This is a genomic window from Streptomyces sp. NPDC034043 (assembly GCF_055575675.1).
The window spans coordinates 738,022-793,776 of sequence record NZ_JBVISF010000002.1 but is presented as its reverse complement, the minus strand read 5'-3'; the positions used below and the strand labels follow the sequence as shown (position 1 = coordinate 793,776).

The window sequence follows — 55,755 nt, the reverse complement described above, 5'->3', positions numbered from 1 at the left end:
CCGCGGCGCTCGGAGCTGAGCAGGCCGGCTTCCCTGAGCTTCTTCAGGTGGTGGGAGACGGTCGGCTGGGAGACGCCGACGTCGGAGATGTCGCACACGCACGCCTCCCCGTCCGCGTGGGAGGCGACGGCGGAGAACAGGCGCAGCCGCACCGGGTCGCCGAGGGCCTTGAACATCCGGGCGGTACGCTCCGCCTCCTCGGCGCTGAAGGGACGCTCGGCCAGCGGCGGGCAGCAGGCCGGGACCGCAGGATCCGGCTCCAGCAGCGGCAGCTCCTCGATGTTCGACATACGTCTATGTTGACACGTGTCGAATCGGAAGGGGACCCGTCCGCCGCAGCGCCTCCTGAGCAGCCGGTCCCCGCTGCTGCGGCTGGCGCCGCTGCTGAAGCTGTCCGGCCAGGACCCGCCGTGCCTGGTCACGTACGTCGACCGCACCGGCGCGGATCCCGCACTGCGCGGCGCGGCCGGGACTTGCGGGCGTGGCCGAGGGCGAACAGCGGCCGATCCACCGCACGGCCGGCACCGACTGGTTTGGACGGCTCGCCCCGGCCGCCGCGCTGGACGCGGCACGGAAACTGCCCGACGGCGGCACGTACACCAACGTCGAGGACGTCATCAGGCTCTCGGACTGGGCTCCGCGCCCTGACACCGCTGGAGGCGGGCCCGATGCCCGAACCCGGGAGCAAGGAGTTCGACAGACGGCGGGCGGATCTGCGCAGGCAGGCAGAGGACCGGGGCATCCCGGACCAGCACGCCGACGACGAAGCCAAGGCACGGCTCGAGCAGGACCCGAAGTGGCGCTCCAAGGCGCCCCGGACCGAACGGAGCCACGGCCCGAAGGGCGAACGGGAAGGAGACGACAGCGGCCGCTGAGGCCGTACCCCGGCTGCCTTACCGATGATAGGAAGCCTGGACCGCCAGGCGCGTACCCGACTCTCTGGGAGGTGTGGCGGCGCGGACACGACCGGCGTCAACCCCATCGAGCTGCGGAAGGCGTTCAAGGGCGCGGAACACCCGGCGATGCGCGCCGACCTCGTCCAGCTGGCGAAGAAGAACGACGCGGACGAGGGCATCACCCGCGAACTCGCCTCCTCCTCGAAGGAGCGTTTCAACGGCCCCGACGACGTCCAGAAGATCGTGTTCGGCAGGAGCTAGCCCGGAGGAACACTCCGGACGGCGCCCCCCGACGCAGCCGCCCCGCTGCTCAGGCGAGCGCCTCGGCGAGAACGCGGCCGGTTTCGCGGGCAGTCAGGTAGGGGCGGACATCGTGGGCATGGGCACCGTTGTCGACCGTCAGGTCCTGGACGCGGGTTCCGAACGACGGTGCGAGCTCTTTCACCAGTGCCACGGCATCTGCGTGATCGGCGATGTTGACCCAGCGCTTCACGGGGACGGGCCACCGGGCCGACTCCTCGTGCGGGGTGGGAAGAAGGCGGTCGAACACGAGGCCGCGTACGGCGAGCGGAGACCCGAGGGTGATCAGCGTGAGGTCCTGCCACTGCGGGTGAGCGCACAACGCTTCGTAGGCGACGACGCTGCCCAGGGAATGGGCGACGATCACCCCCGTCTCGCCCGTCACCGCGCGAGCCAGACGTTCCCCTGCCGCCCGCCGGACTTCTGGTTCGGTGAAGTAGCGCCGGACCTGGCGTGCACTGCCGATCAGCGTGCCCTCGGCGAGGTCGGCGAAGAAGGCCGAGTGGCTGAGTGCGTTGAGCGCCCGCTGGACGATGCGGCGGGTACGCAGCCGGCCAGTGGTATCCGGTCCTGGCACACGGCCCTCGGCGTCCGCAGCTGCCCCCCCCCACCACGACTGGAGCAGCCCGTGCTCGAGTCCGGGTTCCACGTCGGACGCGTCGAGGGGCGGCTCACCCAAGCCGCGGTGTCCAGGCCGGCGGAACAGGTCACCGTAGAAGGCGGCCGATACGCCGTGGCGCGGCAGCGTGCCGGAGCCTGAGGGGACAAGGCCGTCGTTCAGGGACGGAAGCCAGGCCTCGGCGATCGTCTCGGGCCCTTTCAGCTGCTGCGCGATGCCGTGGACGAGTACGACACGGGTCATCGGGAATCTCCCTGCGCCTTGCGGGCTGCGGGGGTCAGGCGGAGCGCCGCCAGCCCCATGTCGGTCGCCACGCAGATCCGGCCCGCCTCGTCGACGGCGACACCGTTGATTCCGCTGCCGACGTTGATCTCCGCCTGAACGGTGGCTGCTTCGAGGTCCCAGGCGCGTACCAGCCCGTACCTGTCGGCGGCGACGAGCGTAGGAGTGCCGGCCAAGTTCGCCACGCGCACCCGTCGTACCGCAGCCGGGAACCGGTCCAGTTCGGTGCCGGAGGACGAGGGGCCGTCCAGGGGAACCATGCAGACCCGGCCGTCCCCGGCTCCGGTCAGCAGGTGGTCGCGCCCGCCGATCACTGCCAGATCCAGTGCGGTCGCCCCCATCTCGTAGCCGGTTCTCACCTCCCCATGAGGGTGGCCGGTCCGGAGGTCCCACAGAAGTACGGTTCCGTCGTACGAAGCGCTGGCCACGATCGGCACGGCGCCCACCTGCCCGGCCCGCAGTGCGTTGGCCATGGCCGTGTGCCCCGACATGGGCGGACATACCGGAGCTTCCGTGGCGAGATCCCAGGCGTGGAGGGTGTAGTCCCCGGCCACGGAGATCACGACCGGGCGCCCTTCGAGGACGCCGGCGCCTGCGAGCTGCGCATAGCCCGCCCGGCGTGCCAGTCTGTGACGTGCGCCGAGACCCCAGACCTCGACATCGTTCCAGCTGCTGCGAACCGTGATCGCGTCGTCGTCGATGGGCTGCGTGACGGCGTGGTAGGTGGAGGACGCCCCTGAGGTCAGGTGACTGGCGACCTGCCGGCCGGTCTCCAGATCGTGGACACGCACAGCACCGTCGAGGCTGCCGGTCACGACCACGGACCGACCGCCGGCGGTGCGGGTGATGTCGGCCGAAAGCAGATGCTGTTCGAGGCCGTACAGAGGTTCACCCAGCGGTTGCATGGTGGTCAGGTTCCATAGGCGGACCTGGAACGAACCGATGCCGATCATTACCGGAACGTTCCCGATCCGCCCGAAGACCGGCGGAGCCAGCGAGCCCGGGACCCGGTTGTTACAGCTGTCCAGAGCCGGACCCTCTTTGGTGGCCGAGATCAGGTCCCAGACGCGGAACGTGTTGTCCCACGACGTCGTTGCCATGACCGTCCTGCTGCCGATGCAGCCGAGCGCGGCTGCCGCGACGAAACCGGTGTGGCCGGAATACGGTCCTCCTATGACGGCGTACGTCTCCATGTCCCGGGCGTGGACCGCGTTTCCGTCGAGGTTCACGATGACGACCGGCCGCCCCTGGTGGAACCCGACTCCTACGGTCCGGGCGGCGGGGGTGAGGGTGGACGCGTCGAAATGGGAACGGAGGGTGGCGGTCAAGCCGCTCGGACCGGACTCGATGCGCCACAGGTATCCGTGGCCCAAGGGGGTGCACAGGACGACCTCGAGTGTTCGTCCGCTCGATCGGACCGACAGGTGCCGGATGTCCCCGATGTGGCCGGCCAGTGGTGGACAGAGCTCGCTGCCGTCGCGTGCGTCCCAGAGACGCACCGTTCCGTAGTCACTCCCGGTGAGCAGGGCCGGCCGCAGCGCCCGCGGCGCGAAACGGCTCCCACAATCGCACCGTGGTGTCGGATCCGCCTGTGGCCACGACGAGTGAGCCGTCCACCTCGGCGGCGGCAACGGCCGAGACCTGGCCGGTGTGGCCCTTCAGGGAAGAAGCGCATTCCTGGCCGGTGCTCATGTCCCACAGGCGGGCGGATCCGTCTTCGCTCCCGGTGACGGCCAGGTCCCGACTGCGGTACGAGTGGTAGGCCGCGGTCAGTACGGGCCGGGCGTGGCCTCTGGAGCGCGACGGCGGCGGCGTCGCTTCCTGCTCCGGCGGAGCAGGTGTCGAGGATCAGCAGCAGGTGACGTAGTTCGCCGCGGCAGAGGATGCGCACGAGGTCTTCGGTGGCCAGGGCGCTGGAGACGAGGTCGTCCTCCTGCGAGTCCCAGCAGAGCAGGTAGTGCCGGTCCCGCTCCTCCACGGAACCGTGGCCTGCGAAGTACACGACCACGACGTCGTCAGCCGTCAGATCGGCATCGGACGACCAATGGGTCAGCTTCTGCCGGATCTGGCCGGCGCTTTCGTAGTCTCCCGGCCCGGTAACACAGCCGTGTAGCCGAACCCTTGGAACAGCGCGGTGGTCGCCCGTACGTCTCCGGGCACGGAGGCCAGCTGCTCTTCCTTCGGAAGGTGGCAGTACTTGCCGCTCCCCAAGGCGATGAAGAATTGCCTTCCCACCCCACCACCCGACGTCGTGGACCGCAGGCCCCGCACTTTACCCAGCTGGCGTCCGATGCGCCGGTGGTTGCGACGAGTACCGGTGCACCTCGCCCGATGGCAACCCGCGCCCGCCGTCCCCCGTCGTCGTCGCTCTAGCTCACCGTCCCGGTGTCTGGGAACCGGACTGGTCCGGCCGGTGCCTGTGCCACCGTTGAACCTGTCGATGACCGGCGGCGCGAAGGGGGATGGCGTGCGACTTTCACGGGAGGTCACCGGGTGGGCGTTCCTCGCTGATGTGGAGTGTGTCCGGCATGCCGGCCTGGCCGTCGGCCTGGCTGGCATCAGCCCGTTCACCACAGGTGGCGGGGCAGGGGGCAGCCTGTTCACCCGCGCGTACGCGCGGGGCCTGCCCGCGCTCCTCTCACTGGACGCATTGCCGTTCGGTCACCCTCTCGTCCCCCGGTGGTGTGTCACGCAGGACGAAGACGGTGTGCTGTCCGTCCTCGGCCCTGACGGTGCGCCCCTCGTGCACGACCTCGACGTGGAACGGCCGCCGGGGTGGAGGGAGGCGGCGGACGCCTCGGGCTCGGTCATGCTGGTCGTGTCCCACGTGCTGCCTGCCACAGATGATCCGCTGGGCGCGCTGGTCTTCGAAACGCGGCGGGGGAAGGTGTGCGCCGGCTCCGTGTGCTTCGGTGAGCTTGCTCACGAGGCGGATGGCGAGCCGACAGCCACCTTCGTCATCGACCCCGTCGGCGAGCTCATGGAGCTGGCGCATTACGTGTGCGATCGGATCATGTCGCTGGACGAGGCGAAGAGACGGGCGCGCGAAATGGAGGAGGTGCGGCAGGCCCTGGCGGAGCACTGCGCGATGCCCGCTGAGGCGATGGTGGACCTGCTGTTCCGGGACGAGTTCCTCGATCACCGTGGCCTGGTGGAGTTCATGTACGTCTACTGGCGACTGGTCACCGAGGTCACCGACGCCTGCGCGATGGAGGCTGCCTGGCGGGTCGCGGCTTCCCGAACCGTCGAGGCGGGCATCCACCTGGTGGCGGACCGGTGTGACCGCGCCGTGTTCGCGGAGGCCGAAGCCCTGGCGGATCGGCTGATCGACGGACTGAGCGACTCCGCCGACCTGGAAGCCGCGCTGCTGGCAGGCGCTCGGCTGCGGATGGCCACCCGGGGACCGGAGGACTTGGCCGCCGACGACTACGCTCGCGAGCTGCTGCTGACCACATGGTCCGCTCGGCTGGCCGCGGACCTGTACCGCACGTGGTTCACCGAGGAGGAGCCCTTCCAGACGGAGTCCCACCGGCTGGTGGTGGAAGCGGGACACCTGGTGGTGCGTGCGCTGGAGCTGGATGGTGGACCGAGGAGGCCCCGGCTGCTGGCGCTACTGGCGCAGATCCTCGCGGACGAGGAGGGAGTTCACCGCGGCGCTGCCCGTGCTGCCCTGTCGGCATGGCACGAGTCGCCCGCCGACGAGCCGGACCTCGCACTGTTCCTCCTCAGGACGGTGGACGGGATGTCCCCGGAGACGGCCGACGCACTTCTCCTAGGGGTGTTCGGGACGCCACTGGCCGATTTCGCCGCCGCCCACGGCAGTACGGTGACCGCGAAAACGATTAGCCAAGGCGTCAACCTGGCCCGAGAACGGGCCGATCGGCGGTTGCTGCGCACCGTGCTGGACTGGGCTGGGCAGCTCGACATCCGGTGGGCCCCTGCCCACCGCAGGCAGCTGATCGAGGCCAGGCTCCACACGCTGCCCGACGACCCGAGCGAATGCCCAGGTCCCCACCAGGCGCTGTCGGTGTCGTTCCCGGAGTCCTGGACGCCGGCGCAGCGATCCGCGGCCCTGCTGCATGCGGCCGCACACGCCCGCGACCGGCGGCAGCCGGCGTTGGGGCTCGCCCTCCTGCGCCAGGCGGGCGACGGCCGGAACGAGGAGGTCCGGCTGCTCACGGCCGACCTGTACCACCAGTCGGCAGAGGCACGCGAGCCGGTCTCCAGCCCTGTCCCGTTCCCCTGGGGCTACTACACGTATGCGGCGCTCGCCTACGCCTCGCTCGGCTTCGAGGAATTGGCGCAGGCGAGCCTGGTGCCGCTTGTGCGGCAGCTGGCCAACCTCCGCGGTGACGAACTCAGAAACGCGCTGTACGCGATCATTGTGGATGTGCCGAACTTCGACACGAGCGGCGCGCCCGAACTCGGCGCGGTACTGCGCGACCTCGTGCACTCGGCGGTCTGGCAGCTCACCGCGGAAAGCGAGACGCTGCCGATGGGGCTGATACTCGGCCTGCACCAAGCGGGCAAGGGTTCGGAGCTCGGCGCGTGGTGGCGCATCGAAGGCCCGCTCGTGCTGCCCGCGCACATCCAGCACTTCCTCGGCAAGTTGCGCGACTGGGAGGATCCCGCCGCCGCCGGAGCCTCGCCAAACCTGCTGAACGTGGTGGACGCCGACCATCGTCCCGGCGGCCACGACCGCACGCAGATCGCCCGGAACCTGCGGTGGCGCATCTCGTCGTTCATCGACGACGAGCTGCGTCGGCGTTCGGCACCGTTCACCGACGACCAACGCATCTGGGCCAAGGCGCATGATCTGCTGGACGACCGAACGGTGCTGTTGACGTGGTTCCTGCCCGCGGCGGTGAGTGGCGCGGCCGTGCTGCTCGCGGTCACCAGGCAGGGCCGGGAGCTCGTGGTGCATCTCGGCGAGGGTGCGGACGAGAACGGCGACCGGCACCCGGACGCGGACCGGGTCGAGGCGATCAGGACTGAGATCGAACGCGATCCGCTGTTCGGCGACGTGACCCCGGAGGGCGATCGGTTGCTGGAGTCGGCCGGCCTGCCGCTGGGCGGCAGCGAACTGTGGGACAAGTGGCGCGCCCAGGGCAAGGACCGAATCCTGGCCTGGCCCCACGGCGCTCTGCACTACCTGCCCCTACCGCTGTGCCGCAGGGGCGGCCGTCTGATCGCCGATGACTGGACGGTCACCACGATCGCCGGCCTCGAAGCCCTGGCACCCGTCGACGTACCTGCGCGTGAGGGCCACACCGTCGTACTGGCCTCGGCTGCCGGGGGTGTTCCCTTTGGTCTGCATGCCGAACCGGCGCTGGAGGAGCATGCGCGGAAGGTTGCCGAGGCGGTAGGCGCTGAAGCCCTCACCGGTCGTGCGGCCACTCGCGACAGGCTGCGCGCAGAGATGTCCACGGCGGACGTCGTCCACATCGCCGTACACGGGACGCTGGACGAGGACGCCCCGTGGATGCACTGCCTCTACCTCACGCCGGACGGCGACGACGACGGCCGTGTGTTCGCATATGACTTCCTGGATGTCGACCTGCGCGGCGTACGTCTCGTCACGCTCGCCGCTTGCGAGTCGGCGCTCGGTCGATTCGACCGCGGAGACAACGTCCGTGGCATCCCTTCGGCACTGATCACCGCGGGCGCGCAGGCCGTCGTCGGGTGCCTGTGGCCCGTGCGCCCCGAGCCGACCACGTACTTCTACCACCACCTGCATCACGCAGTCGCGCGCGGCGCGGACCCGGAGCAGGCGTTCCGTGGTGCCCAACTCGCCACGCGTGCCACGTATCCCCACTACCGTGACTGGGGAGCGTTCACCTATGTGCACGGTCGGAACAAAGGAGCCTCCGCATGACCGAGATTCGGCTGCACGACGTCGAACTCGTGCCGGAGCGTACGCTCGGCAGCCCGGTGGATGACGCACCGCTGCGCGGCAGGCTCACTTTCGGCTGGGACCTACTGCCTGCCGCCCACGCGAGCGCGCCGGCGGGCTGGCAGCCCTACCTCAGGGCCACACCCGACCGGGAGTTCCGGCAACTGCTCATGGTGTGCTCGTTCCGCCCTGAGACACCGGAGAGCAAAGGTGTGTTCCGCCATGCCTCCCTGGGCGTCGCACTGTCTACACTGGAGTGTGACGTACAGCCGATCGCGCGCCTGATCGACCCCGGTGAGCGCACCCGCCCGGTCCCCGGCCTCGGGACGGGCGTCAGTTTCACGGTCACGACAGGCGTGCTGGACGTAGGGGTGGAGAAGCCGCCAGGAGCCGGACCGGCGAGGGAGGAGTGGATCGTCCGGGGCCACGGCGCTTCCCAGCCGAACCCGCAGTGGGAGTTCCGGCGAGTCAAGGGCTTCCCCCTGGTCGGCGATCACCCGGTGGCCGCGCTGGTGGAGCTGGTGCCCGACTGTACGAACACGGCCGACGTGATGGTCGCGGCGGAGCTGGAGCACCGCAGATGGGGCATCCGCCGCTACCGCGCGCAGCTCGCGCCGACACCGCACACCATCGTGCTGGCGGAGTGACCCGGACCTGAAGGCAAGGCCGCCACCGCTGGCTCACGATCGGTCGGGGGCTCGGTGCCGTGCCGGGCTGAGAAGGCCTGGCTCCGCGGTTCTCGGTAATCCCCGTCCGGCCCGTGGCCCCGCCTGCATTGTCAGCGGCTTCGGCTAGCGTTCATCCCCGCATGGATTCGAGGGGGGAGGTGCTCGTGGGGTGGGTGCCAAGACAGGCCTGCTGGCGTACGCGGAAGGGGACATCCCGACCGTCCTGGGTCAGGTGACCGCAGCCGATGTCGTGGAAACGGCCGAGCTCGTGGGGCTGTTGTATCCGGGGTGGGGCATGGAGGCTGCGGAGGGCGAGGTTTTGGGTGAGGGCACCCATCCCGCCGAAGGACTCACCTATGCCGCGAGCTTCCCGGGCATGGACATCGTCTGCGACCGGCGCCTCATGATCGACTGCCCGTCACAGTTGCCCGAGCACCTGATCGCGGCGGGTGCCGGACGCAGGATGGTCCTGCACGCCATGCACAGCGTGATCGACTGGCTCGCCTTCGCGGTCTGGGAAGACGGCCGGCTCGTCCGCTCGCTGAGCCTGTCGCCTGACAGCGGGGTCATCGAGGACATCGGTGAGCCGTATCCCTTCGAGGCTCCCTACTGGTCAGGTGACCACCGGGTGGAGCTGGCCCCGGGCTGGGTGGACGCGGCGCCGTATCCGCTGCCCTTTCACCCGCTCGAACTGGGCGAAGAAGCGCTCCGCGCATTCTTCGGCTTCATCCTGGAAGGCAGACGGGAACCCACCGACATAGAACCGGACGAAGTCCGGCTCCACGGGTACCGCCTCACGAACCCGGCCGATCCGGACCTCGCGCAACACCAGGCTGACTTGGAGGAGGCGGCACAGCCCATGCGCGGCACGTCATATCACCTTGTCCCGGAGGGCGCCTGGACGTCTGGCGTGGTCCTGCTCGGGGGCGAACCGGAGCTGTGATGCGTGATCGGGCGATGACTCTCGGATCGCCACCCGCGTGGGGTGTCCAGTACTCGGCGTACCTGCCCACCGAGGCAGCCGCCGGGGCGGTCGCGGATGAGCTGGCTGAGCTGCGACACCGCCTGATCGCGGCCCGTGCCCACGACCACTTCCGGTCCGATCCGTCGAACTCCGCGTACGGGAAACCATCGGCGGATCCTGAGTTGGAGGGCTGGTGGCAGGTGTTCTCCCTGGCCGTCTACTCCGGCCACGACCGTCTCGCTTTGGATCCCTTCCTCAGGAGTGAACGGATCCTTGTCGCCGGTATAGCCCGGTCGCACGGCGGCTTCGCACAGGGCGGCGCTGAGGGACACGCGGCCACCCTGGAGCAGCACTTCACCCGCGTCGGCCTGCGTCACGAACGGGCCGCCGCCGAGGTGCCGCTGCCCGCCCCATTGTCGGTGGAGCCCGTACCGCCCGCTGCGGGACCGCAGTGGTCATGCTCCGGAGTCGGCCGGCCCGACGAGGTGGTCCAGGCAGTGGTGGCCGTTGCCGAGCAGATGTACGGGGGTGCCGAAGACATCCCGGACGTCGCCGAATGGCTGCTCGACGAGGAGTTCGCCTTCGGCGAGCCCCACGACTCCACCGGCGAGTTTCTTGGGGAACTGGCGGATGCCGTGGCTCACCAGGGCACCTGCACTCATGCCACGGTCGCAGCAGTTCCGTTTCTGGCCGCCCTGATCCGCGACGCCGCGGTACCTGCAGGAACACGGGTCGTCCTGCTGGGCGATCTGCTGCGTCTCGCCGTCACCGGCCGTGCGACCGCTGCCTCCCTGGCGGACCGCATCGCTGCCCTCGGAAACGTCTGGGAAGAGCCTGCCGCCGACTGCATGACACGCCGGGCCATCGCCCGCGAAATGCCGGCTCTGTTGGCGAAATGGGAGGTGGAGGGCGACGCCGTGCGGTTCGTTCTAGCCGCCTTGACCGCCGCAGTGACTTCCGACCTCGACGCTCTCGTTACCAGTCAGCGGCTGGCAGCTCTCCCTGCCCCGGTCGATACCTCCCGCGCCGATGTCTTGGCGCTCGTGGCAGCACTTCTCCGTGGTGATCAACCTGACTTGCGGGCCGCGCTGGACCGGCTGGCGGCCTGGGTTCCAGACATTGCGGAACGCTCCCAGAGCCCCTGCGCGGCCCCACGAGACCTCGCGCTGTCCCTTCTGCCGGACCTCGTGATGGCGGACGTGGGTCCAGCCGTCTACCGCTGACCGGCCCTTGATGTGGGGGCGACCGTCGCCCCGCACCCTCGGGGCGGGGACGCTTGGTGTGAGTGGGGACGGTCTGCCGCTGGTCGAGATCCGGCGGGCGGGTCCGAGCCCGCCAGGGACCCTTATGACGCGCCCCTGGGCTACGGGCGCTCGCCGCGGCATTCGGACCGGTGCCGAACCGTCGTGGCAGCTCACCATGAACGCCGCCCTCGGCCCATGGCCGTGAAAGAGCCTCAGTCCACCGCCTCGGGCAGCAGGTGGGAGCAGGTCGAGCGTGCTACGAACGCGATGCCGTCGTAGTCCTCGGCCGGGACGAGCGGGGCCGTGTTCAGGCGGTAGAAGAACCGTTGGACGTTGGCGCCGAAGCTGCGCTGCGCGTGCGGGGTGTGCAGCCAGGGTGCGCCGCCGGCGGACGTAACCGCGCCGCGGAGGTCCGCGTAGTAGTCGCCGGGTACGGCGTCCGCGAGCCACGCCTCCAAGGAGCGGAAGCCGGTGCCGATGCGGTGGCGGGCCGGCGGGCGCTGAAGGCCGTGGCCGCGGCGGGCCAGGAAGGAGCCCTTGCCGAAGAAGAGGGCCAGCGCGTAGTAGGCGTCGCCGTACCGTTCCCGGAGTCTGCTGCCGAGGGCCGGCACCTGGTCCCCGTACGTGCCCTTCGCGATGTGCCCGTTGTGTGCCCAGACCGCGACGCGGGCCCGGGGGTCGTCGTCCACGAGCCGTGCGACGGCCTCGGCCATGTAGCGGTCACGCGCGGTGTACACGCCGTCCTCGCCGGCTGAGGCTTTCAAGGGCCGGCTCACCAGGTCGGCGGCGCGGACCAGGATCCGCGCGTGTTCCAGGGCCTCGCCGGCGTCGTCGCCGGCACCCGACCGCTCGACGTGGTCCGCGACGAGGCGTGCGACTTCCTCGGCGCGCCGCACCAGGGCCTTGTCCGGGTCCGGAAGGGAGCCCGGGCGGGCCCGCGCCAGTACGTCCAAGGCGTTCACGCACCCAGCCTGACCGGGCGCCGCGCGGCGCAGAAAGGCAGCGACGGCCTCGACCGAGTCGGCGCAGAGCTGGGGGTCGGTTCCCACGAAGCGGATCCGGCGCTCTGCGGGCAGGTCGCGGTTGTGGGCGCGCAGCCACTCGACGAGGTCGACCATCTCGCGCGTGCGCCAGGTCCAGAAGCCGAGCCGGGCGACGAGCCGTTCGGGGGAGCCGGCACCGTACCGGACGTACGCGTCGAGCGCGCGGGCGGCGGACTGGCTGGCCTCCATGGCAAGGGCGGTGAACCCCTCCTCACGGACCAGGAACTCCAGCATGCGGTGCTTCAGCCGGAAGAACTCGCCCGTACCGTGCGTGGATTCCCCCAAGCCGATGATCCGCGTGCCCCGCAGGGCCTCCCCCAGGGGTTGCAGGTCCTCCACGGGCGCGCCGGGGGTCAGGGTGCTCAAGGGCTTGGCGTGCTCGTCCAGCCATCGGGCGATGTCGTCGCGCACCGTCTTGCCTCTCCTCACCGCGTGCGGCAGGGCGGCACGCGGTCGTGCCCGGGCCTCTCGCACCCCTTCACGGGTCAGTTCGCCGCCTCCTGGCAGGCCGCGAGGATCTCCTGGAGGTCCTGTACGGCATCCGGTCGGCCATGCTCGGAATACACTCCCGCGACCTTGACGACAACTTCGTCCACCCCCGCCCGTTCGTATTCGGCCAGCTGTGCGGCGATGTTCCCGGGCGTGCCGTAGAGGAAGACTCCGGAGTCGACGAGTGCACGGGCGCCGGGGCCCGGGCGGCTGTGGTGGACGCGCAGGCCGGCGCGGCGCAGCATGACGCGGTAGTGCGGCCCGGCGAGGTGGAAGTGGGCCCCTGTGAAGGCGAGCCGATAGGCATGGCGTCCGCGGCGGTCGACGGCGGCGTGCACGACGGTGACCATGCGGGGCACCGGGCGGCCCGACTCGGCCGCGCCCTTCACCATGGCGGGCAGAAGGGTGTCGCGGACGTAGCCGGAGGGCTCATCCAGCTACAGCCAGTCGCGCTTCTTGAAGATGACGTAGAGGCTGACGCAGACCACTGCCATCAGCAGGATCGCGAAGGGGTAGCCGGCTGCCCACTTCAGCTCGGGCATGGTCTCGAAGTTCATGCCGTAGATCGTTCCCACCAACGTGGGTGCGAAGAGGATGGCGGCCCAGGAGGAGATCTTCTTGATCTCCTCGTTCTGCTCGAAGCCGGCCTCCGCCAACGCCCGCATTTCGGCGTTCTGTTGTTGTGAGACCAGGGTGGCGTTCACCGTCAGGATGTCGGTCAGGGCCTGGCGGAAGGCGTCCACGCGTTCGCTCGTGTGCGTCACGTGGTCGGCCACGTCGCGGAGGTAGCGCTGGAGTTCCTCGTCCGTGCCGTACTTGGCGAAGCCCGCCATCAGGCCGTGGAGCATGCCGACCAGGGGGCGGGTCGCGCGCTGGAACTCCACCATCTCGCGCGAGAGTTCGTAGATGCGGCGGGAGACCTCCGGGTCGCCGCGGAAGACCTCCGTCTCGATCTCGTCCATGTCGGTCTGGACACCCGCCACCACCGGGGCGTAGCCGTCCACCACCGCGTCGAGGATCGCGTACAGGACGGCCTCCGGGCCGAGGGAGAGGAGGTCCGGGGTCTCCTCCATGCGGTGGCGGACGGTCGAGAGGTCGGGGGCGGCGCCGTGGCGGACCGTGATCAGGAAGTCCGGGCCGACGAAGACGTGGAGCTCGCCGAAGTCGACCTCCTCCAGGGCGTCCAGGTAGCGGGCCGCGCGCAGGACCACGAAGAGGGTGTCGCCGTAGCGCTCCAGCTTGGGGCGCTGGTGGGCCTCCATGGCGTCCTCGATCGCGAGCGGGTGCAGGTTGAACTCGGTCGCCAGCGAGTGCAGTTCGGACTCCGACGGGCGGTGCAGGCCGATCCAGGCCATCCCGTCGGGCTGCTCGCGCAGCAGCCGGAAGGTGTCGGCGAGGGTGGTGGGGGAGGCGACGCGGCGGCCGTCGCGGTAGACCGCGGAGTCGATCACGCCGGCGTGGTCCGGGGGTGGCGGGCCGGGGGCCGTCGGCGGGGGCGGGGCGGCGGGGCCGGGCGGGCGGAGCCAGCCCGAGCGCTTCGCGGACGAGGGGGGACGGCGGTTCGGGCGCTCCGGCATCGCAGTCAGCCTCCGTGTGAGTTGCGGACAGGGGGTGTCCGCGAGGGGGGTTAGTTTGCTGTCATGGCCTCCAGGACGAACCCCGTACTCGGCACCCGCGCTCTGAACCGTGCCACGCTCGCCCGCCAGCTGCTGCTGAGCCGCGCCGAGATGTCCCCGGAGGGAGCCGTCGGGCACCTCCTCGGGCTCCAGGCGCAGAACGTCACGCCCCCCTACTACCAGCTGCACGCCCGGCTCGCAGGGTTCCGGCCCGAAGGGCTGGCCCGGCTGATGGAGGAGCGGAAGGTGGTCCGGATGGTCACCATGCGGTCCACCATCCACACCCACACTGCCCATGACGCGCTCACCCTCCGCCCGCTCGTCCAGGCCGCCCGCGACCGGGAGGTGACCTACTTCCGCAAGGGGCTGGCAGGCGTCGACCTGGACCGGCTCGCCGCCCGCGCCCGGGCGTTCGTCGAGGCCGAGCCGCGCACCATGGGGGAGATCCGCGAGGAGCTGCTGCGCCAGTGGCCCGCCGCCGACCCGCAGTCGCTGTCCGTCGCCGCCCGCTGCCTGCTCCCGCTCGTGCAGGTCACCCCGCGCGGGGTGTGGGGGCGCAGCGGGCAGGTGCGGCTGACCACCGTCGAGGCGTGGGTGGGCGAGCCCGCCGGCGAGGAGCAGGGGATCGACGGCCTCGTGCTGCGCTACCTGGGCGCCTTCGGCCCGGCCTCCGTCAAGGACATGCAGACCTGGGCGGGGCTGACCCGGCTGCGCGAGGCCTTCGAGCGGCTGCGCCCGCGGCTGACCGCCTTCCGCGACGAGAACGGCGTCGAGCTCTTCGACCTGCCCGACGCGCCCCGCCCGGACGCCGCGACCCCCGCGCCGCCCCGCTTCCTGCCCGAGTTCGACAACCTGCTGCTCTCGCACGCCGACCGTTCCCGCGTGGTCCCCCCGGAGGTCAAGGGCCGCACATGGAGCGGCAACCAGGCCCACCGCACCCTGCTCGTCGACGGGTTCCTCGCCGGCCTGTGGCGGATCGCGGAGGGGAGCGGCGGACCGGCCCTGACCGTCGAACTCTTCGGTACGCATTCCCGTGCCCGCAGGGACGAGATCGCCGCCGAGGGCGAAGCCCTGCTCGCGGGGATGGCCGGCGCGCCCGGATCCGTGCGCTTCGGGTCAATCCGCGGCTGACGCCGCCCTGGTGGAGGCCCCGTCCGGCGCGGCACGATGCCTGTCATGACGGAGAACAGCGCCACCGAAAGCTTCCGGGCCGCGCGGGACTTCCTGCTCGAACACCGCGGGAAGTACGAAGCCGCCCACGCGGGGTTCGCCTGGCCCCGCCCCGAGCGCTTCAACTGGGCCCTCGACTGGTTCGACCACATCGCGCACGGGAACGGGGCCGACGCCCTGCGCATCGTGGAGGAGGACGGCACCAGCCGGAGCGTCTCCTTCGGCGAGATGGCCGTACGGTCGGACTCCGCCGCCAACTGGCTCCGCGCCCAGGGCGTCACCGCCGGCGACCGCATCCTGGTCATGCTCGGCAACCAGCGCGAGCTGTGGGAGGTGATGCTCGGCGCGATGAAGCTCCGCGCCGTCGTCATCCCCGCCACCCCGCTGCTCGGCCCGGCCGACCTGCGCGACCGCGTCGACCGGGGCCACGTACGCCACGTCATCGCGCGAGCCGAGGACACCGCGAAGTTCGACGGGGTTCCCGGTACCTACACCCGGATCGCCGCCGGGACCGACGTCCCCACCGGGTGGCGGCGGCTGGAGGACATGTACGGGGCCGACGCGGCCTTCACCCCGGACGGGGACACCCTCGCCACGGACCCCCTGATGCTGTACTTCACCTCGGGCACCACGGCCAGCCCCAAGCTGGTCGAGCACACCCACGCCTCTTATCCCATCGGGCACCTCTCCACCATGTACTGGCTTGGGCTGCGCCCCGGGGACGTCCACCTCAACATCGCCTCGCCCGGCTGGGCCAAGCACGCCTGGTCCAACCTCTTCGCCCCCTGGAACGCGGGCGCGACCGTCTTCGTCCACAACTACGCGCGCTTCGACGCCGACCGCCTCCTCGCGGAGATGGACCGCGGCGGCGTCACCACCTTCTGCGCCCCGCCCACCGTCTGGCGGATGCTGATCCAGTCCGACCTCACCAAGCTGCGCACGCCCCCGCGCGAGGCCGTGGCAGCGGGCGAGCCGCTGAACCCCGAGGTCATCGAGCGGGTCCGGGAGGCGTGGGGCGTCACCATCCGCGACGGCTTCGGCCAGACCGAGACCACCCTCCAGGTCGGCAACTTCCCCGGCGTCCCGGTCAAGCCCGGCTCCATGGGCCGCCCCGCGCCCGGCTACGGGATCGTGCTGCTGGACCCGGTCACCGGCGGGGAGTCCCCCGACGAGGGCGAGCTGTGCGTGGACCTGCGTCCGGCCCCCGCCGGGGTGATGACCGGCTACCGGGACGACCCCGGGCGCACCGCCGAGGCCATGGCGGGCGGGCTCTACCGCACCGGGGACATCGCCTCCCGGGACGCCGACGGCTACCTCACCTACGTGGGCCGGGCCGACGACGTCTTCAAGGCCTCCGACTACAAGATCAGCCCCTTCGAGCTGGAGAGCGCCCTGCTGGAGCACGAGGCCGTGGCCGAGGCGGCCGTCGTCCCGGCCCCGGACGCGCTGCGCCTCGCGGTGCCCAAGGCGTACGTCACCCTCGCGGCCGGCTGGGAGCCCGGAAAGGAGACCGCCCGGGCGCTCTTCGCGCACTCCCGGGCGGTCCTCTCCCCGTACAAGCGGATCCGGCGCATCGAGTTCGCGGAGCTCCCCAAGACCGTCTCCGGCAAGATCCGCCGGGTCGAGCTTCGGGAGATCACCGCGGCCGGCTCGGGGCAGGAGTACGACGAGGCCGACCTGGGCTGAGCGGGCCGTACGGGGCTCAGCCGGGCAGCTGGGCCTCGATCGCGGCGATGACCTCGGGCGCCTCGGGCTCGGTGCGCGGGCGGAAGCGCGCCACGACCTCGCCGGCGGGGGAGATCAGGAACTTCTCGAAGTTCCACTGGATGTCCCCCGCCTCGCCCTCGGCGTCCGGGGTCTTCACCAGCTCCTGGTACAGCGGGTGCCGGTTCTCGCCGTTCACCTCGGACTTCTCCAGCATCGGGAAGGTCACGCCGAAGCCGGCCGCGCAGAAGGTCTGGATGTCCTCCGCGGTGCCGGGCTCCTGGCCGCCGAACTGGTTGCAGGGCACGCCGATGACGGTGAAGCCCTTCTTCTCGTACGCGAACTGGAGGCGGGCCAGTCCCGAGTACTGCGGAGTGAGCCCGCACTGGGAGGCGGTGTTCACCAGCAGGATGGCCTTGCCGCGGTGCGCCGCCAGGCTGGTGGGCTCGTCGTCCAGGGTGGTCAGCGGGATGTCGTACAGGCTCATCGGGCTCTCCTCGGCGGGAAGGGGCGTCAGGAAGGGGCTTGGGCTGAAAGTCATACCAAAACCAAGAGCCCCTGAGCCTAGGCCCCCCTCCCCACCAGACGGTCCGCCGGGTCGTTGACGGGCTGCGGCATGCCGGTGAGGTCCATGACGAACAGCGGTATCCCCAGCTCGTCCGCCCGGCTCCGGGCGTCCTCGGTGTATCCGGCGAGGGAGAAGTAGACGCTGGTCGCCGAGGCCGTGAGGCCGTTCAGCCACACGCACTCCACGGCCCGCAGCCCGGACGGCGCGGTCGTCGGGTCCACCTGGGCCACCACGCCGGGGGCCCGCAGGTCCACCGCGGCCGAGGGGATCGGTACCCCGTCCGGCTGGCGGACGTCCTGGAAGCCGAGCCAGCGCAGGTACAGCGCGGCCGTGACCACCGCGTCCCGGGCGGTACGGATGGTCACGGGCCGGAAGGCGGGCCGTGACAACGGCAGCCCGGCGGCCGGGCCGGTACGCGGCCGGGGCGCCGCGGCGCCCGCCGCCGGCCGGGCCGCCCGGCCACCGGACCCGGCCGCGCCCTGATCCGCCGCCTGCGGACCGGCCGGATCCGGATCCAGCGGCTCGGCCCGCGCCGGATCCTCCCGTACGCCGTCCCCCGCGCCCGCGCCGGCGGCGGGCCCGGCGGGCTCCTCCGGCGGGTGGACGGGCACCCGTACGACCAGGCCGCAGGAGCCGCAGCCCACCTCCGGGTGCGGCCACTCGCTCTCCCGCCCGCAGGCCGCGCAGCGCACCGTCACCCAGACCTCCGACCAGTTGCGGTGCGTGAGGGGAACGGGCGGGGCCGTCAGGTCGAGGGGCGGTGCGACCGGGCTCCCGCAGGCGCAGGGATAGACCGGGACGCTGTAGCCGTTCTCGCGCCGGCACGAGGGGCAGCGCACCGGTACCGCTTCCGCCATGAGACCTGGACCCCCTCCGTCGTCGCTGTCCGTGGGTCCATGCTCCACCACCGGCGACCGCGCGGGGAGGGAGACCGGCCGATTCGCGCCGATCCGGTTCCGGGCCCCGGCCATTTGTACAACTCGCCGAACGCGATGCGGCTTTTGGTGCGTTCCGGGGTGCCCCACCGCCTTGACGTGCGCGAGGCGGCGCCTTAGCTTGTTCCGTATAGCAGAACAAAAATTCCGGATGACGGAAAAGTCTGACCGCCAGACCCGCAGGAGAACCAGATGCCTCGTATGACAGCCGCCGCTGCCGCAGTTGAGATCCTCAAGCTCGAGGGTGTCGAACAAGCGTTCGGCGTGCCCGGTGCTGCGATCAACCCGTTCTACCGCGAGCTCAAGAACGTGGGCGGCATCGCGCACACCCTGGCCCGCCACGTCGAGGGCGCCTCGCACATGGCCGAGGGGTACACCCGTGCCAAGGCGGGCAACATCGGCGTCTGCATCGGTACCTCGGGCCCGGCCGGCACCGACATGATCACCGGCCTGTACTCCGCCATCGCGGACTCGATCCCGATCCTGTGCATCACCGGTCAGGCTCCGGTCTCGAAGCTCCACAAGGAGGACTTCCAGGCCGTCGACATCGCCTCCATCGCCAAGCCCGTCACCAAGGCCGCCACCACGGTCCTGGAGGCCGCGCAGGTGCCCGGCGTCTTCCAGCAGGCCTTCCACCTGATGCGCTCCGGCCGTCCGGGCCCGGTCCTGATCGACCTGCCGATCGACGTCCAGCTGACCGAGATCGAGTTCGACCCCGCGACCTACCAGCCGCTGCCGGTCTACAAGCCGCAGGCGAGCCGCGCCCAGGCCGAGAAGGCCATCCGGTTCCTGCTGGAGTCCGAGCGCCCGCTGATCGTCGCCGGCGGCGGCATCATCAACGCCGACGCCTCCGACCTGCTGGTCGAGTTCGCCGAGCTGGTCAACGTCCCCGTCATCTCCACCCTGATGGGCTGGGGCACCATCCCCGACGACCACGAGCTGGCCGCCGGCATGGTCGGCGTCCAGACCGCGCACCGCTACGGCAACGCGACGTTCCTCGAGTCGGACTTCGTCCTCGGCATCGGCAACCGCTGGGCCAACCGCCACACCGGCTACAACATGGACGCCTACACCAAGGGCCGCAAGTTCGTCCACGTCGACATCGAGCCCACCCAGATCGGCAAGATCTTCGCCCCGGACTTCGGCATCGCCTCCGACGCCAAGGTCGCGCTGGAGCTCTTCGTCGAGGTCGCCAAGGAGCTCAAGGCCGAGGGCAAGCTCCCCGACTTCTCCGCCTGGGCGGCCTCCGCGCAGGAGCGCAAGGCCACCCTCCAGCGCCGTACGCACTTCGACAACATCCCCCTGAAGCCGCAGCGCGTCTACGAGGAGATGAACAAGGCCTTCGGCCCGGAGACCCGCTACGTCACCACCATCGGCCTCTCCCAGATCGCGGCCGCGCAGTTCCTGCACGTCTACAAGCCGCGCCACTGGATCAACTGCGGCCAGGCCGGCCCGCTCGGCTGGACCATCCCGGCCGCCATCGGTGCCGCCACCGCGGACCCGCAGACCCCGATCGTCGCGCTCTCCGGCGACTACGACTTCCAGTTCATGATCGAGGAGCTGGCGGTCGCCGCCCAGCACAAGGTCCCCTACGTCCACGTCCTCGTGAACAACGCCTACCTGGGCCTGATCCGCCAGGCGCAGGGCAACCTGGGCATCAACTTCGAGGTCAACCTCGAGTTCGAGAACATCAACACCCCGGAGATCGGCGTCTACGGCGTCGACCACGTCAAGGTCGCCGAGGGCCTGGGCGTCAAGGCGATCCGCGTCACCGACCCGGACAAGCTGGGCGAGGCCTTCGAGGAGGCCAAGAAGCTGGCGCAGGAGTTCCAGGTCCCGGTCGTCGTCGAGGCCATCCTGGAGCGCATCACCAACATCGCGATGAGCAAGACGGTCGACATGAGCGACGTCACCGAGTTCGAGGAGCTCGCGACCGAGCCGGGCCACGCCCCGACCGCCATCAAGGCCCTGAAGGTCTGACCCCGACCGGTCTGCCCAGGAACCGCAGGACGAGCAGCACGAACTGTCCGGCCTGCACCGAGCGGCCCCCGTCCCTCCGTGAGGAGGGCGGGGGCCGCCGCCATGTCCCCCGGGGTACGAGGGGCCCCGGCACGTCCCTCCGGGCGTCAGGCGGGCTGGTCCTTGCCGGAGGGGAGCCAGACCGTCATGGTCGCCGGGTCGATCGGGATCGAGACGTGCTCGTGCGTGATCGACCACCTGCCGTCCGTCCGCCGGAGGCCGACGCTCTCCCGTACCCAGATCGACGCCTGTAGTCCGCCCTTCCGCTCTCCCGAGTCCAGGTGCAGCATGTGCGCGAACGCGGTGTCCCCGCTGGTCACCAGGGTGAGGTCGTGCGTCTCCAGGCTGATGGGGCCGACGTATCCGTCGAACCAGCGCAGGAAGTTGCGGCGGATCTCCCCGGCTCCCTCGAACCGCAGCGGCGGGACGACGTCGTAGTAGACGGCGTCGGCCGCGTAGAACGACATGAGCCGGTCGATGTCCTTGCTCTGCTGGGCCTCGGCGCGATTCGCCAGGAGCGCCCGTACCGCGGATTCGTGGGTGGTCATCGCGTACTCCTCCGGTCGTGGTGCGTTCCGCTGCCCTTATGACGGGACGGGGCCCCGGAATGTGAGGCCGGCGGCCCTCGCGTCACATTCCGGGGCCCTGTGCCGTCATAGGGGTGGGAAAGATCCGACCGAGGGAGCCGCGAGACCATGACGACCAGCCCGCCCGCGCCGCAGGACGGCCGACTCGACCCGGTGCCGAGCGCGGTCACCGGTGAGCGCCGCAGGCTGACCGACCTCGCCTACCGGATGCTGGGCTCCGTGGCGGAGGCCGAGGACGCCGTCCAGGAGACGTACGCCCGCTGGTACGCGATGTCCCCGCCGCAGCGGGCGGCGGTGGCTTCCCCGGCCGGCTGGCTGACCAAGGTCGCCGGCCGCGTCTGCCTCGACGTGCTCCGCTCGGCACGGGCCCGGCGGGAGCGTTACGTGGGGGAATGGGTTCCGGAGCCGTTGCCCGCGCGCACCGAGTGGTCCACCGGCGCGATGGACTCCGGCACGGCCGACCCGGCCGACCGCATCACGCTCGACGAGTCGGTCAGCATGGCCTTCCTCGTCGTGCTGGAGGCGATGACCCCGGCGGAGCGCGTGGCGTTCGTCCTCCACGACGTCTTCCGCTACCCCTTCTCCGAAGTGGCCGGCATCGTCGGCCGCACCCCGGCGGCCTGCCGCCGGCTGGCGTCCTCGGCCCGCCGCCGGGTCGAGGCCTCGCGGGCGCCCTCGCCGCCGACCGTCCAGCAGGCCCGTGTGGTGAGGGAGTTCAAGCGGGCGTGGGAGGCCCGGGACATCCGTGCCCTCGTCGGACTGCTCGACGCCGACGCCACCGCCGTCGGGGACGGCGGCGGAGTCGTCACGGCCCGGCCGCACCCGATCGAGGGCGCAGAGCCCATCGCCCGCTTCTTCGCCGAGCGGACCCTCCCGGGCCGGCTGGCGATCCGCGAGTGCACGGTCAACGGGCTGCCCGGTCTGGCGGCCCTCCTGGACGGCGCCGTTCTGGCGGTGTACGCGTTCGACATCGGGGAGGCCGGGATCCGGCGGATCTGGGCCGTGCTCAACCCGGAGAAGCTGCGGCCCTGGCGGACGGGCTGACGTCGCCTCACCGGCCGTTCGTACGGCGCCCGTAGCCCCGGACGCGGACGTGGAAAAGCCCCGAGTCACGGGACCGTCCGTGACTCGGGGCTGATCTGTACCGCCCGACGGGGCGAGGCTGGCGCGACAGGACGTTCGCACCGCCGGGCGGAGTGGGAAGGTTCTCCTCCGTGCACGGGGGACTCTGTGCGCGGCCCCCGTGCGCGGAGGAGTTCGGCTGGGACCGTGGCGGTCGGCGACGAGAACTCCGGCACCGTCTCCCTCAGGTCAAGAGACGGGCCTCGGAACCCATTACCACCGCACTGGCTCGCACGCCCGCCACGGTCCTCACGCGGCGCCAGCCGCAAGGACTGGCGCGGTCTGCCCCCACCGCGTACCACCCCTCATCCGGGTCCGCGGTGCGGGCTCGGCACCCGGGACCTGACCTCCCGCCAGGTCCCCGGTGCGGCTTTTCGGCTCAGGCGTCGCGCAGGGCGCGGACGGCCTCCTCGACGCGGCGGCCGTAGTCGGCGTCCGCGGCGTGGAAGTGAGCCAGGTTCTTCTCGATGACGTCCTCGAGGGTGACCTGAGAGAGGCCGCCGGCGATGTTCGCCACCAGACGCTGCTTCTCGGCCTCCGACATCAGGCGGTAGAGCTCACCGGCCTGGAAGAAGTCGTCGTCCTTGGTGTGGGCCGGCGCCTCGTGGGTGCCCGTGTAGCCGGAGACGGCCTGCGGGGCACCGAGGGCCAGGCCGGTCTCGGCCGGACCCTGGTACGAGTTGGGCTCGTAGTTCTTGTCGGTGCGCGAACCGTTGCGCAGCGCCATGACGCCGTCGCGGCCGTAGTTCTCGGCCTTCGTCGCCTTCGGGGCGTTGACCGGCAGCTGGGTGTGGTTCACACCGAGGCGGTAGCGCTGGGCGTCGGCGTACGCGAACAGGCGGCCCTGGAGCATCTTGTCCGGCGAGGCGGTGATGCCCGGGACGAAGTTGTTCGGGGAGAAGGCGGACTGCTCGACCTCGGCGAAGACGTTGTCCGGGTTGCGGTCGAGGACCAGGCGGCCCACGCGCTGGAGCGGGTAGTCGGCGTGCGGCCACACCTTGGTGAGGTCGAACGGGTTGAAGCGGTAGTCCGCGGCCTCGGCGGCGGGCATGATCTGGACGTAGAGGGTCCAGCTCGGGTTCACGCCGCGCTCGATCGCCTGGAGCAGGTCGGTCTGGTGCGAGTTGGCGTCCTGGCCGACGAGCTCGGCGGCCTGCTCGCTCGACAGGCAGCGGATGCCCTGGTTCGTCTTGAAGTGGTACTTGACGAAGAAGGCCTCGCCCTGGGCGTTGGTCCACTGGTAGGTGTGGGAGCCGTAGCCGTTCATGTGGCGGTAGGACGCCGGTATGCCGCGGTCGCCCATCAGCCAGGTGATCTGGTGCGTGGCCTCGGGGGCGTGCGCCCAGAAGTCCCAGACGTTGTCCGGCTCCTGCTTGCCCGTGAAGGGGTCGCGCTTCTGGGAGTGGATGAAGTCGGGGAACTTGATCGGGTCCTTGATGAAGAACACCGGGGTGTTGTTGCCGACGAGGTCGTAGTTGCCCTCTTCGGTGTAGAACTTGAGCGCGAAGCCGCGCGGGTCGCGGACCGCGTCCGCGCCGCCGAGGGAGTCGGCGACGGTGGAGAACCGCAGGAAGGTCTCGGTCTTCTTGCCGACCGTGTTCAGGAACGCCGCGCTGGTGTACGCGGTGACGTCGTCGGTCACCTCGAAGTAGCCGTACGCGCCCGAGCCGCGGGCGTGCACCACGCGCTCCGGGATGCGCTCGCGGTTGAAGCGGGCGAGCTTCTCCAGGAGCTGCTGGTCCTGGATCAGGAGCGGGCCACCGACGCCGGCGGTGGCGGAGTTCTGGTTGTCGGCGACCGGGGCGCCGGACTCGGTCGTCAGCGTGCGCTTCGACATGGTGACCTTCCGTACGGGTAACTGCTGACGGAAAGCGTCTTCCGTCATGCGGAACAGCCTAATTTCGGCGTGAACGCGACGTCAACAGTTTGTTTAAAAGAAAGAGAGAGGAGAGGTGATCCGGACGGTGCCGGCGCTTGGGCGCGACAGGACAGGTGTCAGCACCGGCACCATCCGGAAACTCAGGCCCCCGTCAGGGGGAGGGCGGCCCGGGGGAGCGGGCCGCGGCGGCGGATCAGATCTGGGCGCCGGAGAGGCGCTCGACCGCGCGCAGCAGGGCGGAGTGGTCCAGGCCGCCGTCACCCTGGGCGCGCAGGGAGGCGACCAGCTGGGCGACGACCGCGCCGACGGGCAGGGCCGCACCGACGTTGCGGGCGGCGTCGGTGACGATGCCCATGTCCTTGTGGTGCAGGTCGATCCGGAAGCCGGGCTTGAAGTCGCGGTTCAGGAAGTTGTCCTTCTTGCGGGTCAGGACCGTGGAGCCGGCCAGACCGCCGTTGAGGACGTCCAGGGCGGCCTGGAGGTTCACGCCGGACTTCTCGAGGAAGACGACGGCCTCGGCGCAGGCCTGGATGTTCACCGCGACGATGAGCTGGTTGGCGGCCTTCACCGTCTGGCCGGAGCCGTGCGGACCGCACAGGACGATGACCTTGCCGAGGGCCTCGAGGATCGGGAGGGCCGCGTCGAAGTCGGCCTGCTCGCCACCCACCATGATCGACAGAACGGCCTCGATGGCGCCGGCCTCGCCGCCGGACACCGGGGCGTCGAGGACGCGGATGCCCTTCTCGGCGGCGTTCTTCGCCAGGTCGACGGAGGTCTGCGGGGTGATCGACGACATGTCGATGATCAGCGCGCCGGACCTGGCGTTCTCCAGGATGCCGTTCTCACCGTAGGAGATGGCCTCGACCTGCGGAGAGGCGGGCACCATCGTGATGATGACGTCGGCGTCCGCGACGGCCTCGGCGATCGAGCCGGCGGCCGTGCCGCCCGCGGCGGCCAGGCGGTCCAGCTTGTCCTGCTCCAGCGTGAAGCCGGTGACCGAGTAGCCGGCCTTCAGCAGGTTCTCGGCCATGGGGGAGCCCATGATTCCGAGGCCGATCCAGGCGATCTTGGGGAGGTTGCTCATGATGAGGTCCTTCTCTTGATGCTTCGTACGAAAAGTGCGTGGGGTGCCTGGCTGTTCGCCCGGACTTGGTCCGCCTACTGGGCGGCGCGGGCCTCGGCCGGCAGCCAGTCGAAGGACGCGGCGGCGTCGGCGGCCTTGTACTCGAGGCCTACGTAGCCCTCGTATCCGGCCTTCTTCAGCTGGTCCAGGAGCGCCTCGAGGGGCAGCTCGCCGGTGCCCGGGGCACCGCGTCCCGGCTTGTCCGCGATCTGGACGTGGCCGGTCTTGGCGGCGTACTTTTCGATGACCTCGGAGAGGTCCTCATCGTTCATCGCCAGGTGGTACAGGTCGAGCAGGAACTTGGCGTTCCCGAGGCCGGTGGCCTCGTTGACCTTGTCCACCACCTCGATGCCGGCCGGGGCGCTCACCAGCGGGTAGAGCGGCGACTCGGGCTTGTTGAGGGTCTCGATCAGGAGGATCGCACCCACGCGGTCCGCGGCGCGGGCCGCGACGACCAGGTTCTTCAGGGCCAGCTCGTCCTGCACGGCCGGGTCCACGCCTTCGACGCGGTTGCCGTACAGGGCGTTGAGCGCCTTGCAGCCGACCGAGGCGGCGAAGTCCGCCGCCACGTTGATGTTGGCGTTGAAGCGGTCCGACTCCTCACCGGGAACCGATACCGCGCCGCGGTCCGGGCCCGGCAGCCGGCCGGCGTAGAAGTTCAGGCCCACCAGCTGGGTGCCGGCGTCCTCAAGGGCCTTCTTGAGGGCGTCCAGCTCCTCCTGAGCGGGGGTGGGGGTCTCGATCCAGGGCCACCACAGCTCGACCGCGGTGAAGCCCGCCGCGGCGGCGGCCGCGGGGCGCTCCAGGAGCGGGAGTTCCGTGAAGAGGATCGACAGGTTCACATCGAAGCGCTGGTCCGTGTATCCCATGAGGGGTGTGCGCTCCTTCCGTATTGCGGAAGTTATTTTCTGCTTGATGGAAGACTGCAAGCCGACCGTCGTACTTGTCAAGTGCGGACTCCCGGAATCTCAGGACTGCCGGGTAGCTTGGCGACGTGCGATTGAGAGTTGAGTTCACGACCGAGCCCTTCGACCTCGAAGAGGCCCCAGCCCACGCCGTGGCCGCCCGCGAGGTCATTCAGAAGGCCCAGCTGGACGCGGTGGACGTCGGCCCCTTCGGCAACACCGCCGAGGGCGAGTCCGGCCGGGTGCTGAACGCCGTGGCCGCGCTGCTGCGCGACTCCCTGGAGGCCGGCGCGACGCGCGTCACGCTCCAGGTCAACGTGATCGGGGAGGACGCCTCGTGACCGAGCCCCGTGACCACCCGTTCGTCACCGCGGTCAAGCCGCTGGTGGACGCGATGGGCGGCCAGATGATGGACCCCTCCCAGGCGCAGCCCGACGACGTCGTGCTGGCTTGGGAGGGGCAGGACCTGCTGGCCGTGCGCCTGCCGCAGCTCTCCGATTCGCTGGACCACATCCTCGCGGCGCTGGAGCGCCGCCACGGCGTACCGCTGGCGCAGCTGGACCGCAAGGCCAAGCAGGACGTGGTGCGCATACTGGAGGCGCGGGGCGCCTTCTCGGTGCGGCACGGAGTGGAGACGGTCGCGGGCGCCCTGGGCGTGAGCCGCTTCACGGTCTACAACTACTTGAACCGGGACGCCGCCGCCCAGGCGAAGCCCGGCAGGGCAGCCGGGAGTGAGGGCTGATTCACCCCTGGTGACGAGCCGCCGCCCGATTCACCCGGGCGGCGGCTTTTGTGTACGGGAAGTTTCAACAAAGTGTTGACGCCGTGTGGCCGAGGGCGTTAGCTATGCGCAGCCCGTCAAAGCAACAACAGGCCACGGAGGCCTACCGTGACTTCGAGTCCGACCCCGGGTCTCACCCGGTTCAACGCCCTGGACGACAGCGCGGCCGAGGCCGAGCTGCACGAGGTCTGCGCCAGTTCGGCGTGGGGCAGCAAGCTGCTCGCCCAGCGCCCCTTCGCCACCGCCGACGCCCTCTTCGCCGCCAACGAGTCCGCCATGGCGGAGCTCACCGCGGAGGACCTGGGCGAGGCGATGGGAGGCCACGCGCCGATCGGCCGGCCGAAGCCGGGAGACCCGACCTCCGCCCGCGAGCAGCGTGGCATGGCCGGCGCCTCGGAGGAGCTGAAGAACGAACTCCTCGAACTGAACCTGGCCTACCAGGAGAAGTTCGGCCACGTCTTCCTCATCTGCGCCACCGGTGCGACCGGTGAGTTCATGCGGGACGCGGTGAAGGTCCGGATCGGCAACTCGCCGGAGCAGGAGCGAGAGATCGCCCGCGGCGAGCTGGTGAAGATCAACCGGATCCGCCTGACCCGCCTCGTCGAACTCGCAGAAGGAGAGTGACCATGAGCACCGAGACCACCGCGTCGGTGTCCACCCACATCCTGGACACCAGCATCGGCCGCCCCGCCGAGGGCGTCGCCATCTCCCTGTCGGCCCGCGCGGGCCTGGGCGGCGAGTGGGCGGCCCTCGGCGGCAGCGCCACCGACGCCGACGGGCGCTGCAAGGACCTGCCGGCCCTGCCGGAGGGCACCACACACGTGCGTCTCGACTTCGAGACCGAGACGTACTTCAGCACCAAGCAGAGCGAAGACAAGCAAGCCGAGGCGCAGCAGGACGCCCCCCGCGTAAGGGACAGCGGTGCGTTCTTCCCCGAGGTAACGATCACCTTCGCGGTGAACCCGGGCGAGCACTACCACGTACCGCTGCTGCTCAACCCGTTCGGCTACTCCGTTTACCGAGGGAGCTAGCATGGCCACGATTCTGGGCCAGAACCAGTACGGCAAGGCAGAGAACCGCGTCGTCAAGATCACGCGGGACGGCGACACCCACCACATCAAGGACCTCAACGTCTCGGTCGCCCTCTCCGGCGACATGGACGACGTCCACTACTCCGGATCGAACGCCAACGTCCTCCCGACGGACACCACCAAGAACACGGTGTACGCGTTCGCCAAGGAGTACGGCATCGAGTCCGCCGAGCAGTTCGGCATCCACCTGGCCCGCTGGTTCGTGGGCAGCCAGGAGCCGATCCAGCGCGCACGCATCCGGATCGAGGAGTACGCCTGGGACCGGATCGCCACCTCGGACGCCAACTCCAAGTTCATCGGCGCCGACGAGGTCAACCACTCCTTCGTCCGCAAGGGCATGGAGACCCGCGTCACCCAGATCACGTACGACGGCCAGAACTGGGAGGTCATCTCCGGCCTCAAGGACCTGATCGTCATGAACTCCACGAACTCCGAGTTCTGGGGCTACGTGAAGGACAAGTACACGACCCTGCAGGAGGCGTACGACCGCATCCTGGCCACCCAGGTGTCGGGCCGCTGGCGCTTCAACTGGTCGGACGACGAGCAGCGGATGCCCAACTGGGAGAAGTCCTACGCCGAGACCAAGAAGCACATGCTCCAGGCCTTCGCGGAGACCTACTCCCTGTCGCTCCAGCAGACCCTGTACCAGATGGGCTCGCGGATCATCAACCACCGTTCGGAGATCGACGAGGTCCGCTTCTCGCTCCCGAACAAGCACCACTTCCTCGTCGACCTGGAGCCCTTCGGCCTCAAGAACGACAACGAGGTCTACTTCGCCGCGGACCGCCCGTACGGTCTCATCGAGGCGACGGTCCTCCGCGACGGCGCCGACGCCCGTATCCCCGTGGACATGACCAACCTCTGAGCACGGCGCGCGCGTCCCGGGGCTCCGCAGTGGCCCCGGGGCGCGACACCACCCCAGCTTCCTGAATCGGCACCCGGACCACCCCACGGGCCGGCAGTACTGTCAGCTGTCAAGGCCCCGGCTCCGGCACTCAAATCCCCTGGGTTTTGCCGTGCCCGCTCCGCCACTGAAAGCACGAGGAAGTCCCATGGCAGCATCGGCAGCCCATGACAGCGCCGTAGAGCGCACCGTCATCGAGAACTGTGCGATCGCGACCGTCGACGCGAACGACACCGAGTACGCGTCGGGTCACATCGTCATCGCCGGCAACAAGATCGAGTCCATCGGCGCGGGCAGGGCCCCCGAGAACCTCGAGAACGTCGTCCGCCGCATCGACGGCACCGGGCACCTCGTGACTCCCGGTCTGGTCAATACGCACCACCACTTCTACCAGTGGATCACGCGTGGCCTGGCCACCGACCACAACCTCTTCAACTGGCTCGTCGCGCTGTACCCGACCTGGGCGCGCATCGACGAGCAGATGGCGTACACGGCGGCCCAGGGCTCGCTGGCCGCGATGGCCCGCGGCGGTGTCACCACCGCCATGGACCACCACTACGTCTACCCCAAGAACTCCGGCGACCTCTCCGGCGCGATCATCCGCGCCGCGTCCGAGATGGGCGTCCGCTTCACCCTCGCCCGCGGCTCCATGGACCGCAGCGAGAAGGACGGCGGCCTGCCGCCGGACCACGCCGTCGAGACCCTCGAGGGCGCCCTGGCGGACACCGAGGCGACCATCAAGAAGTTCCACGACGCCTCCTTCGACGCCATGACCCAGGTCGCCGTCGCCCCGTGCTCCCCCTTCTCGGTCTCCACCGAGCTGCTGAAGCAGGGCGCCGAGCTGGCCCGCCGCCTCGGTGTGCGCATGCACACGCACGGCTCGGAGACCGTCGAGGAGGAGAAGTTCTGCCACGAGCTCTTCGGCATGGGCCCGACCGACTACTTCGAGTCGACCGGCTGGCTCGGTGAGGACGTGTGGATGGCGCACAGCGTCCACATGAACGACTCCGACATCGCCGCGTTCGCCCGTACCAAGACCGGTGTGGCGCACTGCCCGTCCTCCAACGCCCGTCTGGCCGCCGGCATCGCCCGCGTGCCCGACATGCTGAAGGCGGGCGTCCCGGTCGGCCTCGGCGTCGACGGCACCGCCTCCAACGAGTCCGGCGAACTGCACACCGAGCTGCGCAACGCGCTGCTGATCAACCGTCTGAACCCGGTCCACCGCGAGGCCGCGCTCAACGCCCGCCAGGCCCTGCGCCTGGGCACCTACGGCGGCGCCCAGGTCCTCGGCCGCGCCGACAACATCGGCTCGCTCGAGGCCGGCAAGTGCGCCGACCTCGTGCTGTGGAACCTCAGCACCTTCCTGCACTCCTCGATCGCCGACCCGGTCACCGCGCTGGTCTTCGGCGCGGCCGCCCCGGTCACCGCGTCGTTCGTCAACGGCAAGCAGATCGTGGAGAACAACCGGCTGCTCTTCGCCGACGAGGACGCGATCGCCGTGTCCACGCGGGAAGAGGCGCAGCGCCTGGCGCGGATCTCCGCGCAGGGCTGATCCCCCCAGCGACCGCTGGGGGGAACCCCAGGAGTCCGGCCGGGGGGGACGGCCCCCGGCCGGCGGCCGCGGACCCGAGCGGGGTCCGCGGCAGCCGTTCCCGGGAAGCGCCCGAGGAGAGATCCGAGGGCGCCCCCGGGAGCGGTCACCGCTCCTTCCGGGAGCGGTGACCCGCGAGGACCGCCGTGCGGCGGCACCTCGTGACACCCGCACCCCGTGACACCCCCACCGCGGCGACGCACACCCCGTGCCGCTGCCACGGCACCACCAGCCCCCGGACGGGACGGGGCCACCGCGCGGAGCCGGTTTTTGGGCGAATCGTTTCTGCACCCCTTGGGACGAGAAGTGGCGACACCACAACTCCATACAGGCTCGACCAGCACCTCTTTCGCACCACCTCCCTGACACCCACGTCCCTGCCGACGTGTTTAACCGACCGGAGGAAGCCGTGGCCGCAACGCCCAGGTTTCGCAAAGACGCAGTCGCAGTACCGGAGGAGAAGCACCCGGTCGACGAGACCTTGCCTCCGCTGAAGATGTTCACGAGCGGCCTCCAGCACGTCGCCGCCATGTACGCGGGTGTCGTGGCCCCGCCCATGATCGTCGGGCCGGCGATCGGCCTCTCCGCCACCGAGACCGCCTTCCTGATGGGTGCCTCGCTCTTCACCGCGGGGCTCGCCACCCTCCTCCAGACGCTCGGATTCTGGAAGATCGGCGCCAAGCTCCCCTTCGTCAACGGCGTCTCCTTCGCCGGTGTGACACCGATGATCGCCATCGGCAAGGGCGAGGGGGACGACGCCATCCCCGTCATCTTCGGCGCGATCATCGTCGCCGGACTGGTCGGCTTCCTCGCCGCCCCCTACTTCGGCAAGCTCGTCCGCTTCTTCCCGCCCGTCGTCACGGGCACCGTCATCACCCTGATCGGCGTGTCACTGCTCCCGGTGGCCTTCAACTGGTCGCAGGGCGGGAACCGCGCCGCCGCCGACTACGGCTCGATGCGGAACATCGGCATGGCCGCCCTCACCCTGGCGATCGTCCTGGTGATGCGGAAGTTCCTGCGCGGATTCCTCCAGCAGATATCCATCCTGCTCGGCCTGGTCGCCGGCACGCTGATCGCCCTTCCCCTGGGCATGACCGGCTTCGACGCCGTCAAGAACGCCTCCGTCATCGGCTTCCCGACCCCCTTCCACTTCGGCGCCCCGCAGTTCCAGGTCGCCGCCATCGTCTCGATGTGCATCGTGATGCTGGTCTGCATGACCGAGTCCACCGCCGACATCCTGGCCCTCGGCAAGATCGTCGGCCGGCCGGCGGACGCGCGGACCATCGAGGGCGGCCTGCGCGCCGACACCCTCGGCAGCGCGCTCAGCCCGCTGTTCAACGGCTTCATGTGCAGCGCCTTCGCCCAGAACATCGGTCTCGTCGCGATGACCAAGGTGCGCAGCCGCTTCGTGGTCGCCGCGGGCGGCGGCATCCTGATCCTGCTCGGCCTGTGTCCGATGGCCGCCTCCGTGATCGGCGTCGTCCCGCTGCCCGTCCTCGGCGGCGCCGGCGTGGTCCTCTTCGGCTCGGTCGCGGCCAGCGGCATCCAGACCCTGGCGGGCGCGGCCATGGAGAAGGGCGAGAACGCCCTCATCGTCGCCGCCTCGGTGGGCATCGGCCTGATCCCGATCGCCGCGCCGGACTTCTACCACGCCTTCCCGGAGGACCTGCTGGTCGTCCTCGACTCCGGCATCAGCACCGGGTGCGTGGTGGCGATCCTGCTCAACCTCGCCTTCAACCACCTCGGCGCGAAGCGGAACGCGGCGGCGGAGAGCACCGCGGAACCGGCCTTGGCCCACTGAGCCGGGCGACCCCCGGCCGCGTCGCGCGCGGCGGCGCGTACGTCACCCACTGCGGGTGTGGCGTACGCGCCGCCGCGCGCCTACGCCGCCCAGTGCGGCAGGGCCTCGTCCCCGGTGCCGGGCGCCGTGGCCGTCCAGATGTCCGGCGGCACCGTCCGTATCCGCCGGCCCGTCCGGTCCAGCTCCTGCGCCTCCGACTTGCGCACGTGCAGGGCCACCACCGTGTCGGTGACGCGCAGCCCCGGCACCCTGCGGGTCAGGTCGGCGGTGTACCGGGACAGCTCCTCGATGGTGCGCAGCCGGGCGCCGATCATGAAGTTCCAGGGCCCGCTGACGGACATGCAGGTCCGGGTCTCGCGCAACCCCGCGGCCACCGCCGCGCAGTCGGCCACCTCGTGCTCGGGCACCTCCCCCCACACCGTCGCGGACACCGGCCAGCCGGTCAGCCCCGAAGCCAGCGCGCAGCTGTAGCGCAGGCTCTGTCCCGCCTCCAGCCGGCCCAGGCGGCGCCGTACGGTCGACTCGCTCATCCCCGACTCCCGGGCCAGCGAGGCCACGCTGCGCCGCGCATCCGCGGCCAGCGCCAGCACCAGCGGCCGGTCCTCCTCGGGCATCGAGGCGACCGGCGCGGGGGAGACGGCGGCCCCCTTGCGGCTACTCCGCCCGGTCAGCAGGTCGGCCTGGGCGGGCGTCAGCTGGTCCAGGCGCCAGCGGTCGGGGGAGCAGTGCACCGCCGTGACCATCGAGGAGCGGGTACCGGTCACCCCGGGGATCCGCTGCACCCGGAAGGACAGGTACTGGTACAGCATGTGCAGGTTCGGTACGGCGACGAAGGCCAGCAGGTCACGGCCGCCCGAGGTGTGCTCCACGCCCATGGTGTGGGGATCGCCGGTCAGGGCCGCACCCACCGCCGGAGAGGTGCCCGCCGCGCAGGTCACCTCGACCCACGCCATACAGGGCGCCTGCGTGCCGGTACGCAGCCCGATGCCCGAGATCCAGGCCTCGCCGGCGGCGGTCAGCCGCTCCCAGCGGCGGGCGAGCGTCTCGGGGCGAGCCCCGAGCACCTGCGCCAGGCGCTCCCAGCTGGCGCGCGGGGCGAGCTGGAGTGCGTGGACGAGCGCCCTGTCGGTGTCGTCGATGGCGGAAATGGCCGAGTTCATACCTTCCCCTGGTGGTTCTCCTGGCCATCGGCCGGTCAACCCTACTTTCGCCTGATCATCTCTCCTCGTAGGCCCGACCGCGGCACCGGGCGGTCGTGCGTGCCTGGAGGAGAGCGGGAGGAGGACCCGTGGGGGACCCCGGTTCGAGCCTGCGCCACGCGGTGCCGGCCGAACTGTCGAGCTTCGTGGGACGGGAGCGCGAGCTCGCCCGCACCACCGCCCTGCTCGGCACGGAACGCCTGGTCAGCCTCGTCGGACCAGCGGGAATCGGCAAGACGCGGCTGGCCGTGCGGACCGCGCGGGCCCTGGACCGCACCCATGGAGCCGGCGTGCTGTGGGCCGATCTCGCAAGCCTGCCCGCCCCCCTCGGGGACGGCCTGGCACGGGAGTTGGGGCGCCGGCTCGACGGCTGCGGGGCCCTGCTGGTCCTCGACGGCTGCGAGCAGCTCGGGGAGCGCGCGGGGGAGCTGGCGGGGCAATTGCTGGCTCGATCACCCCGGGTGCGAATTCTGGCCACTTCGCAGCGGACCCTCGGATTCCACGAGGGGGCGGAGCTCGCCGTGGGTCCCCTTCCCCTGCCACCGGAACCGCGGGATCCGGCCCGCGGGCATTCCGCCGCCGAGGCCGGGGAGCTCGCCCGGTACGCCTCCGTACGCCTCTACGCGGAGCGGGCGCGCGGCGCCGACCCCCGCTTCGAACTCACCGACCGCAACGCCGGGGCCGTCGCCGCCCTGTGCCGCGCCCTCGACGGGATCCCCGGCGCGCTGGAACTGGCCGCCGCCCGCGCCGGCCGGTACCCCCCGGCCGAGGCGCTGCGCAGGCTGAGGGCCGACCCGCTCGGCTTCTTCGCCGAGGGCGCGGGCCGGGCCGGCGGGGCCGACGTGCTGCGCGCACACCTGCCGGCCTCGCCGGGGGAGCGGCTGCTGTGGACCCGGCTGTCCGTCTTCGAGGGCTCCTTCGACGAGGCCGCCGTCGCGCAGGTGTGCGGCTTCGGCGAACTCGGCCCCGAGGAGGCCGCCGCCACCCTGCGCCGGCTCGCCCCCGCCCTGCTCGCGGAGCCGGGGGAGCCGGGCCGCTACAGGCTGCCCCTGTCCGTACGGGCCCACGAGGCCCGGCGGCTCGCGCACGAGCCCGGCGGCGCGGCGGCGCTGGCCGCCCGGCGCCACCACGAGCGGTGCCGGGTCATCGCCGAACGGGCCGCCTGGCTGTGGCGGTCGGGGGCACAGCCGCAGGCACGCGCCCTGGCCCTGCGGGAGCTGCCCGACCTGCGCCTCGCCATGGACCCGCTGTCCGGGACCGGCCCGGCGGGCGCCCTGGAGGTCGCCGTGTCACTGTGGTTCCTCTGGGTGGCCTGCGGGCTGGGCACGGAGGGACACCGGCACCTGGAGCGCGCGCTCGCCCTGCACCCGGCGCCCCGGCCGGCCCGCGCGCTGTGGCTGGCGGCCTGGCTGGCGGCCGCCTCCGGCCGGCCCGAGGCGGCCGATCCGCTGCTGGTGGAGGCTTGGAACGCGGCCGTACTGGAGGGGGAGGACGCCGTCCTGGCCTACCTCGCACACGCCCGGGGCACCGTGGCGCTGTGGAAGGACCGGCCGGGGGAGGCCGCCGACGAGTACCGGGACGCCCTCGAACAGCTCCCGCCGGAGCCGGAGTTCGGACCGGGCCGGGAGGCGCTGCGGGCCGCCCTGACGATGGCGCTCGCGCACACCGACCCGGCGTCCGTGCCCGTGGAGGAGGGCGTTCCGGGAGGTCCCGCCGACCTGTGGGCCCGGTCCTGGTCCGACTACGGCCACGCGGTCGTGCAGCGCCGTCAGGGCCGTCCCGCGCTGGCCCGGACCCGGCTGGTGGCCGCCCTGGAGATCCAGTTGGCCTTCGGGGACCGGCTGGGGCAGGCCTTCTCGGCGGAGCTGCTGGCCGAACTGGAGGCCGGTCTCGGCCGCTACGAGGAGTCCGCGAAGCTGCTCGGCGCGGTCCACGCCCACCGCCCGGCCGCCGCCTGTGCCCCGCGCGCCGAGCGGATCCTGCGCCTGCGGATGGCCCCGGAGGCCTTCCGCGCGGCGCACGCGGAGGGTTCCCGGGGCACGCTGAGGGACCTGCTGCCGGAACTCTGAGCCGTGGGTCACCGGCCGGGGCGCGAGGTGCCCCCGGGCCGGGAGTTGCGGCGCCGATCCGGCGTACCGCGTCAAGGACGCGGAAAGACATCGCATAGCGCCGGGCCGGCTCTCGCGGGCCCGGCCCGGATCGCGCCAGCCCCGAACCGCCCCAGCCCCCCGCCGCCCCGAACCACTCCGCCCCGCCCCGACCCGAACCGTGCCGCCCGGTACCGCCCCGCGCCGCGTGGTCGAGGCACCCGGGTACGTCCGGTATCCGGGAGCCCCTCCGCCCCGCCGCGCACGGCACCGGACCACGCGGGTCCGGCCGGCCGGACCGGAAGGGACGGCCTGCCCCGCCCCTCTGACCGGACAGGTGGTACAGCGATGGCCGATACCCCGCAGCTGTGGATGCGCAGTGAGACCCGCCCCACCGAACGGCGTGCCCCCCTGACCCCCGAGGACGCCGAGCGGCTCGTCCGGCAGGGCGTACGGATCACCGTGGAGGAGTCCGTCCACCGGGTCTTCCCGCTCGACGCGTACGAGGCGGCCGGCTGCCGTACCGCGCGGGCCGGCTCCTGGTCGCGGGCCGCGCCCGGGTCCGCGTACGTCCTCGGCCTGAAGGAACTCCCGCCGACGCCCGACCGTTTGCACCACCGGCACGTCTACTTCGGGCACGCCTACAAGGGCCAGGCGCAGGCCCCCGAGCTGCTGCGCCGGTTCGCCGCGGGCGGCGGGACCCTGCTCGACCTGGAGTACCTCGCCGACGCGCGGGGCCGCAGGCTGGCCGCCTTCGGCTACTGGGCCGGGTACGCGGGCGCCGCCCTGGCCGCGCTGCACGCCCGCGGCGCGCTCACCGCCCCGCTGGTCCCGCTGCCCCGGCCGGAGCTGGACGCCCGCCTGCGCGCGGCGGCCCCCGACGGGTTACGGGCGCTGGTCATCGGCGCGGGCGGCCGCAGCGGCCGCGGCGCCTGCGACGCCCTCACCACCGCCGGGATCCCGGTCACCCGCTGGGACCGCACGGCGACCCGCCGCCTGGACCGCGCCGCGCTCCTCGGCCACGACATCCTGGTCAACGCGGTGCTCACCACCCGGCCCGTGCCGCCCTTCCTGACCCCGGCCGACCTGGAGGGCGTCCCCCGGCGGCTCTCGGTGATCGCCGACATCACCTGTGACACCGGATCAGAGCTGCACCTGCTCCCCGTGTACGACCGCCTGACCGACTGGACGGCCCCGGCGCGGCGCCTGCTGGTGGGCGGCCCGCCGCTGGACGTGATCGCCATCGACAACCTGCCGTCCCTCCTCCCGGCCGAGGCGGCCCGCGCCTTCTCGGCGGACCTGCTCCCCAAGCTCCTCGCCCTGCACTCGCCGTCCCCGGACCCGGACTGGCTCCGCTGCCGGGCGGCCTTCACCACCGCGCTGGCGGCGCTGGCGGGCCCGGAGCGGGCGGCGTAGGAGGGGTTACGGGAGCTCCGCGTCCGGCTGCCAGAGCATCAGGTTGCTCATCAGCTCCGCCTGCTCGATCGCGTCGTCCAGCGCGTGGTGGGTGTGGCGGCGCCCGGAGAGGAGTTCGCGGGGCATGCGGCCCTTCACGGCGGCGCGCAGCGGGACGCGGGCCTTCGTCGCGTACAGGGTCTTCATGTCCAGGCAGCCGGAGTGGCCGAAGGGGCTGTCGTCGCCGAACTCGATCAGGTACCAGTACAGGAAGGTCCAGTCGAAGGGGGCCGGGTAGCCGCACATCACCGGCTGGGCGCCGGCGGAGACCTCCCGGACCCAGGCCCGGAAGTCGGCCATCGCCGCGGCCGGTTCGGCGCCCTCGCGCAGGAGGCGTTCGCGGTCGAGGCCGCTGACGGCGAGGGCGTCGTCCACGTACCGGTCGCTGATGGGGCGCAGCTCGCGGTAGAAGGTCTGCCGCTCCGGGTCGGCGGCCGTGTACGCGGCCCCGTCCTGGCGGCCGGCGACGGCCGCGCCGAAGCTGATCATGGAGTAGGGGCCGGGGATCGGGCCGTCGGCCTCGATGTCGACGGAGATGTAGAGGGAGGGACGCGCGGGACGGGCTGCCATGGCCTGATCATGACAGCCCACCCCACGGTCCTGCCGCGATTTACGGAGCGGCCGCCAGGAACATGCCGGTGTGGTCGCCCCCGGCGGTGTTCTTGCAGCTCTGGGCCGAGCCGGCGGGCTGGGCCACGGCCAGGGCCAGGCAGCGGCCGAGGGCCAGCTGGCCGAAGTAGTTCGGGTGCATGGACTCCTGGACCAGTCCCTGCGTCTCGTTGTTGTCGATCCAGCGCGCCCACTCGCTCGTCTTCGCCGACGCGGGGACGGCCGAGCTGACCTGCTTGCTGGCCTTCGCGCAGACCTCACGCCCCTGGAGCATGTCCCGCAGGTCCAGGAACTGGACGCCCTTGGCCGCCGCGACCCCCTTGATGCGGTTCGCCATCTGCGGCACGAGCGAGTCCCGGGCCCAGTCGGAGTCCCGGTTCCAGAACGGGCATCCGCCGGTGTTGAGCCGGCTCCAGTCGCTCTGGGTGTACCGGTTCTCGGCGCCCCGGGGGATGGGGGAGGGGTAGGACTGGAGCACGATGCGGTACGAGGAGTCCGCGTACCCGGCCTGGCGCATCACGGCCCGGATCTCGTCGACCGACTTGCCGACGTCGGCCATGACGGCGTCGATCTTCCGGTCGACCCCGGCCTGCTGGTCGTCGTAGCAGTACGAGCCCCACAGGACGAAGTCGTACGCGCAGCTCTTGATGATGTCGGCGAAGCCGAGGTCGTTGCCGCCGATGGACAGCGTGATCACCTTGACGTCGCGGCCGGCGGCCACCGCCGCCAGCTGGTCCGCCTGCGGCGCCTCGCCCTTGAAGGCCACGCCGCCGTTGACGGCGCGGAAGACGTTCTGCGAGGTCGCCCCGGAACAGGCCAGGTTGACCGCCGTCTCGGCGATGGCGCCCGCGCTCAGCACCTCGGCCGAATCGGAGCGGTGGCACCCGCCCGCGGTGGTGCCGTACACCTTGGCGGGATCGTAGGAACTGCCGCTGACCCACGCCCGGTCGGTGCCGTACCTGCTCCCGCTGTTCGTCAGGCTGTTGCCCTTCCAGCGTCCGGCCTCGCCGGAGATGTAGCTGTCGCCCATGGACACCACGGCGGTGGGTCCCGTACCGGGCCCGGCCACCGCCGTCCCGGCCCCGCCGGCGAGCAGCGCGGCGGCGAGCGGCAGTACCATCCCGGCCCCGGCCAGTCGTCGCACACGACGCGGGGCGGCCCGGCCCTCGCCGGCCTTGCGGAATCCGATCACTGCGGAACTCCTGCGGTCGGCCACGCCGAAGTCGCCAACAACTTCGGTGCGTGGCTTGGAAAGTGGGGGTACCGCCGGCGCCGGTGGCATCGGAAAGGTGACACGGGCCCACTTGTTACCGCTAGGTACAGTCAGATCACGATGCCGTAACGTCCGACCGGTCGGTCGGGCGCCGCCGGGTTCGCCGCCCGTGGGAGCGGGTTGACGTGGGCCTCGCCGGGGGAGGGCCGGCGCCCGGGCGCGCCGCTCCGCCGTCGGACTTCGAGCCGGCCTCGGCCGGCCGTCGAACCGGTCCTGAGCGGCTGTCCGCGGACGCGGTGGATCCGGGTACGCGGACGCGACGGATCCGGGCGCGTCGGCGCGGGCCCGGATCCGGTGTGCTGCGGGAGATCAGACGAGAGAGGGTTCGCGCCGCCGCTCCGGCGCCCGGTCGGGAGCGGTGCGGGCAGGGGCCGGGACGGGCCCGGCCGGGCGGCGGCCGACGGCCCGCGAGGCGAGCGCGGCGGACGAGAGCAGGTTGGTGAACAGGACCCGGTAGTTGAAGGTGTTCCCGGCGGAGACGAGCGGCAGCACCAGCCCGTTGACCATCGGGACGTAGCCGATCCAGAACCACGGGGAGCGCGCGGCCGCGCCGTGCATCACCACGGTCGCGGCCATCGGGACCAGGATGATCAGGGTGTAGTGGTCGAAGGACGGCTTGGTGCCGAGGAAGGCCGCCAGCATCAGCATGGTGCTGGTCTCGACCAGCCGCAGGCCCTCGTGGCCGCCCTTGCGCCAGCGGAGCCAGGCCAGCAGGACCATGACGACCGCCACGGCCGCGCCCACTGCCCCGGCCGCCCCCTCGGCCACGCCCAGCCGCGTCAGCACGTTGGGGACCGACGCGTCGAACGGCGCGGCGAAGCCGCCCTGGCCGCCGAGCAGGTAGGGCAGCGTCTTGGTGAGGAACAGCGTCGGCCGGGGCATCATCGCGCCCGCCGCCACCGCGATCACCACCGGCACCACGACCGCGACGGCGAGGGCCTTGAACTGGCGGGCCATCAGGAAGAGCAGCGCGACGGGAGCGAGGATCGGCTTGATGCTGATGGCCACGCCGAACACCACCGCGGCCGCCACCCAGCGGCGGCCGGCGGCCAGCAGCAGGACCGCCGGGAGGGCCATCACGTAACCGGAGGTCCAGTTGCCGATCTGTACGACATTGGTGAACGGCACCAGGAAGCAGAGCGCGATCACGCCCAGCACGGACAGCCGGCTCAGCGCCGGGACCCGGAAGACGCGCAGCGAGAGGAACCAGCCGGTCAGGATGAAGCCGATGCCGACCAGGGGCAGCAGGTGCAGCCGGGTCTCCAGGGAGAACCAGAGCCACGGCACGCCGGCCAGCACGCCCGGCGGCAGATAGAGGAAGCGTTCCTCCTCGTAGGGGGGCTTGCCCTGGCTGAAGACTTCCGCGGCCTTGATGACCCACTCGTTGTCGAGGCCGACGTTGCCCGCGGTCCGGGCCTGGTAGTAGACGTTGGCCAGCAGGGCGACCGCCGCCACCACCAGGGCCGTCGGTGCCCGTCCCCGGAGCCAGTCCACGAGCCGCGGGTCGGTATCGGAAGCGCTGCCGGCGGCTCCCGTCACACGCCGTCTTCTTCCGGGCGCGCTACGCATGGGACGAGTCCATTCGGTGTCGATGTCGGCCGGTGTTGCCACTCGGCTGCCACCGGCGCCGTAACCAGTCGGGGCCGGCTGGAAGGGCCACCGGAGGCCACCCTACCTCCTGGCCCCGGTGCCCCCGCGGGGTGAGGTGCCGTCAGGAGGCAAGCCGACGGGCCTTCCCGCCGCGCAGGGGTGTGGGTCCTTTTGTCATGTTTTGTCCATGGTATGCTGATCGGGTTTGTTTGATTCGTACTGAGGGGGGATCCCCCGCACCGGCCCCCGAAAGCGTTGTCGATGGTCTCCCCCGTCAGTTCCCCGCCGGTCTCCGTGCCGCCGCCTTCGGCGGCCCAGCCGGGGGAGGTGCAGGGCACCGGAACAGTCCCCGCCAAGCGGCCCCGGCTCTACGTGCTGGACGGCCTCCGGCTGATCGCCGCGATGGGGGTCGTGCTCTGGCACTGGCTCGGAGTCGAGCGCTTCCCGCAGGTCTGGCACGGCAAACCCAGCGACCTGATGCCGGCCGGTCACCTGGTCGGCGCGTACAGCTGGACCGGCGTGGAGCTGTTCTTCCTGATCAGCGGCTTCGTCATCTGCATGTCCTGCTGGGGCCGTTCGGTCGGCGATTTCGTCACCTCGCGGGTGGTCCGGCTCTTCCCCGCCTACTGGGTGGCGGTACTGCTCACGGCCGGCTGCCTGCTGATCGTGCCGACCATCTGGGGCGACAACACCCAGCGGCCGACCGTCTCACGGATCCTCACCAACCTGAGCATGGCCAACATGCCGGTCGGGGTGGACAATCTGGACCCGGTCTACTGGACCCTCTGGGCCGAGCTCCGCTTCTACCTGCTGTTCGGCGTGCTCGTCGCGATCGGCCTGACCTACCGTCGGGTGCTGGCGTTCTGCGGGATCTGGGGGGTCGCGGCGCTGCTGGCGCCCGCGGCGGACTCCCCGCTGCTCACGGCGCTCGCCCAGCCCACCTACGCCTGGTACTTCATCGGCGGCATCGCGATCTTCCTGATGTACCGGTTCGGCGCCAACCTGCTGCTCTGGGGCATCGTCGGGTTCTGCTGGCTGATGTCGCAGGACTCCCTGCGCGGTGTGGTCGACGGCTATGAGTACGGCGCCGAGCACCGGCTGTCCTGGACCCTCACCCTGTTCTGCACCACCGTCGCCTACGGGGTCGTCATCGCCTCCGCGCTGGGTGCGTTCAACTGGATCCGGTGGAAGTGGCTGACCGTCGCCGGGGCGCTCACGTACCCCCTCTACCTGCTGCACCAGATGATCGGCTGGCAGGTGATCACCCGTCTGCGCAGGTACCTGGACCCGTACCCGACGCTGATCGCTGTGACCTTGATCATGATGGTCGCGGCCTATCTGGTGCACCGGCTGGTGGAGCGCCCGCTCGCCCCCTGGATGAAGCGGAAGCTGGACGCCTCCTTCGCCCAGGTGCGCAAGGACGTGCGGGCCGGAGGCGGCACGCGCCCGAGGGGCTGACCGCACCCTCCTCGCCGGCCGGTACGCCGTTCCCGGCCCCCGAACCGCCGCTGCGCCGCGGCCGCTCCGGAGCATCCCCGGTGGATGCCCTACGGCGCGGCCCCGCCCCCGGCGGGCGCGCCGCGGTTCCCCGGGGCACACACCACACCACCGGCCTTCCGATCACGGAACGCGGCCTGCCCGCACCCGCGCCAACGGCTCCGCCCCCGTCGCCTCGAAGGCGGCGGGGGCGGAGCCGGGCTCGGCTGCTGTGCGATTCAGCCGAAGGGGGTGGCGCCGGCCGTACGGGAGGTCAGCCGACCAGCTGGTCGTACGCGGGGAGGGTGAGGAAGTCCGCGTAGTCGGCGTCCAGGGAGACCTGGAGCAGGAGGTCGTGGGCCTGCTGCCACTTCCCGGCCGCGAAGGCCTCCTCGCCGACCTCGGCGCGGATCGCGTCGAGCTCCTCGGCGGCGATCGCGCGGGTCAGTTCCGCGGTGGCGCGCACGGGTTCTCCGTCGTGCTCGAAGACGACTCCGGCGTTGATCCACTGCCAGATCTGGGAGCGCGAGATCTCCGCCGTGGCGGCGTCCTCCATGAGCCCGAAGATGCCGACGGCGCCCAGGCCGCGCAGCCAGGCCTCGATGTAGCGGATGCCGACCTGGACGGCGTTGCGCAGGCCCTCGTAGGTGGGCTTGGCGTCCAGCGAGTCGATCGCGATCAGGTCGCCGGGGGCCACGGAGACGTCCTCGCGGAGGCGGTCCTTCTGGTTGGGCTTGTCGCCCAGGACGGCGTCGAAGGAGGCCATGGCGATCGGGACCAGGTCGGGGTGGGCGACCCAGGAGCCGTCGAAGCCGTCGTTCGCCTCGCGGTCCTTGTCGGCCTTGACCTTCTCGAAGGCGACCCGGTTGGCCTCGGCGTCCTTGCGGGACGGGATGAAGGCCGCCATGCCGCCGATCGCGTGCGCGCCGCGCTTGTGGCAGGTGCGGACGAGCAGCTCGGTGTAGGCGCGCATGAAGGGGGCGGTCATCGTCACCGCGTTGCGGTCCGGCAGGACGAACTTCTCGCCGCCGTCCCGGAAGTTCTTGACGATGGAGAACAGGTAGTCCCAGCGGCCCGCGTTCAGGCCCGCCGCGTGGTCCTTGAGCTCGAAGAGGATCTCTTCCATCTCGTAGGCCGCGGTGATGGTCTCGATGAGGACGGTCGCGCGGACGGTGCCCTGCGGGATGCCGACGTAGTCCTGGGCGAAGACGAAGATGTCGTTCCAGAGGCGGGCCTCCAGGTGCGACTCGGTCTTCGGGAGGTAGAAGTACGGGCCCTTGCCGAGGTCGATCAGACGCTGGGCGTTGTGGAAGAAGTAGAGGCCGAAGTCCACGAGGGAGCCGGAGGCCGGGCCGCCCTCGAAGCGCAGGTGGCGCTCCTGGAGGTGCCAGCCGCGCGGGCGCATGACGACGGTCGCGAGCTGGTCGGCGGGCTTGAGGGCGTAGGCCTTGCCGGTGCGCGGGTCGGTGAAGTCGATGCGGCGCTCGTAGGCGTCGATGAGGTTGAGCTGGCCGAGGACGACGTTCTCCCAGGTGGGAGCCGAGGCGTCCTCGAAGTCGGCGAGCCAGACCTTGGCGCCCGAGTTGAGGGCGTTGATGGTCATCTTGCGGTCGGTCGGACCGGTGATCTCCACGCGGCGGTCGTTCAGGGCGGCCGGGGCCGGCGCGACCTTCCAGTCGCCCTCGCGGACCTGTGCGGTGTCCGGGAGGAAGTCGAGCGTGGAAGTGCGGGCGATCTCGGCGCGCCGCTCGCCGCGTCGGGCGAGGAGCTCGGCGCGGCGGGGTGCGAACCGCCGGTGGAGCTCGGCCACGAACGCGAGGGCCGCATCGGTGAGGACTTCGTCCTGCCGGGGCAGGGGCTCGGCGTCGACGATGGCCAGCGGGGACGGCGCTGGTGCGGACATATCTGTCACTCCTTCAGCGGCGGTGCCTTGCGGCCGCGGGGAATGCTCGCGCGGGACGGCACGCGGTGCCGCCGGGTGTGGAGAGTTCCGGGTAACGGTCGCGGGCGCCGTCTGGGGGTTCAGGGCGCTTCTGACCAGTGGATAGTAATTTCCTCATGGTGGAAGTTCAATGGTTTGTTGATATCGAGATTCTCTGAGTCGACAGATTCCGCTCCCCGGTGGCCCTCAGTGCCACCGCCGTCACGCCCCGCTCAGACGAGGCGTGCCAGATCGGGCGGGGTGTCGATGTCGAAGGCGGCCGCGACGTCCCCGCACTCCACCAGCATGACCTCGGCGGCGTGTTTCCTCAGGTGGACGCGCGCACCCTGGTCCCCGGCCGCGGTCGCCGCCACCTCCGCCCAGCGGTCCGCCCCGAACAGCACCGGGTGCCCCCGCTCCCCGTCGTACGCCGCCGCCACCAGGCTCGACGGCGACCGGTACGCCTCCCGCACCCGGGCCACGGCCGCCGGCCCGATGCCCGGCTGGTCCACCAGGGACACCAGGGCCGCGCGGGCGCCCGTACCGGCCAGGGAGGCCAGGCCGGCCCGCAGCGAGGAACCCATGCCCTCGGCCCAGTCCGGGTTGTCCACGACCACGCACCCCGTCAGGTCGGCGCGCTCGCGCACCTCGGCGGCCGAGGCGCCGAGCACCACGTGCACCGGGTCGCAGCCGGCCTCGCGCAGGACGCGCACGGCGTTCTCGACGAGCGGGCGTCCGCGGTAGGGGAGCAGGGCCTTGGGGCGGCCGCCCAGCCGGCGCCCCCCGCCGGCGGCCAGGAGCAGGCCGGCGACGAGCGGCGGGTCCTGCCCGGCCGGCCCGCCGGGAGCCCCGCCGGGGGCCGGGCCGGCGGCGGGGGTCACAGCGGCAGCGGGGCGGCCGGGGCCGGCTTCGCGGGAGTGTTCGACTGCTGACATGTCAGCGATTCTCGCCGCCCCTTCGCCCGAACGGGTGGGAAACCCGCCAGCAGCCGGCGTACGGAGGCCAGAGCGGCCCCGATCCGCAGCGGCTCGGAGATCCGGTTCTCGGCGGCGGCCGCCAGGGCCCGTTCGTCACGGTCGGTGAACACGTCGTACGGCATCGGGGAGCACTCCTTGCCAATCGGGGGCCAATGCCGCGAGTCTGGACCCCGATTGGCCTGGCCGGCAGAGCCAATCGGGGGAGGTTGGCATGGCGAACGGACGAGTGGTCCACACGGCGGACAGGACGCTGGGGAGCCGGCAGCTCGCCGCGCTGCTCCCGCCCGAGGTCCTGGCCCGCCCCGGCTACCGCGCCCTCGCCGACGCCGTCCGCACCCTGATCCTCGACGGCCGGATCGCCCTGCACGTCAGACTGCCCGCCGAACGCGAACTCGCCGATGCCCTCGGCGCCAGCCGCGCCACCGTCACCGGCGCGTACGACCTGCTCCGCGAGAGCGGCTACGTCCGCAGCCGGCGCGGGTCCGGCACCTGGACCGAGCTCCCCGACGGGCACGGGCCGGTCGGCGCCCACGCCCTCCTCGGGACGGGCGGCCACAGCGCCGACGGCGACCCCGGCATCGACTTCGCCATCGCCGCGATGGGAGCCCCGGACGGCAGCCTCGCCGACGCCCTGGCCCGGGCCGCCCCCCGCCTGCCCGCCCTCACCCGCACCCCCGGCTACCACCCCTTCGGCCTGCCCGACCTGCGCGCCGCCGTCGCCGACCGCTTCACCCGGCGCGGGCTGCCCACCCGCTCCGAGCAGATCCTGGTCACCGCCGGGGCCCAGCAGGCCTTCGCCCTGGTGGCCGGCCTGCTCTGCCGGCCCGGGGACCGGGTCGTCACCGAGAGCCCCACCTACGCCAACGCCCTCGACGCCCTGCGCCACGCCCGCCTGCGCACCGGGTCCATCGCCGTCTCCGACACCGGCTGGGACATGGAGATCGCCGAGTCCACGCTGCGCCAGACCGTGCCCAGGCTCGCCTACGCGATCCCGGACTTCCAGAACCCGACGGGCAACCTGATGCCGGAGGAACAGCGGCTGCGGCTGCTCGCGGTGACCCGCGCCACCGGCACCTGGCTGGTGGTCGACGAGACCATCGCGGACATCGCGCTGGACGTCCCCGCCCCCGCGCCCCTCGCCTCCCTCGCCCCCCGGTCCGGCGCCGACCACGTGATCACCATCGGCTCCCTCAGCAAGACGCACTGGGGCGGGCTCCGGGTGGGCTGGATCCGGGCCACCGCGAAGCTCATAGCCGAGCTGACCGCCGTACGGGTCTCGGCGGACATGACCGGCTCCGTGCTCGACCAGCTGGTGGCGCTCCCGCTGCTGGAGGGCCTCGACCGCTCCCTGCCCGAACGGCTCGCGCAGCTGCGCACCCAGCGGGTGGCCCTGGTGTCGGCGCTCCAGCGGCACACCCCCGAGTGGTCCTGGCGGCTGCCGCCCGGCGGCCTCTCGCTCTGGGTGGACCTCGGCGAGCCGGTCAGCTCCGCCCTCGCCGAGCGCGCGGCCGCCGCCGGGGTGCACATCGGCCGCGGAGCCCGCTTCGGCGTGGACCCGGGTACCTTCGAACACCGCCTGCGCATCCCGTACACCCTGCCGCCCGACCGCCTGGAGGAGGGCGTACGCCGCCTCGCCGCGGCCTTCCACGACGGCGTCCCGTTGGCACCGGCGGTCGAGCGGCCGCACTGGGTGGCGTGAGCCGGAAGGCTCAGCCGTGCCGGAGTTCGGCCCAGGTCGCGGCGTCGACCGCACCGGTGACGGGAAGGCCCCGCAGGCCCTGGAAGTACCGCGTGGCCGAGGCGGCGTCGGGCCCGAAGAAGTCCACGGGCTCCTCCCCGGTCGTCTGCAGGCCCGTCCAGAAGTTCAGCAGGCAGCGCGCCTCGAGCACCGTGCGGCCCCTGGCTCCGGCCGCCACGGTGGGCGGCGGGGTGCGGTTGTCGTAGCCGCAGCTCAGCCCGGTGAGTTCGGGCCCGTCGGCCGCCGCGGCGGAACCGGCCGTCAGCGCGGTACCGCCGACGAGGAGGGAGCAGATCAGTGCGGCCGAGGCCGCGGCGCGTGTCAGTAAGCGATTCATGGTCCAGACCTTAATGATCACGAGCGTGCGGCAAAAGCGATATTGGGGCGTCCGGAATCAGACGGCGAGCACGGTCTCGAAGCCCCGGCGGCAACGGCGGTCAGCCACGGGCCGTAGGCCCCGCGGCCGGGGGCCGGCCCCCTCACCGCGTCCGGATCAGCCGGCGGGTGGCGGCAGCCGCGACGGCGGAGGTGCGCGAGTCGACGCCGAGCTTGGCGTAGACGTGCACGAGATGGGACTTGACCGTGGCCTGGCTGAGGAAGAGCCGCTTGGAGATCTGCTGGTTGGACAGCCCGTCCGCGACCAGCTGGAGCACCTCCAGCTCACGTTTGGTCAGCGCCTCCGCCGGGGTGCGCATCCGGTCCATCAGCCGCAGCGCCACCGCCGGCGCCAGCGCCGACTGTCCGGCCGCCGCCGTGCGCACCGCCGCCGCGAGCTCCTCCGGCGGGGCGTCCTTCAGCAGGTAGCCGGAGGCGCCCGCCTCCACCGCCGCCAGGATGTCGGCGTCCGTGTCGTACGTGGTCAGGACCAGCACCCGGGGCGCGCCCGGACGGGCGGTGATCGCCGCCGTGGCCGCCGAACCGTGCATCCCGGCCCCGAACTGGAGGTCCATCAGTACGACGTCCACCGGCTCGGAAGCGGCGAGTTCCACCGCCCGCTCCGCCGTCGCGGACTCCGCGACCACCGCGAAGTCCGGCTCGGTGTCCAGCACCGCGCGCAGCCCGGCGCGCACCACGGGATGGTCGTCGGCGAGCAGGAGCCGGATGGTCATGTCAGGCCTCCACGGGCAGCGGCAGGGTGACGGCCACGGCGGTGCCCTGGCCCGGATCCGACTCCACGGTGAACAGCCCGCCCAGCGACTCGGCCCGCGCGCGCATCGCGGGCAGGCCGAAACCGCCCCCGCCCGAGGCGGCGCCGGCGGGGTCGAAGCCCCGGCCGTCGTCGACCACGTCCAGGGTGACCGAGCTGTCCATGAAGGTCAGGGTGATCTCCGCCCGCCCCGCCGCCGCGTGCCGCACCACGTTGGCCAGCGCCGACTGCGCGATCCGCAGCAGGGCCACCTCGTACGGGGTGGGCAGCGCCCTGGGGGTGCCGCTGACCGAGAACCGCACCCGCGGGCCCGGGGCCCCCGAGCACAGCCGCTCCAGCGCCCCGGCCAGCGAGCCGTGCGCCAGGTCCGGGGGCGTGAGGGCCCGTACGAAACGACGTGCCTCGGCGAGGTTCTCCTGCGCGGCCCCGCGGGCCCGGGCGATGTGGTCGGCGGCCGGCGCGTCCTCGGGCAGCGTCCGCTCGGCGGCCCGCAGCAGCAGCTGGATGGAGGACAGGCCCTGGGCCAGGGTGTCGTGGATCTCCCGCGCGAGCCGCTCCCGCTCCGCGAGGATCCCCGCGTTCCGCTCGGCCGCCGCGAGCTCGGCCCGGGTGGCGATGAGCTCCTCGATCAGCCGGCGGCGGCGTTCGCTCTCGCGGTACAGCGCCTGGTAGCCGAGCACCGTGGCGACGGCCATCGCCCCGCCCAGCAGCGGTCCGAGGAAGGCCCCGGGGCCGGCGGAGCCGCCGCTGTGCCCGACGAAGGCGCCGATGGCGGCGGAGGCGGTCACGGCGACGGCGACCAGGCCCCAGCGCAGCCGCAGGAGGTGCAGCTCCAGGAAGTACAGCGGGAAGGCGATCCACAGCCCGTCGGGGGAGACGGCCAGCAGCGCGGCCCACACCGCGCCCACCCCGGCCAGCCACAGCGCGGCGGCCCGGGCCGAGCGCCGCACCGCGGGGGCCCGTACGCCCGCCGCGTACACGGCGGCCAGCAGGACGCAGAGCCCGGTCACCCAGCCGGCGTGCGGCGCGGAGCCGGCGACGGCGCGGGCGGAGGCCAGCGCGAGCAGCCCGAGGAGCAGCGCGTGCAGGCACAGCCGCAGGACGCGGGAGACGGGGAGCAGGGGGCGGGAGGGCGGGGCGGCAGACATCGTCCGACCAGCGTAAGCGGGCGGTCCGGGGCCCCGGTCAACCGAAAGTTTGATGTCCGGATGCCACCTTCGATAGCAGGATGCCTCCCGTGGCGCGATGCCCCGGGCCCGCGTGCGCGACCAAGGTGGGGGACATGTTCGTCGCATGGAGAGATCTACGGTTCGCCAAGGGCCGCTTCGCCCTCATGGGCTCGGTCGTACTGCTCATCACGCTGCTGGTAGGTCTGCTGTCGGGGCTGACCTCCGGACTGGCCCGGGAGAACATCTCGGCCCTGACCGGGCTGCCCGCCTCGCGGCTGGCCTTCGCGGCGCCCGCCGGGGACCAGAAGGTCTCCTTCACCCAGTCCCAGCTGCCCGAGGGCGCCTGGAAGGCCTGGCGGGAACGGGCCGGGGTGACGGCCGCGCAGCCACTCGGCATCCGCACCACCAACGCCGTCTCGGGCGGGCGCACCACCGCCGTCTCCGTCTTCGGCGTCGAGCCGGCCGGCCCGCTCGCCCCGGCCGGGGCGGGGTTCGGCCGGGGCCGGGCGGTGCTCACCGAGAAGGCGGCGAAGGAGCTGGGCGGCCTCACCGCCGGTGACCGCGTCAAGGCCGGTCCGCTGGAGCTGACCGTGGCCGCCGTCTCGGGCACGGCCTCCTACAGCCACACCCCGGTGGTCTGGACGGACCTGGACGACTGGCAGCGCGTGGGCAACCCGGGCGCCTCCCCGGACACCGTGGCCACCGTCATCGCCCTCGACGGCTCCGGGGACGTGGACTGGGCCGCCGGTGACCGGGCGGCGGGCACGAAGGCCCTGACGGTCGAGGAGGCCCTGGGCGCCATGGGGTCGTACCAGGCGGAGAACGGTTCGCTCCAGCTGATGCGCGGCTTCCTCTTCGCCATCTCCGCCCTGGTCATAGGGGCGTTCTTCACCGTCTGGACGATCCAGCGCAGCGGTGACATCGCGGTGCTGAAGGCCCTCGGCGCCTCCACCCCCTACCTGCTCGGGGACGCCCTCGGCCAGGCCGTGGTGATGCTGGCGATCGGCACCGGTGCCGGTACGGGGCTCGCGGCCGGCGCCGGAGTCCTGATCAGCGGCGGCGACGTGCCCTTCGTCCTCGACGCGGCCACCGTGCTGGTCCCCGCCGGGATCATGATCCTGCTCGGCGCCCTCGGCGCGGCCCTGTCCATCCGGCGGATCACCGCCGTCGATCCGCTGACCGCCCTGGGGAGTGCCCGATGACCCTGATCGTCGACGACGTCACGCTGACCTACCCCGACGGGGACGGCCGTCTCACCGCGCTCGACGCGGTCTCCCTGGAGGTGCCGGCCGGCTCCCTCACCGCGATCGTGGGGCCCTCGGGCTCGGGGAAGTCCAGCCTGCTGGCCGTGGCGGCCACCCTGGTCACCCCGGACTCGGGCCGGGTCGTGGTCGGGGACCGGGACACCAGCCGGCTCGGTCCCGCGCAGAAGGCGGCCCTGCGCCGTGAGGAGATCGGCATCGTCTTCCAGCAGCCCAACCTGCTGGCCTCGCTGACCGCCGCCGAACAGCTCCAGGTGATGGCCCACCTCTCGGGCCGCCCCTCCCGGCAGCCGCGCCGCCGCGCCCTGGAGCTGCTGGACGCGGTGGGCCTGGCCGACAAGGCCGACAAGCGCCCGCACCAGCTGTCCGGAGGCCAGCGCCAGCGCGTGAACATCGCCCGGGCCCTGATGAACGAGCCGGCCGTCCTGCTGGTGGACGAGCCGACCAGCGCCCTCGACCACGAGCGCGGCGCGGCGGTCCTCGACCTGCTGGTCGCCCTCACGCGCGAGCGCTCCACCGCCACGGTGCTGGTCACGCACGACCGGGCCCACCTGCACCGGATGGACCGTACGGCGACGATGGCCGACGGCCGCCTCACCGCGTCGGTTCCCGCGTAGCTCCCCCGCGCCCGTCGGGCCGCGCCGAGGGGGACAGGTAGGCCAGGTGGCCGCGCCGGCCCGGGAAGTCCGGCAGGAGCAGCGTCCGCCAGCCCCGCGCCCACGCGGGCGGTGGCGACCCGCCGGCCACCAGCACCGCGGCGGGCCGGGTCCGGGCCAGGGTGGCGAGCCCGCCCGCGGTGATGCTGCCGTCGTGACCCCCGACCTGGCGCGAGGCGCACCGGGCGAGGAACGCCACCCTGACCGCCTCCGCGCCGCTGACCAGGCAGGGCGGCCGCACCCCCTGGGCCCGCAGGTCGGCGGCGACGGCGGTGAAGGCCGTCCGGCTGGCCCTGCCGCGCGCCCCCAGGGTGGCCGTGAGGGCGAGGTGGAGTGCGAGGTGCGCGGCCAGCGCCAGACAGAGCGCCCCGAGGGCGAACGGCCGGGTGCGGGCCCGCTGGAACAGCCTGGCCAGGCACAGGGCGACGGGCAGGGAGAGCAGGGCATACGCGGGCAGCAGGAAGCGGGGCGCCGCGTACCCGATCGTCAGCAGGTACGGCGCCGCGAGCGACAGCGCGGCCACCGTGGGTACGAGGACCCCGCGCAGCCGCCCGGTCCGGTACGCGACGACGAGCCCGCCGGCGGCCGCCGGCGGCAGGACGAACCACCACAGGGCGGTGAGGGGGTGGGACCCGGGCCCGTCGCACGGGCGGCAGAGCGTACGGCCGCCCAGGGCGCGCAGGTGGTCGCCGAACGCGGGGTGCCAGCCGATGCCGCCCTGGATCTCGCCGGCGCGGTGCAGCCGGGCGAGGAGGCCGCCGTAGCGGAGCTCGGCCTCGATGATCCACTCGGCGGCTCCGAGCAGCGCGCCCACGGCGAGCGCCACGACCAGCGCGAGCCGCCTCCCGGTGCGGACGGCGCACGCGGCGCACGCCAGGGGCAGGACGAGCCACACCGCGTCGGAGGGGCGCATGAGCGCGGCGAGGGCGGCCCCGGCGACGGTCCCCGCGAGGGCCAGGCGGTCACCAGGATCGCGGGCCGCCCGCAGGAAGCAGCCGACGGTCAGGAGGGCTCCGAAGGCCACCCAGAGGTTGGGCATGGCCCTCGAGCCGTAGAACAGGGTCGGCCACAGGCCGGTGAAGAGCACTCCGGCCAGGGCGAGGACGGGCGCGGGGAGCAGCCGCCGCCACACCCAGAGGCAGAGCAGGAGCGCCCCCGACGACAGCAGCACCAGATAGATCCGCAGGACCGTGACGGAGGGGGTGAGGGCGGCGACGGGGGCGACGAGGTAGGTGATCCCGCGGGCGCGGGGGGCGCTGAAGAACGCGGCGGGGGCATCGCGCGAGACCTGGCTGACGTACACGGTCTCGTCCCAGCCGAGTCCGGTGCCCGGCACGGCCAGGAGCAGCTGGGCCACGGCGTACACGGCGGCGACGGGCGCCAGGAAGGCGAGATCGCGCCGCCGCCCCGGGCGGGCGCCGGACCCCGGCGGGGCATCGGGCGGGCTCGGCACCGTGACGGGGTTCGTGACCATGGTCGGACCTCGGGGCGGGGAGACGGGCAGTTGCCTCCCCACGCTGCCCCGCCGGGCCGCACCCCGCCATCGCGGACCACCAGCCGGCCCAGCGCCGCCGGCCCCGCCCTCGCGCGGAGCCGCCCGAACGGATCTCCTACGCGGGGGCCTGGCTCTGCAGGGCCACCGACAGCTCGGCGGCGACGCCCTGGAGGATCGGTACGAAGGACTCGGCCACGGCCTGGGTCACCCGGCCCGCCGGACCGGAGATGGAGATCGCGGCGGCGGTCGGCGAGTCGGGCACCGACACGGCGAGGCAGCGGACTCCTATTTCCTGCTCGTTGTCGTCGACCGCGTAGCCGACCCGGCGGACCTGCTCCAGGGCTTCCAGGAAGCCCTCGGGGGTGGTGATGGTCTTCTCGGTCGCGGCGGGCATGCCGGTGCGTGCCAGCAGGGCGCGGACCTCGTCGGCCGGGGTGTGGGCGAGCAGGGCCTTGCCCACGCCGGTGGAGTGCGGCAGCACCCGGCGGCCGACCTCGGTGAACATGCGCATGGAGTGCTTGGACGGCACCTGCGCCACGTAGACGATCTCGTCGCCGTCGAGCAGGGCCATGTTCGCCGTCTCGCCGGTCTCCTCGACCAGCCGGGCGAGGTACGGGCGGGCCCAGGTGCCCAGCAGCCGCGACGCGGACTCGCCGAGGCGGATCAGGCGGGGCCCGAGGGCGTACCGTCGGTTGGGCTGCTGGCGGACGTACCCGCAGGCGACGAGGGTCCGCATCAGGCGGTGGATGGTGGGCAGCGGCAGGCCGCTGGCGGCCGAGAGCTCGCTGAGACCGACTTCGCCGCCGGCATCGGCCATGCGTTCGAGCAGATCGAAGGCGCGCTCAAGGGACTGGACGCCACCGCCGCCGGCGGTGGGCTTGGCGGAAGCGTCGGTGGTGCTGGCGCTGGACGTCGGCACGGCGCGGTCCTTTCGGTGCTGGCAGGCAAGGGAGCAGCCTACCGGTCGGCGGGCTGCGGCCCTAGATCCGGGCCTCGCCGTCCGCGCCGGTCAGAGGTGGTTTGTCCGGGGGTGGACGTCCTCCGGAAGTTACCCGCCCGGATGCCCGTGGCGATAGCTACATTCTGGATGGTGAAATCTTAATTCCATCCTGTGGAAACATCCAATCGGGATGCGAACGGGCCGTCCGTCCGTCCCGACGCTCTTGACTGGCCCCGGATCGGGGTGAAGACTCCGTCAACAGAACGTTGAATTTCGCTCTGTGGAAGTAGATGGGGAGGTTCCGGTGGCCGACGCCGCAGTGGAACTGGTACTGCGCTCGACGCGCGTCATCACCCCCGAGGGGACGCGCGCCGCCTCGGTGGCCGTCGCCGCGGGGAAGATCACGGCCGTGCTGGCGCACGACGCGGAGGTACCGGCCGGGGCCCGGCTCGAGGACTTCGGCGACGACGTGCTGCTCCCCGGCCTGGTGGACACGCACGTCCACGTGAACGACCCCGGCCGCACCGAGTGGGAGGGCTTCTGGACGGCCACCCGCGCCGCCGCGGCCGGTGGCATCACCACCATCCTCGACATGCCGCTCAACTCCCTGCCGCCCACCACCACCGTGGAGAACCTCCGCGTCAAGCAGGAGGTCGCCCGGACCAAGGCGCACGTGGACGTCGGCTTCTGGGGCGGGGCCCTTCCGGACAACGTCAAGGACCTGCGCCCGCTGCACGACGCCGGCGTCTACGGCTTCAAGTGCTTCCTGTCGCCCTCCGGCGTGGACGAGTTCCCCCAGCTGGACCAGGAGCAGCTGGCCACCTCCCTCGCCGAGATCACCGGCTTCGGCGGCCTGATGATCGTGCACGCCGAGGACCCCCACCACCTGGAGTCCGCCCCCCAGAAGCCGGGCCCCAAGTACGCCGACTTCCTGGCCTCGCGCCCCAAGGACGCCGAGAACACCGCGATCGAGAACCTGATCGCCCAGGCCAAGCGGCTCAACGCCCGCGTGCACGTCCTGCACCTGTCGTCCTCCGACGCGCTGCCCCTGATCGCCGCCGCCAAGGCCGAGGGCGTGCGGATCACCGTCGAGTCCTGCCCGCACTTCCTCACCCTCACCGCCGAGGAAGTCCCGGACGGCGCAACCGAGTTCAAGTGCTGCCCGCCCATCCGGGAGGCCGCCAACCAGGACCTCCTGTGGGACGCGCTCGCCGACGGCACCATCGACTGCATCGTCTCCGACCACTCGCCCTCCACCGCGGACCTGAAGACCGGCGACTTCGCCACCGCGTGGGGCGGCATCTCCTCCCTCCAGCTGGGCCTGCCCGCCATCTGGACCGAGGCGCGCAAGCGCGGCCGCACCCTCGAAGAGGTCGCGCGCTGGATGTCCACCGCCCCGGCCGCGCTGGCCGGCCTGGCGGCCAAGGGCGCCATCGAGGCCGGCCGTGACGCCGACTTCGCGGTCCTGGCCCCCGAAGAGACCTTCACCGTGGACCCGGCCGAGCTGCACCACCGCAACCAGGTCACGGCGTACGCGGGCAGGACCCTGCACGGCGTCGTGAGGTCCACCTGGCTGCGCGGCAGGCAGATCGCCGACCACGGCACCCCGACCGAGCCCACGGGCCTCCTCCTCGAAAGGCAGAACTGACAGTGGCACAGCGTTCGACTGGACTGACGTCCTTCACCGGCAACGCGAACCCGTACGGGGGCGGCGACCCGTTCGCGGACTACCGCACCGCGGAGTTCCCCTTCACCCAGTACGCGAACCTCGCGGCCCGCGAGCTGGGCGCCGGCGTCATCGCCGCCAACGACGAGTTCTTCGCCGAGCGGGAGAACCTGCTCATCAGCGAGGCCCCGCACTTCGACCCCGAGCACTTCGGGCACAAGGGCAAGGTCATGGACGGCTGGGAGACCCGCCGCCGCCGCGGCGTGTCCGCCGAGCAGCCGTGGCCGACCGCCGAGGACCACGACTACGCCCTGATCCGGCTCGGCGCCCCCGGCGTCATCCGCGGCATCGTCGTCGACACCGCCCACTTCCGCGGCAACATGCCCCAGGCCGTATCGGTCCAGGGCGCCTCGGTCCCGGGCTCCCCGACCGCGGAGGAGCTGCTCTCTGAGGACGTCAAGTGGACGACCCTCGTCGAGCGCACCCCCGTCGGCGGTCACGCGGCCAACGGCTTCGAGGTCAACGCCGAGCAGCGCTTCACGCACCTGCGCCTGAACCAGCACCCGGACGGCGGCATCGCCCGTCTGCGCGTCTACGGCGAGGTCCGCCCCGACCCGCGGTGGCTCGCCGCGCTGGGCACCTTCGACGTCGTCGCCCTGGAGAACGGCGGCTCCGTCGAGGACGCGTCCAACCGCTTCTACTCCCCGCCCGCCAACACCATCAACCCGGGCCGGTCCCGCAAGATGGACGACGGCTGGGAGACGGCCCGCCGCCGCGACAACGGCAACGACTGGATCCGCTACCGGCTCGTCGCCGAGTCCGAGATCCGCGCCGTGGAGATCGACACCGCCTACCTCAAGGGCAACTCGGCCGGCTGGGCCTCCCTGTCCGTCAAGACGGG

General features: G+C 72.0%; 50 protein-coding genes and 1 pseudogene (2 of these 51 cut by a window edge). 25 read left to right on the top strand and 26 right to left on the bottom strand.

The genetic code is table 11. The features are described from left to right. Positions 1-290: the 5' portion of an ArsR/SmtB family transcription factor gene (locus ACZ51S_RS08270; RefSeq protein WP_468886133.1), read on the bottom strand. 85 nt of this gene lie to the left of the window's left edge; only the first 290 of its 375 coding nucleotides appear in the window; it begins with the start codon at positions 288-290; its stop codon lies beyond the left edge, outside the window. Between the two features lie 378 nt (positions 291-668). Between ACZ51S_RS08270 and ACZ51S_RS08265 the strand changes: the two genes are divergently transcribed. Next, a complete protein-coding gene (locus ACZ51S_RS08265) occupies positions 669-875 on the top strand; it encodes a hypothetical protein (protein ID WP_468960173.1) in 207 nt (68 codons plus the stop codon). Between the two features lie 24 nt (positions 876-899). Then, positions 900-1,157, top strand: coding sequence for a DUF2795 domain-containing protein (locus ACZ51S_RS08260; RefSeq protein ID WP_468960170.1), 258 nt, complete (start codon positions 900-902; stop codon positions 1,155-1,157). Between the two features lie 49 nt (positions 1,158-1,206). On the opposite strand, the gene ACZ51S_RS08255 is transcribed toward ACZ51S_RS08260, so the two are convergent. From ACZ51S_RS08255 to ACZ51S_RS08240, 4 genes and pseudogenes are all read right to left on the bottom strand, one after another. Then, positions 1,207-2,058, bottom strand: coding sequence for a hypothetical protein (locus ACZ51S_RS08255; protein ID WP_468960167.1), 852 nt, complete (start codon positions 2,056-2,058; stop codon positions 1,207-1,209). Continuing rightward, positions 2,055-3,290 (bottom strand): WD40 repeat domain-containing protein, encoded by a 1,236-nt coding sequence (locus tag ACZ51S_RS08250; RefSeq protein WP_468960164.1) that lies wholly within the window; start codon positions 3,288-3,290, stop codon positions 2,055-2,057. Before ACZ51S_RS08250 ends, ACZ51S_RS08255 begins: the two co-directional genes overlap by 4 nt. Positions 3,291-3,606: 316 nt before the next feature. Then, positions 3,607-3,789, bottom strand: a complete 183-nt coding sequence (locus ACZ51S_RS08245) for a hypothetical protein (RefSeq protein ID WP_468960161.1) — start codon at positions 3,787-3,789, stop codon at positions 3,607-3,609. A 181-nt stretch (positions 3,790-3,970) separates the two neighbouring features. Beyond that, positions 3,971-4,123, bottom strand: a pseudogene (locus ACZ51S_RS08240) (hypothetical protein); the annotation flags it as partial. Positions 4,124-4,525: 402 nt separating this feature from the next. On the opposite strand from ACZ51S_RS08240, the gene ACZ51S_RS08235 reads away from it, so the two are divergent. The 4 genes from ACZ51S_RS08235 (at position 4,526) to ACZ51S_RS08220 (ending at position 10,845) form a co-directional block, all read left to right on the top strand. Next, entirely contained in the window at positions 4,526-7,972 is a 3,447-nt protein-coding gene (locus ACZ51S_RS08235; protein ID WP_468960158.1) for a CHAT domain-containing protein, read from the top strand. After that, entirely contained in the window at positions 7,969-8,637 is a 669-nt protein-coding gene (locus tag ACZ51S_RS08230) for a hypothetical protein (RefSeq protein WP_468960155.1), read from the top strand. Before ACZ51S_RS08235 ends, ACZ51S_RS08230 begins: the two co-directional genes overlap by 4 nt. 190 nt (positions 8,638-8,827) lie before the next feature. Then, positions 8,828-9,601, top strand: a complete 774-nt coding sequence (locus ACZ51S_RS08225; protein WP_468960152.1) for a DUF6928 family protein — start codon at positions 8,828-8,830, stop codon at positions 9,599-9,601. Positions 9,602-9,615: 14 nt separating this feature from the next. Continuing rightward, positions 9,616-10,845, top strand: coding sequence for a hypothetical protein (locus ACZ51S_RS08220; RefSeq protein WP_468960150.1), 1,230 nt, complete (start codon positions 9,616-9,618; stop codon positions 10,843-10,845). A 233-nt stretch (positions 10,846-11,078) separates the two neighbouring features. On the opposite strand, the gene ACZ51S_RS08215 is transcribed toward ACZ51S_RS08220, so the two are convergent. The 3 genes from ACZ51S_RS08215 to ACZ51S_RS08205 form a co-directional block, all read right to left on the bottom strand. Further along, the gene (locus ACZ51S_RS08215; protein WP_468960147.1) at positions 11,079-12,320 is read right to left on the bottom strand and encodes an erythromycin esterase family protein; all 1,242 of its coding nucleotides are present in this window, start codon (positions 12,318-12,320) and stop codon (positions 11,079-11,081) included. Positions 12,321-12,394: 74 nt separating this feature from the next. Then, positions 12,395-12,790, bottom strand: a complete 396-nt coding sequence (locus tag ACZ51S_RS08210; RefSeq protein ID WP_468478845.1) for a hypothetical protein — start codon at positions 12,788-12,790, stop codon at positions 12,395-12,397. Positions 12,791-12,835: 45 nt separating this feature from the next. Then, positions 12,836-13,975, bottom strand: coding sequence for a magnesium and cobalt transport protein CorA (locus ACZ51S_RS08205; RefSeq protein WP_468960144.1), 1,140 nt, complete (start codon positions 13,973-13,975; stop codon positions 12,836-12,838). A 63-nt stretch (positions 13,976-14,038) separates the two neighbouring features. Here ACZ51S_RS08205 and ACZ51S_RS08200 point away from each other — a divergent pair, with 63 nt between their 5' ends. Together ACZ51S_RS08200 and ACZ51S_RS08195 are read left to right on the top strand one after the other, a co-directional pair. Continuing rightward, positions 14,039-15,145, top strand: coding sequence for a winged helix DNA-binding domain-containing protein (locus ACZ51S_RS08200; RefSeq protein ID WP_468478836.1), 1,107 nt, complete (start codon positions 14,039-14,041; stop codon positions 15,143-15,145). A 45-nt stretch (positions 15,146-15,190) separates the two neighbouring features. Further along, complete coding sequence (locus tag ACZ51S_RS08195; protein ID WP_468960141.1) at positions 15,191-16,870, top strand: AMP-binding protein; 1,680 nt, start codon at positions 15,191-15,193, stop codon at positions 16,868-16,870. A gap of 16 nt (positions 16,871-16,886) precedes the next feature. On the opposite strand, the gene ACZ51S_RS08190 is transcribed toward ACZ51S_RS08195, so the two are convergent. Further along, on the bottom strand, positions 16,887-17,375 hold the full coding sequence (locus ACZ51S_RS08190; RefSeq protein ID WP_467887264.1) for a glutathione peroxidase: 489 nt from the start codon (positions 17,373-17,375) through the stop codon (positions 16,887-16,889). A gap of 77 nt (positions 17,376-17,452) precedes the next feature. Continuing rightward, positions 17,453-18,313 carry a hypothetical protein gene (locus ACZ51S_RS08185; RefSeq protein ID WP_468478834.1) on the bottom strand — a complete coding sequence of 287 codons (861 nt, stop codon included), beginning with the start codon at positions 18,311-18,313 and terminating at the stop codon, positions 17,453-17,455. Between the two features lie 270 nt (positions 18,314-18,583). Between ACZ51S_RS08185 and gcl the strand changes: the two genes are divergently transcribed. After that, positions 18,584-20,371 (top strand): glyoxylate carboligase, encoded by a 1,788-nt coding sequence (gene gcl / locus ACZ51S_RS08180; RefSeq protein WP_468478833.1) that lies wholly within the window; start codon positions 18,584-18,586, stop codon positions 20,369-20,371. Between the two features lie 146 nt (positions 20,372-20,517). Here gcl and ACZ51S_RS08175 read toward each other — a convergent pair whose 3' ends face one another. Then, the gene (locus tag ACZ51S_RS08175) at positions 20,518-20,958 is read right to left on the bottom strand and encodes a YybH family protein (RefSeq protein ID WP_468478832.1); all 441 of its coding nucleotides are present in this window, start codon (positions 20,956-20,958) and stop codon (positions 20,518-20,520) included. A gap of 147 nt (positions 20,959-21,105) precedes the next feature. On the opposite strand from ACZ51S_RS08175, the gene sigJ reads away from it, so the two are divergent. Then, positions 21,106-22,041, top strand: a complete 936-nt coding sequence (sigJ, locus tag ACZ51S_RS08170) for an RNA polymerase sigma factor SigJ (RefSeq protein WP_468802382.1) — start codon at positions 21,106-21,108, stop codon at positions 22,039-22,041. Positions 22,042-22,498: 457 nt separating this feature from the next. On the opposite strand, the gene ACZ51S_RS08165 is transcribed toward sigJ, so the two are convergent. The 3 genes from ACZ51S_RS08165 to ACZ51S_RS08155 all read right to left on the bottom strand — a co-directional run bounded on the left by ACZ51S_RS08165 (position 22,499) and on the right by ACZ51S_RS08155 (position 25,990). After that, positions 22,499-23,956: a catalase gene (locus ACZ51S_RS08165; protein WP_388942939.1), complete on the bottom strand. Its 1,458-nt coding sequence runs from the start codon at positions 23,954-23,956 to the stop codon at positions 22,499-22,501. Positions 23,957-24,191: 235 nt separating this feature from the next. Next, complete coding sequence (locus tag ACZ51S_RS08160; RefSeq protein WP_468478830.1) at positions 24,192-25,082, bottom strand: 2-hydroxy-3-oxopropionate reductase; 891 nt, start codon at positions 25,080-25,082, stop codon at positions 24,192-24,194. A 74-nt stretch (positions 25,083-25,156) separates the two neighbouring features. After that, positions 25,157-25,990: a TIM barrel protein gene (locus tag ACZ51S_RS08155; protein WP_468802383.1), complete on the bottom strand. Its 834-nt coding sequence runs from the start codon at positions 25,988-25,990 to the stop codon at positions 25,157-25,159. 125 nt (positions 25,991-26,115) lie between these two features. On the opposite strand from ACZ51S_RS08155, the gene ACZ51S_RS08150 reads away from it, so the two are divergent. The 7 genes from ACZ51S_RS08150 to ACZ51S_RS08120 all read left to right on the top strand — a co-directional run bounded on the left by ACZ51S_RS08150 (position 26,116) and on the right by ACZ51S_RS08120 (position 32,194). After that, positions 26,116-26,367, top strand: a complete 252-nt coding sequence (locus tag ACZ51S_RS08150) for a hypothetical protein (RefSeq protein WP_468478828.1) — start codon at positions 26,116-26,118, stop codon at positions 26,365-26,367. Then, positions 26,364-26,768, top strand: a complete 405-nt coding sequence (locus tag ACZ51S_RS08145; protein WP_388942908.1) for a helix-turn-helix domain-containing protein — start codon at positions 26,364-26,366, stop codon at positions 26,766-26,768. Before ACZ51S_RS08150 ends, ACZ51S_RS08145 begins: the two co-directional genes overlap by 4 nt. 147 nt (positions 26,769-26,915) lie before the next feature. Continuing rightward, positions 26,916-27,431, top strand: coding sequence for a 2-oxo-4-hydroxy-4-carboxy-5-ureidoimidazoline decarboxylase (gene uraD / locus ACZ51S_RS08140; protein WP_468478827.1), 516 nt, complete (start codon positions 26,916-26,918; stop codon positions 27,429-27,431). Positions 27,432-27,433: 2 nt separating this feature from the next. Next, positions 27,434-27,838, top strand: a complete 405-nt coding sequence (gene uraH, locus ACZ51S_RS08135) for a hydroxyisourate hydrolase (RefSeq protein WP_468478826.1) — start codon at positions 27,434-27,436, stop codon at positions 27,836-27,838. Between the two features lies 1 nt (position 27,839). Further along, positions 27,840-28,763, top strand: coding sequence for a factor-independent urate hydroxylase (gene pucL / locus ACZ51S_RS08130; protein ID WP_388942900.1), 924 nt, complete (start codon positions 27,840-27,842; stop codon positions 28,761-28,763). A gap of 187 nt (positions 28,764-28,950) precedes the next feature. Further along, a complete protein-coding gene (locus tag ACZ51S_RS08125; protein WP_468173987.1) occupies positions 28,951-30,354 on the top strand; it encodes an 8-oxoguanine deaminase in 1,404 nt (467 codons plus the stop codon). A 448-nt stretch (positions 30,355-30,802) separates the two neighbouring features. Continuing rightward, positions 30,803-32,194, top strand: a complete 1,392-nt coding sequence (locus tag ACZ51S_RS08120) for a nucleobase:cation symporter-2 family protein (RefSeq protein ID WP_468478825.1) — start codon at positions 30,803-30,805, stop codon at positions 32,192-32,194. 80 nt (positions 32,195-32,274) lie between these two features. On the opposite strand, the gene ACZ51S_RS08115 is transcribed toward ACZ51S_RS08120, so the two are convergent. After that, positions 32,275-33,354, bottom strand: coding sequence for an Lrp/AsnC family transcriptional regulator (locus ACZ51S_RS08115; RefSeq protein WP_468479124.1), 1,080 nt, complete (start codon positions 33,352-33,354; stop codon positions 32,275-32,277). 128 nt (positions 33,355-33,482) lie between these two features. Here ACZ51S_RS08115 and ACZ51S_RS08110 point away from each other — a divergent pair, with 128 nt between their 5' ends. Beyond that, complete coding sequence (locus tag ACZ51S_RS08110; protein ID WP_468479123.1) at positions 33,483-35,462, top strand: ATP-binding protein; 1,980 nt, start codon at positions 33,483-33,485, stop codon at positions 35,460-35,462. 366 nt (positions 35,463-35,828) lie between these two features. Beyond that, entirely contained in the window at positions 35,829-36,896 is a 1,068-nt protein-coding gene (locus ACZ51S_RS08105; protein WP_468960137.1) for a saccharopine dehydrogenase, read from the top strand. 6 nt (positions 36,897-36,902) lie between these two features. Here ACZ51S_RS08105 and ACZ51S_RS08100 read toward each other — a convergent pair whose 3' ends face one another. The 3 genes from ACZ51S_RS08100 to ACZ51S_RS08090 form a co-directional block, all read right to left on the bottom strand. Beyond that, entirely contained in the window at positions 36,903-37,505 is a 603-nt protein-coding gene (locus tag ACZ51S_RS08100) for a 3'-5' exonuclease (protein WP_468479121.1), read from the bottom strand. 40 nt (positions 37,506-37,545) lie between these two features. Beyond that, positions 37,546-38,826: a GDSL-type esterase/lipase family protein gene (locus ACZ51S_RS08095; RefSeq protein WP_468479120.1), complete on the bottom strand. Its 1,281-nt coding sequence runs from the start codon at positions 38,824-38,826 to the stop codon at positions 37,546-37,548. A gap of 300 nt (positions 38,827-39,126) precedes the next feature. Then, complete coding sequence (locus tag ACZ51S_RS08090; RefSeq protein WP_468960134.1) at positions 39,127-40,356, bottom strand: glycosyltransferase 87 family protein; 1,230 nt, start codon at positions 40,354-40,356, stop codon at positions 39,127-39,129. Positions 40,357-40,668: 312 nt separating this feature from the next. On the opposite strand from ACZ51S_RS08090, the gene ACZ51S_RS08085 reads away from it, so the two are divergent. Continuing rightward, the gene (locus tag ACZ51S_RS08085; protein ID WP_468802387.1) at positions 40,669-41,865 is read left to right on the top strand and encodes an acyltransferase family protein; all 1,197 of its coding nucleotides are present in this window, start codon (positions 40,669-40,671) and stop codon (positions 41,863-41,865) included. Between the two features lie 292 nt (positions 41,866-42,157). Here ACZ51S_RS08085 and aceB read toward each other — a convergent pair whose 3' ends face one another. From aceB to ACZ51S_RS08070, 3 genes are all read right to left on the bottom strand, one after another. Further along, positions 42,158-43,786, bottom strand: a complete 1,629-nt coding sequence (aceB, locus tag ACZ51S_RS08080) for a malate synthase A (protein WP_388942873.1) — start codon at positions 43,784-43,786, stop codon at positions 42,158-42,160. Positions 43,787-44,037: 251 nt separating this feature from the next. After that, entirely contained in the window at positions 44,038-44,739 is a 702-nt protein-coding gene (locus tag ACZ51S_RS08075) for a nucleotidyltransferase family protein (RefSeq protein ID WP_468960132.1), read from the bottom strand. Next, positions 44,682-44,903, bottom strand: coding sequence for a hypothetical protein (locus ACZ51S_RS08070; protein ID WP_468802389.1), 222 nt, complete (start codon positions 44,901-44,903; stop codon positions 44,682-44,684). Before ACZ51S_RS08070 ends, ACZ51S_RS08075 begins: the two co-directional genes overlap by 58 nt. Before the next feature lie 89 nt (positions 44,904-44,992). Here ACZ51S_RS08070 and yczR point away from each other — a divergent pair, with 89 nt between their 5' ends. Beyond that, positions 44,993-46,480 (top strand): MocR-like transcription factor YczR, encoded by a 1,488-nt coding sequence (yczR, locus tag ACZ51S_RS08065; protein WP_468802390.1) that lies wholly within the window; start codon positions 44,993-44,995, stop codon positions 46,478-46,480. A gap of 10 nt (positions 46,481-46,490) precedes the next feature. On the opposite strand, the gene ACZ51S_RS08060 is transcribed toward yczR, so the two are convergent. The 3 genes from ACZ51S_RS08060 to ACZ51S_RS08050 all read right to left on the bottom strand — a co-directional run bounded on the left by ACZ51S_RS08060 (position 46,491) and on the right by ACZ51S_RS08050 (position 48,814). Then, positions 46,491-46,856 carry a peptidoglycan-binding domain-containing protein gene (locus ACZ51S_RS08060; protein ID WP_468479114.1) on the bottom strand — a complete coding sequence of 122 codons (366 nt, stop codon included), beginning with the start codon at positions 46,854-46,856 and terminating at the stop codon, positions 46,491-46,493. A 142-nt stretch (positions 46,857-46,998) separates the two neighbouring features. Continuing rightward, positions 46,999-47,628 carry a response regulator gene (locus tag ACZ51S_RS08055; RefSeq protein WP_468479113.1) on the bottom strand — a complete coding sequence of 210 codons (630 nt, stop codon included), beginning with the start codon at positions 47,626-47,628 and terminating at the stop codon, positions 46,999-47,001. A 1-nt stretch (position 47,629) separates the two neighbouring features. Continuing rightward, on the bottom strand, positions 47,630-48,814 hold the full coding sequence (locus ACZ51S_RS08050; RefSeq protein ID WP_468960129.1) for a sensor histidine kinase: 1,185 nt from the start codon (positions 48,812-48,814) through the stop codon (positions 47,630-47,632). Between the two features lie 134 nt (positions 48,815-48,948). Between ACZ51S_RS08050 and ACZ51S_RS08045 the strand changes: the two genes are divergently transcribed. Beyond that, on the top strand, positions 48,949-50,037 hold the full coding sequence (locus tag ACZ51S_RS08045; RefSeq protein WP_468960127.1) for an ABC transporter permease: 1,089 nt from the start codon (positions 48,949-48,951) through the stop codon (positions 50,035-50,037). After that, positions 50,034-50,714 (top strand): ABC transporter ATP-binding protein, encoded by a 681-nt coding sequence (locus ACZ51S_RS08040; protein ID WP_468479110.1) that lies wholly within the window; start codon positions 50,034-50,036, stop codon positions 50,712-50,714. The genes ACZ51S_RS08045 and ACZ51S_RS08040 overlap by 4 nt, the downstream gene beginning before the upstream one ends. Here ACZ51S_RS08040 and ACZ51S_RS08035 read toward each other — a convergent pair. Beyond that, positions 50,692-52,227, bottom strand: coding sequence for a hypothetical protein (locus tag ACZ51S_RS08035; RefSeq protein ID WP_468960125.1), 1,536 nt, complete (start codon positions 52,225-52,227; stop codon positions 50,692-50,694). The genes ACZ51S_RS08040 and ACZ51S_RS08035 overlap by 23 nt on opposite strands. 136 nt (positions 52,228-52,363) lie before the next feature. Continuing rightward, entirely contained in the window at positions 52,364-53,167 is an 804-nt protein-coding gene (locus ACZ51S_RS08030; protein ID WP_388942849.1) for an IclR family transcriptional regulator, read from the bottom strand. Positions 53,168-53,492: 325 nt separating this feature from the next. Between ACZ51S_RS08030 and allB the strand changes: the two genes are divergently transcribed. Together allB and alc are read left to right on the top strand one after the other, a co-directional pair. Next, positions 53,493-54,836 (top strand): allantoinase AllB, encoded by a 1,344-nt coding sequence (gene allB, locus ACZ51S_RS08025; protein ID WP_468479108.1) that lies wholly within the window; start codon positions 53,493-53,495, stop codon positions 54,834-54,836. 2 nt (positions 54,837-54,838) lie between these two features. After that, positions 54,839-55,755 carry the 5' portion of an allantoicase gene (alc, locus tag ACZ51S_RS08020; RefSeq protein ID WP_468479107.1) on the top strand. 211 nt of this gene lie beyond the right edge of the window, so the window shows 917 of its 1,128 coding nt (coding positions 1-917); it begins with the start codon at positions 54,839-54,841; the stop codon falls past the right edge of the window.

What these genes read in the sequence shown, in the direction of transcription:
- ACZ51S_RS08165 (WP_388942939.1), bottom strand. Translation starts at nt 23,956, where the DNA reads ATGTCGAAGCGCACGCTGACGACCGAGTCCGGCGCCCCGGTCGCCGAC.
- ACZ51S_RS08210 (WP_468478845.1), bottom strand. Translation starts at nt 12,790, where the DNA reads ATGGTGAAGGGCGCGGCCGAGTCGGGCCGCCCGGTGCCCCGCATGGTC.
- ACZ51S_RS08085 (WP_468802387.1), top strand. Translation starts at nt 40,669, where the DNA reads ATGGTCTCCCCCGTCAGTTCCCCGCCGGTCTCCGTGCCGCCGCCTTCG.
- ACZ51S_RS08205 (WP_468960144.1), bottom strand. Translation starts at nt 13,975, where the DNA reads ATGCCGGAGCGCCCGAACCGCCGTCCCCCCTCGTCCGCGAAGCGCTCG.
- ACZ51S_RS08265 (WP_468960173.1), top strand. Translation starts at nt 669, where the DNA reads ATGCCCGAACCCGGGAGCAAGGAGTTCGACAGACGGCGGGCGGATCTG.
- ACZ51S_RS08055 (WP_468479113.1), bottom strand. Translation starts at nt 47,628, where the DNA reads ATGACCATCCGGCTCCTGCTCGCCGACGACCATCCCGTGGTGCGCGCC.
- ACZ51S_RS08125 (WP_468173987.1), top strand. Translation starts at nt 28,951, where the DNA reads ATGGCAGCATCGGCAGCCCATGACAGCGCCGTAGAGCGCACCGTCATC.
- ACZ51S_RS08075 (WP_468960132.1), bottom strand. Translation starts at nt 44,739, where the DNA reads ATGTCAGCAGTCGAACACTCCCGCGAAGCCGGCCCCGGCCGCCCCGCT.
- ACZ51S_RS08035 (WP_468960125.1), bottom strand. Translation starts at nt 52,227, where the DNA reads ATGGTCACGAACCCCGTCACGGTGCCGAGCCCGCCCGATGCCCCGCCG.
- ACZ51S_RS08105 (WP_468960137.1), top strand. Translation starts at nt 35,829, where the DNA reads ATGGCCGATACCCCGCAGCTGTGGATGCGCAGTGAGACCCGCCCCACC.
- sigJ (WP_468802382.1), top strand. Translation starts at nt 21,106, where the DNA reads ATGACGACCAGCCCGCCCGCGCCGCAGGACGGCCGACTCGACCCGGTG.
- ACZ51S_RS08070 (WP_468802389.1), bottom strand. Translation starts at nt 44,903, where the DNA reads ATGCCGTACGACGTGTTCACCGACCGTGACGAACGGGCCCTGGCGGCC.
- ACZ51S_RS08255 (WP_468960167.1), bottom strand. Translation starts at nt 2,058, where the DNA reads ATGACCCGTGTCGTACTCGTCCACGGCATCGCGCAGCAGCTGAAAGGG.
- ACZ51S_RS08185 (WP_468478834.1), bottom strand. Translation starts at nt 18,313, where the DNA reads ATGGCGGAAGCGGTACCGGTGCGCTGCCCCTCGTGCCGGCGCGAGAAC.
- ACZ51S_RS08220 (WP_468960150.1), top strand. Translation starts at nt 9,616, where the DNA reads ATGACTCTCGGATCGCCACCCGCGTGGGGTGTCCAGTACTCGGCGTAC.
- ACZ51S_RS08160 (WP_468478830.1), bottom strand. Translation starts at nt 25,082, where the DNA reads ATGAGCAACCTCCCCAAGATCGCCTGGATCGGCCTCGGAATCATGGGC.
- ACZ51S_RS08155 (WP_468802383.1), bottom strand. Translation starts at nt 25,990, where the DNA reads ATGGGATACACGGACCAGCGCTTCGATGTGAACCTGTCGATCCTCTTC.
- ACZ51S_RS08040 (WP_468479110.1), top strand. Translation starts at nt 50,034, where the DNA reads ATGACCCTGATCGTCGACGACGTCACGCTGACCTACCCCGACGGGGAC.
- ACZ51S_RS08095 (WP_468479120.1), bottom strand. Translation starts at nt 38,826, where the DNA reads ATGCCACCGGCGCCGGCGGTACCCCCACTTTCCAAGCCACGCACCGAA.
- pucL (WP_388942900.1), top strand. Translation starts at nt 27,840, where the DNA reads ATGGCCACGATTCTGGGCCAGAACCAGTACGGCAAGGCAGAGAACCGC.
- ACZ51S_RS08200 (WP_468478836.1), top strand. Translation starts at nt 14,039, where the DNA reads ATGGCCTCCAGGACGAACCCCGTACTCGGCACCCGCGCTCTGAACCGT.
- ACZ51S_RS08045 (WP_468960127.1), top strand. Translation starts at nt 48,949, where the DNA reads ATGTTCGTCGCATGGAGAGATCTACGGTTCGCCAAGGGCCGCTTCGCC.
- ACZ51S_RS08115 (WP_468479124.1), bottom strand. Translation starts at nt 33,354, where the DNA reads ATGAACTCGGCCATTTCCGCCATCGACGACACCGACAGGGCGCTCGTC.
- ACZ51S_RS08195 (WP_468960141.1), top strand. Translation starts at nt 15,191, where the DNA reads ATGACGGAGAACAGCGCCACCGAAAGCTTCCGGGCCGCGCGGGACTTC.
- ACZ51S_RS08260 (WP_468960170.1), top strand. Translation starts at nt 900, where the DNA reads ATGATAGGAAGCCTGGACCGCCAGGCGCGTACCCGACTCTCTGGGAGG.
- ACZ51S_RS08230 (WP_468960155.1), top strand. Translation starts at nt 7,969, where the DNA reads ATGACCGAGATTCGGCTGCACGACGTCGAACTCGTGCCGGAGCGTACG.
- ACZ51S_RS08250 (WP_468960164.1), bottom strand. Translation starts at nt 3,290, where the DNA reads ATGGAGACGTACGCCGTCATAGGAGGACCGTATTCCGGCCACACCGGT.
- ACZ51S_RS08190 (WP_467887264.1), bottom strand. Translation starts at nt 17,375, where the DNA reads ATGAGCCTGTACGACATCCCGCTGACCACCCTGGACGACGAGCCCACC.
- gcl (WP_468478833.1), top strand. Translation starts at nt 18,584, where the DNA reads ATGCCTCGTATGACAGCCGCCGCTGCCGCAGTTGAGATCCTCAAGCTC.
- ACZ51S_RS08245 (WP_468960161.1), bottom strand. Translation starts at nt 3,789, where the DNA reads ATGAGCACCGGCCAGGAATGCGCTTCTTCCCTGAAGGGCCACACCGGC.
- uraH (WP_468478826.1), top strand. Translation starts at nt 27,434, where the DNA reads ATGAGCACCGAGACCACCGCGTCGGTGTCCACCCACATCCTGGACACC.
- ACZ51S_RS08060 (WP_468479114.1), bottom strand. Translation starts at nt 46,856, where the DNA reads ATGAATCGCTTACTGACACGCGCCGCGGCCTCGGCCGCACTGATCTGC.
- aceB (WP_388942873.1), bottom strand. Translation starts at nt 43,786, where the DNA reads ATGTCCGCACCAGCGCCGTCCCCGCTGGCCATCGTCGACGCCGAGCCC.
- ACZ51S_RS08175 (WP_468478832.1), bottom strand. Translation starts at nt 20,958, where the DNA reads ATGACCACCCACGAATCCGCGGTACGGGCGCTCCTGGCGAATCGCGCC.
- ACZ51S_RS08100 (WP_468479121.1), bottom strand. Translation starts at nt 37,505, where the DNA reads ATGGCAGCCCGTCCCGCGCGTCCCTCCCTCTACATCTCCGTCGACATC.
- ACZ51S_RS08050 (WP_468960129.1), bottom strand. Translation starts at nt 48,814, where the DNA reads ATGTCTGCCGCCCCGCCCTCCCGCCCCCTGCTCCCCGTCTCCCGCGTC.
- yczR (WP_468802390.1), top strand. Translation starts at nt 44,993, where the DNA reads ATGGCGAACGGACGAGTGGTCCACACGGCGGACAGGACGCTGGGGAGC.